Origin of the sequence: Sorangium aterium (assembly GCF_028368935.1) — a bacterium.
Taxonomy (GTDB): domain Bacteria; phylum Myxococcota_A; class Polyangia; order Polyangiales; family Polyangiaceae; genus Sorangium; species Sorangium atrum.
In genome coordinates this window covers 1,901,402-1,959,072 of record NZ_JAQNDK010000002.1, presented here as the reverse complement: position 1 = coordinate 1,959,072, position 57,671 = coordinate 1,901,402, and the positions used below count along the sequence as shown (strand labels likewise).

The 57,671-nt window shown below is 71.0% G+C and carries 43 protein-coding genes and 5 tRNA genes (2 of these 48 running past the window's edge); 23 read left to right on the top strand and 25 right to left on the bottom strand.

Annotated features, from left to right (window positions below):
- Positions 1–942: the 5' portion of an OmpA/MotB family protein gene (locus POL72_RS22370; RefSeq protein WP_272097533.1), read on the bottom strand. Its footprint begins 81 nt before the window's first position; the window shows 942 of its 1,023 coding nt (coding positions 1–942); its start codon is at positions 940–942; its stop codon lies beyond the left edge, outside the window.
- A 151-nt stretch (positions 943–1,093) separates the two neighbouring features.
- On the opposite strand from POL72_RS22370, the gene POL72_RS22365 reads away from it, so the two are divergent.
- From POL72_RS22365 to POL72_RS22355, 3 genes are all read left to right on the top strand, one after another.
- Complete coding sequence (locus POL72_RS22365) at positions 1,094–2,047, top strand: LysM peptidoglycan-binding domain-containing protein (RefSeq protein ID WP_272097532.1); 954 nt, start codon at positions 1,094–1,096, stop codon at positions 2,045–2,047.
- Positions 2,044–3,276, top strand: a complete 1,233-nt coding sequence (locus POL72_RS22360; RefSeq protein ID WP_272097531.1) for a serine/threonine-protein kinase — start codon at positions 2,044–2,046, stop codon at positions 3,274–3,276. Before POL72_RS22365 ends, POL72_RS22360 begins: the two co-directional genes overlap by 4 nt.
- 93 nt (positions 3,277–3,369) lie before the next feature.
- Positions 3,370–4,815, top strand: coding sequence for a choice-of-anchor D domain-containing protein (locus POL72_RS22355; RefSeq protein WP_272097530.1), 1,446 nt, complete (start codon positions 3,370–3,372; stop codon positions 4,813–4,815).
- A gap of 3 nt (positions 4,816–4,818) precedes the next feature.
- Here POL72_RS22355 and ftsH read toward each other — a convergent pair whose 3' ends face one another.
- Positions 4,819–6,678, bottom strand: a complete 1,860-nt coding sequence (ftsH, locus tag POL72_RS22350) for an ATP-dependent zinc metalloprotease FtsH (protein WP_272097529.1) — start codon at positions 6,676–6,678, stop codon at positions 4,819–4,821.
- 308 nt (positions 6,679–6,986) lie between these two features.
- On the opposite strand from ftsH, the gene POL72_RS22345 reads away from it, so the two are divergent.
- The gene (locus tag POL72_RS22345; RefSeq protein WP_272097528.1) at positions 6,987–7,946 is read left to right on the top strand and encodes a DUF58 domain-containing protein; all 960 of its coding nucleotides are present in this window, start codon (positions 6,987–6,989) and stop codon (positions 7,944–7,946) included.
- Positions 7,943–10,072, top strand: a complete 2,130-nt coding sequence (locus tag POL72_RS22340) for a VWA domain-containing protein (protein WP_272097527.1) — start codon at positions 7,943–7,945, stop codon at positions 10,070–10,072. The genes POL72_RS22345 and POL72_RS22340 overlap by 4 nt, the downstream gene beginning before the upstream one ends.
- A 123-nt stretch (positions 10,073–10,195) precedes the next feature.
- Here POL72_RS22340 and panB read toward each other — a convergent pair whose 3' ends face one another.
- From panB to POL72_RS22250, 18 genes are all read right to left on the bottom strand, one after another.
- Positions 10,196–11,143, bottom strand: a complete 948-nt coding sequence (gene panB, locus POL72_RS22335; RefSeq protein ID WP_272097526.1) for a 3-methyl-2-oxobutanoate hydroxymethyltransferase — start codon at positions 11,141–11,143, stop codon at positions 10,196–10,198.
- A 235-nt stretch (positions 11,144–11,378) separates the two neighbouring features.
- Positions 11,379–12,008 carry a GNAT family N-acetyltransferase gene (locus POL72_RS22330; protein ID WP_272097525.1) on the bottom strand — a complete coding sequence of 210 codons (630 nt, stop codon included), beginning with the start codon at positions 12,006–12,008 and terminating at the stop codon, positions 11,379–11,381.
- A gap of 21 nt (positions 12,009–12,029) precedes the next feature.
- The gene (locus POL72_RS22325) at positions 12,030–14,270 is read right to left on the bottom strand and encodes an HD domain-containing phosphohydrolase (protein ID WP_272097524.1); all 2,241 of its coding nucleotides are present in this window, start codon (positions 14,268–14,270) and stop codon (positions 12,030–12,032) included.
- A gap of 396 nt (positions 14,271–14,666) precedes the next feature.
- The gene (rpoC, locus tag POL72_RS22320; RefSeq protein ID WP_272097523.1) at positions 14,667–18,950 is read right to left on the bottom strand and encodes a DNA-directed RNA polymerase subunit beta'; all 4,284 of its coding nucleotides are present in this window, start codon (positions 18,948–18,950) and stop codon (positions 14,667–14,669) included.
- Between the two features lie 141 nt (positions 18,951–19,091).
- The gene (gene rpoB, locus POL72_RS22315) at positions 19,092–23,228 is read right to left on the bottom strand and encodes a DNA-directed RNA polymerase subunit beta (protein WP_012233045.1); all 4,137 of its coding nucleotides are present in this window, start codon (positions 23,226–23,228) and stop codon (positions 19,092–19,094) included.
- Between the two features lie 366 nt (positions 23,229–23,594).
- A complete protein-coding gene (rplL, locus tag POL72_RS22310; protein WP_272097522.1) occupies positions 23,595–23,984 on the bottom strand; it encodes a 50S ribosomal protein L7/L12 in 390 nt (129 codons plus the stop codon).
- A gap of 99 nt (positions 23,985–24,083) precedes the next feature.
- Positions 24,084–24,614, bottom strand: coding sequence for a 50S ribosomal protein L10 (rplJ, locus tag POL72_RS22305; RefSeq protein ID WP_012233043.1), 531 nt, complete (start codon positions 24,612–24,614; stop codon positions 24,084–24,086).
- Positions 24,615–24,617: 3 nt separating this feature from the next.
- Complete coding sequence (rplA, locus tag POL72_RS22300) at positions 24,618–25,328, bottom strand: 50S ribosomal protein L1 (RefSeq protein ID WP_272097521.1); 711 nt, start codon at positions 25,326–25,328, stop codon at positions 24,618–24,620.
- 141 nt (positions 25,329–25,469) lie between these two features.
- Entirely contained in the window at positions 25,470–25,913 is a 444-nt protein-coding gene (gene rplK / locus POL72_RS22295; RefSeq protein WP_272097520.1) for a 50S ribosomal protein L11, read from the bottom strand.
- A 117-nt stretch (positions 25,914–26,030) separates the two neighbouring features.
- Complete coding sequence (nusG, locus tag POL72_RS22290; RefSeq protein WP_012233040.1) at positions 26,031–26,561, bottom strand: transcription termination/antitermination protein NusG; 531 nt, start codon at positions 26,559–26,561, stop codon at positions 26,031–26,033.
- A 30-nt stretch (positions 26,562–26,591) separates the two neighbouring features.
- Positions 26,592–27,221, bottom strand: a complete 630-nt coding sequence (secE, locus tag POL72_RS22285; protein ID WP_272097519.1) for a preprotein translocase subunit SecE — start codon at positions 27,219–27,221, stop codon at positions 26,592–26,594.
- 87 nt (positions 27,222–27,308) lie between these two features.
- Positions 27,309–27,381 (bottom strand) — tRNA-Trp (locus POL72_RS22280).
- Positions 27,382–27,410: 29 nt separating this feature from the next.
- Positions 27,411–27,581, bottom strand: a complete 171-nt coding sequence (gene rpmG / locus POL72_RS22275) for a 50S ribosomal protein L33 (protein WP_012233038.1) — start codon at positions 27,579–27,581, stop codon at positions 27,411–27,413.
- Between the two features lie 9 nt (positions 27,582–27,590).
- A complete protein-coding gene (gene tuf / locus POL72_RS22270) occupies positions 27,591–28,781 on the bottom strand; it encodes an elongation factor Tu (protein ID WP_012233037.1) in 1,191 nt (396 codons plus the stop codon).
- A 52-nt stretch (positions 28,782–28,833) separates the two neighbouring features.
- Positions 28,834–28,909, bottom strand: a tRNA-Thr gene (locus POL72_RS22265).
- A 16-nt stretch (positions 28,910–28,925) separates the two neighbouring features.
- Positions 28,926–28,998: transfer RNA gene (locus tag POL72_RS22260), tRNA-Gly, on the bottom strand.
- Positions 28,999–29,072: 74 nt separating this feature from the next.
- Positions 29,073–29,154, bottom strand: a tRNA-Tyr gene (locus POL72_RS22255).
- 81 nt (positions 29,155–29,235) lie between these two features.
- Positions 29,236–29,308: transfer RNA gene (locus tag POL72_RS22250), tRNA-Thr, on the bottom strand.
- Between the two features lie 761 nt (positions 29,309–30,069).
- Between POL72_RS22250 and POL72_RS22245 the strand changes: the two genes are divergently transcribed.
- Entirely contained in the window at positions 30,070–31,881 is a 1,812-nt protein-coding gene (locus POL72_RS22245) for a serine/threonine-protein kinase (RefSeq protein ID WP_272097518.1), read from the top strand.
- Between the two features lie 187 nt (positions 31,882–32,068).
- Positions 32,069–32,362 (top strand): hypothetical protein, encoded by a 294-nt coding sequence (locus POL72_RS22240; protein ID WP_272097517.1) that lies wholly within the window; start codon positions 32,069–32,071, stop codon positions 32,360–32,362.
- Between the two features lie 314 nt (positions 32,363–32,676).
- Here POL72_RS22240 and POL72_RS22235 read toward each other — a convergent pair whose 3' ends face one another.
- Positions 32,677–34,152: an MXAN_5187 C-terminal domain-containing protein gene (locus POL72_RS22235; protein ID WP_272097516.1), complete on the bottom strand. Its 1,476-nt coding sequence runs from the start codon at positions 34,150–34,152 to the stop codon at positions 32,677–32,679.
- Positions 34,153–34,157: 5 nt separating this feature from the next.
- Entirely contained in the window at positions 34,158–35,069 is a 912-nt protein-coding gene (locus POL72_RS22230; protein ID WP_272097515.1) for a DUF6250 domain-containing protein, read from the bottom strand.
- Between the two features lie 53 nt (positions 35,070–35,122).
- Between POL72_RS22230 and POL72_RS22225 the strand changes: the two genes are divergently transcribed.
- The 8 genes from POL72_RS22225 (at position 35,123) to POL72_RS22190 (ending at position 44,059) form a co-directional block, all read left to right on the top strand.
- Positions 35,123–36,574 carry a prolipoprotein diacylglyceryl transferase gene (locus POL72_RS22225; protein ID WP_272097514.1) on the top strand — a complete coding sequence of 484 codons (1,452 nt, stop codon included), beginning with the start codon at positions 35,123–35,125 and terminating at the stop codon, positions 36,572–36,574.
- Positions 36,575–36,577: 3 nt separating this feature from the next.
- Entirely contained in the window at positions 36,578–37,267 is a 690-nt protein-coding gene (gene hisIE / locus POL72_RS22220; RefSeq protein WP_272097513.1) for a bifunctional phosphoribosyl-AMP cyclohydrolase/phosphoribosyl-ATP diphosphatase HisIE, read from the top strand.
- A 206-nt stretch (positions 37,268–37,473) separates the two neighbouring features.
- Positions 37,474–38,394 (top strand): hypothetical protein, encoded by a 921-nt coding sequence (locus POL72_RS22215; RefSeq protein WP_272097512.1) that lies wholly within the window; start codon positions 37,474–37,476, stop codon positions 38,392–38,394.
- A 51-nt stretch (positions 38,395–38,445) separates the two neighbouring features.
- Positions 38,446–40,065 carry a BamA/TamA family outer membrane protein gene (locus POL72_RS22210; protein ID WP_272097511.1) on the top strand — a complete coding sequence of 540 codons (1,620 nt, stop codon included), beginning with the start codon at positions 38,446–38,448 and terminating at the stop codon, positions 40,063–40,065.
- 104 nt (positions 40,066–40,169) lie between these two features.
- A complete protein-coding gene (locus POL72_RS22205) occupies positions 40,170–40,931 on the top strand; it encodes a hypothetical protein (protein WP_272097510.1) in 762 nt (253 codons plus the stop codon).
- 105 nt (positions 40,932–41,036) lie between these two features.
- Positions 41,037–41,645 carry a precorrin-2 dehydrogenase/sirohydrochlorin ferrochelatase family protein gene (locus tag POL72_RS22200; RefSeq protein WP_272097509.1) on the top strand — a complete coding sequence of 203 codons (609 nt, stop codon included), beginning with the start codon at positions 41,037–41,039 and terminating at the stop codon, positions 41,643–41,645.
- A gap of 163 nt (positions 41,646–41,808) precedes the next feature.
- A complete protein-coding gene (locus tag POL72_RS22195) occupies positions 41,809–43,104 on the top strand; it encodes a PEGA domain-containing protein (RefSeq protein ID WP_272097508.1) in 1,296 nt (431 codons plus the stop codon).
- A 10-nt stretch (positions 43,105–43,114) separates the two neighbouring features.
- A complete protein-coding gene (locus tag POL72_RS22190) occupies positions 43,115–44,059 on the top strand; it encodes a hypothetical protein (RefSeq protein WP_272097507.1) in 945 nt (314 codons plus the stop codon).
- A 45-nt stretch (positions 44,060–44,104) separates the two neighbouring features.
- Here the strand turns inward: POL72_RS22190 and hflX are convergent, their stop codons facing one another.
- Positions 44,105–45,973, bottom strand: a complete 1,869-nt coding sequence (hflX, locus tag POL72_RS22185; RefSeq protein WP_272097506.1) for a GTPase HflX — start codon at positions 45,971–45,973, stop codon at positions 44,105–44,107.
- Between the two features lie 219 nt (positions 45,974–46,192).
- Here hflX and POL72_RS22180 point away from each other — a divergent pair, with 219 nt between their 5' ends.
- From POL72_RS22180 to POL72_RS22145, 8 genes are all read left to right on the top strand, one after another.
- Positions 46,193–47,311 (top strand): homoserine kinase, encoded by a 1,119-nt coding sequence (locus POL72_RS22180; protein WP_272097505.1) that lies wholly within the window; start codon positions 46,193–46,195, stop codon positions 47,309–47,311.
- Between the two features lie 194 nt (positions 47,312–47,505).
- Positions 47,506–48,399 (top strand): M48 family metallopeptidase, encoded by an 894-nt coding sequence (locus POL72_RS22175; RefSeq protein WP_272097504.1) that lies wholly within the window; start codon positions 47,506–47,508, stop codon positions 48,397–48,399.
- 45 nt (positions 48,400–48,444) lie between these two features.
- Complete coding sequence (locus tag POL72_RS22170) at positions 48,445–50,262, top strand: dynamin family protein (protein ID WP_272097503.1); 1,818 nt, start codon at positions 48,445–48,447, stop codon at positions 50,260–50,262.
- A gap of 108 nt (positions 50,263–50,370) precedes the next feature.
- Entirely contained in the window at positions 50,371–51,099 is a 729-nt protein-coding gene (locus POL72_RS22165) for a GTP-binding protein (RefSeq protein ID WP_272097502.1), read from the top strand.
- The gene (locus POL72_RS22160) at positions 51,096–52,703 is read left to right on the top strand and encodes a sensor histidine kinase (protein ID WP_272097501.1); all 1,608 of its coding nucleotides are present in this window, start codon (positions 51,096–51,098) and stop codon (positions 52,701–52,703) included. Before POL72_RS22165 ends, POL72_RS22160 begins: the two co-directional genes overlap by 4 nt.
- Positions 52,700–53,689 carry a thiamine-phosphate kinase gene (gene thiL / locus POL72_RS22155; protein WP_272097500.1) on the top strand — a complete coding sequence of 330 codons (990 nt, stop codon included), beginning with the start codon at positions 52,700–52,702 and terminating at the stop codon, positions 53,687–53,689. The genes POL72_RS22160 and thiL overlap by 4 nt, the downstream gene beginning before the upstream one ends.
- A 679-nt stretch (positions 53,690–54,368) precedes the next feature.
- Entirely contained in the window at positions 54,369–54,644 is a 276-nt protein-coding gene (locus tag POL72_RS22150) for a hypothetical protein (protein WP_272097499.1), read from the top strand.
- A 6-nt stretch (positions 54,645–54,650) separates the two neighbouring features.
- On the top strand, positions 54,651–54,956 hold the full coding sequence (locus POL72_RS22145; RefSeq protein WP_272097498.1) for a hypothetical protein: 306 nt from the start codon (positions 54,651–54,653) through the stop codon (positions 54,954–54,956).
- A 152-nt stretch (positions 54,957–55,108) separates the two neighbouring features.
- Here POL72_RS22145 and POL72_RS22140 read toward each other — a convergent pair whose 3' ends face one another.
- Positions 55,109–56,776, bottom strand: a complete 1,668-nt coding sequence (locus tag POL72_RS22140; RefSeq protein ID WP_272097497.1) for a hypothetical protein — start codon at positions 56,774–56,776, stop codon at positions 55,109–55,111.
- A gap of 30 nt (positions 56,777–56,806) precedes the next feature.
- A protein-coding gene (locus tag POL72_RS22135) for a PAAR-like domain-containing protein (RefSeq protein WP_272097496.1) crosses the window boundary here: on the bottom strand, positions 56,807–57,671 show its 3' end. 3,296 nt of this gene lie beyond the right edge of the window; 865 of the gene's 4,161 nt are visible here — the last part of the coding sequence; its start codon lies beyond the right edge, outside the window; its stop codon occupies positions 56,807–56,809.

Below are 57,671 nucleotides of genomic sequence, written 5' to 3'. Positions count from 1 at the left end.
GATCCGCCGGTTCTTCGCCCGCCCCTCCGCGGTGGCGTTCGTCGCCGCCGGCGCGAACTCGCCGTATCCAGCCGCGGACAGGCTCCCGGGCGCCATGCCCTCCGCGATCAGCGCCTGGACCACCGCCACAGCGCGGGCCGCCGACAGCTCCCAGCTCGACGGGAGGCGCGCGCCCTTCCCCTTCTTGCTCTTCGCGTCGCCGCCGTCGTCGGTGTGCCCGGCGACCTGGAACCTGTGCTCCGGCATCGTCCGCAGCACCGCGGCGATCTCGGCCAGCACCGCGCGCCCCTCGCGCTGGATCTCGGCCTTCCCCGCGGCGAAGAGCGTATCGCTCGGCACCTCGATCACGAGCTGCCCGGCGCGGAGCCCGACACGGACCTTCCCCGCGGCGACGGCGCCCTTGAGCCGGTCCACGGCGTCGCGGATCCCGGCCGCCCGCGCCTCCGCCGCCGCCTGCTTTCGGCGCAGATCGTCGAGCTTGGCCCGCGTCTCCGCGAGCTCCGCCGACAGGCTGCCCCGCTCCCCGGCGAGCTGCCCCACGCTCTGCCCGGCGCTCCGGAGCCGCGCCGACAGCTCCTCGTTCATGGCGACGAGCTCGTCGAGCCGCCGCGCGAGCCCCGCCTCGGCCGTCGTCGCCTCGGACAGCCTGAGATCGCGCGCCCGGAGGTCGTCCGCCAGGCGCGCCAGCTCCTCCTCGATGGCGGCGACCTGCGCGGACCGCTGCGCGGACTCGGCGCGGGCGCTCTGGGCCTCGGCCCGCGCCTTGTCACCCGCCTCGCGCTCTCTCCGGATCTCCGCGCGTGCCTCGTCGTACAGCGTCTGCCGGACGAGGCAGCCCGGCGTCGCCAGCCCCAGCAGGCCGGCCGTGAGGAGCCGCGCCGCCGCAGGCGAGCGCCGCGAGAGCCACGTCGGGATCCTGCCGGCCGTCGTCGTGTCGTTCATGCGTCGCGCGCACTCTGGCACGAAACGACAGGCGCGACGAAATCGTGGCAAACGTTCCCCGCGAGCCGTCGCGAGCGGTCGCGAGCCGTCCCACAGCGCGCGAACCCCTGGTACCCTCGGCGGCGTGATGCCTCGGCGAGCTTGGTTTTCCGTGGGCGCCCTCGCGGCGACGACGCTGGTCGGCAGCGCCGCGGCGGCGTTCCCGCACGTCGTCCGCGAGGGCGAGACCCTCGCGCAGATCGCGGAGCGCACTTACGGGCGCGTGCAGATGGAGCAGGTGCTCGTCGCCGCGAACGCGCTCGACGCGGGCGCCGGCGTGCCGATCATGCCCGGCCTGCGGCTGGAGGTGCCCGCGCTCGGCCACCACCGCGTCACCGCGGGCGAGACCTGGGCGATCCTCGCGGAGCGGCTGCTCGGCACCGCCGACCGGAGCGACGTCCTCGCGCTCTCGAACGACACGTGGCCCTGGCTCGAGCCGACCGACGGGCAGGAGATCATCGTGCCGTACAACCTGCGGTACGTCGTCGGCCAGCACGACACCCTGCTCACCATCGCCTATCGCTTCCTGGGCAAGCGGGACCAGGCGTGGATGCTCGACAAGTACAACCACCTCAAGCAGGACCCGCTGCGCCGCGGCATGGTGATCCTCGTCCCGCTCACGGATCTGCCGCTCACGGCCGAGGGCAAGGCCGAGGCCGCGAGCTCCGGCGCGCTTGTGCGCTCCGAGGGGGCCGGCCGCGCGCGCGACGCCCAGCGCCGGGTCGACGCCGAGCTGCCGCAGCTCGCCGGCGACGTGCGGAGCGGCCGCTACATCGACGCCGTGGCGCGGGCGAGCCGCCTGCTCGGCTACGGCGATCTCGCCCGGGTGCAGATCGCCACGGTGCAGCGGCACCTGCTCGAGGCCTACGTCGCGCTCGACGCCACAGGGCTCGCCGAGACCGCGTGCGCCGCGTGGCGCGAGGCCGATCCCGCCGCGCGGCTCGATCCCATCGAGCTCAGCCCGAAGATCGTGCGCGCCTGCACCTCGTCGACGGAGCTGCACCTCAGGGCGCCTTCGCCGGATCCCGCGCCGCCGATCCCGGCGGACGCGGGCGGTGGGCGGTGACCTCGCAGCAGCCCGCGCCCGATCGCCTGCCCGCCGGGCACGGCGTCGCGTCGCGGTACACCGTGGAGTCCGTCATCGGCGAGGGGGCCTCCGGCGTCGTCTACCGCGCCACCCGCGACGAGGACGGCCAGCCCGTCGCGCTGAAGGTGATCCACAGGCACCTCTCGGGAACGCCGCAGATCTTCAGGCGCTATCACCGGGAGGCCGCGATCCTGGAGCGCGTCGAGGGCCCTCACGTCGTCCGGATGCTCGACTTCATCGAGGAGGGCGGGCTCCTCGTGATCGCGCTGGAGCACATCGACGGCAGCTCGCTCGAGGAGCTCCTGCGGGACCACGCGCCGATCGGGATCGACCTGGCGATCGAGATCGCCCTGCAGATCTGCGCCGCGCTGGAGACCGCGCACGCGGCGGGCGTGGTGCACCGCGATCTCAAGCCGGCCAACGTGCTCATCGAGCGCCCGGGCGAGCACGCCGCCGCGCCGTCACCCTTCGCGGGCCGCGTCCGCGTTGTCGATTTCGGGCTCGCGAAGGTGGTGCACGGCGAGCAGCAGACGACCGGGCTCACCGAGAAAGACATGATCTTCGGGACGCCGGAGTACATGGCGCCGGAGCAGGTGCGCGGGGAGGACGTCGACCCGCGCAGCGACATCTACGCGCTCGGCTGCATCCTCTACGAGATGGCGGTCGGCGCCGTGCCGTTCAGCAAGCGGACGCCCATCGCCGTGATGACGGCGCAGATCGCCGAGCAGCCGCTGCCGCCGCGCGCCAGCGAGCGCTCCGGGCTCATCTCGGCCGGCCTGGAGGCCGTCATCCTGAGGGCCCTCGCCAAGAGCCCTTCCGAGCGGCACCCGAGCGCCAGGGCGTTCGCCGACGCCCTGCGCGCCTGCCGCGAAGAACGGCGCGTCGTGCACCACACCCCCGCGAGCCTCGCGGACGCCGTCTCGATCACCGATCTCGCGCTCGAGCGGACCGGCCTGGATTACGCCGCGCCTCTCCAGGACGGTGCTTCCGCCTCGGGCGTTGGCCACGTCGGCCAGCCGGTTACGCGTTCGGAGAGCGCGGAGAGCAGGGCGCTCCCCGAACGCGCGGCCGCGGTGGTCCGCGAGACGCCCGCTATCGCTGCACCGACGGCGGGCGGCACCTCGCGTGAGCTCATCCTCTGGACCGTGGTGGCCATTCTCTGTGCGGCCGCCGGCATCGTGGTCGGCACGTTGTTCGGGGCGCGCTAGAGCGCCGCCGAAACGCAGCTGGGCCGCGCCTGGCGCGCCGCCATCGGGGGTGCGGCTATGGCGTGGAGCGCGAGGATCGTGGTAATCGTTCTCATGCGTTCCTCGCTGTCCGGCGGCGCTGCCCTCGCGGCTCTCCGCTCTGCTCGGCCCCGGCGGCGGCGCGCTCTCCCCTGCGTCGCCGCCGCGCTCGCCCTCTTCGCCCCCGCGGCCGCGTCGGCCTACGACTCGCTCGCCGTGCCGTGCGCGGACGATCCGCTCCATTGCGCGCGGGGGCCGCTCACGTTCCAGCGCAAAGACGCCATCCCGCTCGAGCTCGACTTCGATACAGGCTGGGTCCCGCCGGGCTCACCCCTGCAAGTCAGCCTCGGGGCGGCGGTCTACGCCAACACCCAGGTCTCGTTGAGCGGAGCGCTCGAGGCGTCATGGCCAGAGGCGCTCGCGCTCAAGGCACCAGGCGCCCCGGACGGAGGCGCGTTCAGCTGCGATTACGGACTCGATGTCAGCGCACAGGGACGCATCAGCATTTCCGTCCTGGGCCAGGACGTCGACTGGACGGGCGATATCCCCTATGTGCCCCAGATCGATTTCCAGGTGCACGCCCGCGAGCAGTTCGACGCGTGGGGCTGGGCGCCGGGCATCACGCTGGAGAGCTCCACCGAGCTGCAGCGCATTGCGTCCGTGTCGCTCGGCGACGTCATCGGCGGCTCGATCCCCGGAATCGACGGGAGGTTCGAGCTCGACATCGCGATGGACGTCGCGGCCCGCTACACGACCCATCGCGTGGCCATCGAGACGCTCGATCAGGCCACGGTGAGCGGAGGCGACGTCACCCCCGAGGGCGGAGCCTCCTCCGTGGACTACCTGGGAGGCCCGTCGGTCGAGCTCAACGTTCGTCCGGAGGGCTCGGTGCGGTACGACGGCACGCTCCACCTCGTCCCCGCGTTCAGCGTCATCGTGCTGGGCCGCTCGTGGTCGATCCCGCTCGTCGACATCCCGCTCGCCTTCCCGCTCACCGAGCGGGAATGGGTCTTCGAGAGCGAGCGCGTCCATGTGCCGCTCCCGGACCTCGCGCTGGACAAGCAGGAGATCGATTTCGGCGCCGTGGAGGTGGGGCAGGCCAACGTGGAGCTCGTCCGGCTGTCGAACACGGGGGAGGCGCTGCTCGATGCCGTCGTGACGACCGACGACCCGGAGAGCTTCGAGCTCGCGGACGCGGCGCTCGGGATCGACCCCGAAACGGAGGTCGACTTCGCGATCCGCTTCGCGCCGAAGGCGAGCGGCGAGCTCGCGGCGACCGTCCTTGTCGAGTCCAACGACCCCGACCGACCCGTGCAGATGATCGCGGTGCGAGGGATCGGCGTCGGCGAGCCGGAGGCCCCGGCAGGCAGCGGCGAGCTCGCGGAGGAGGACGGCGGCTGCGCCTGCCGCGCGGCCGGCGGCGCGCCGCGCGAGGGCGCCGGCGGCCGGGCCTGGGCGGCCGCCGGCCTGTCGCTGGCCGCGCTCGCGGGCGGCCTGAGGCGCTGGCGGCGCGCGGCCTGAGGCTCACGCCGCGCTCGGCGGGCCCACGGCGATCTTCCGGCGCGTCGACACGGCCGCGATCTCCGCCAGATCCTCGCCGCGCAGCGTCTCCTTGAGCACGAGCGCATCCGCGACCGCCTCGAGGCCCTCGCGGCGATCGACGAGCAGCTGCTTGGCCTTCAGGTACATCTCGCCGAGCCGCTCCCTCACCTCCTCGTCGACCTCGCGGGCGGTCTCCTCGCTGCACGTGCGCTCCTCCTGGATCACGCCGAGCATCGGCGCGCCGACGGTGCGCGCGAGCGCGGCCAGCCCGAGGCGCCGGCTCATCCCGAGGCGGGTCACCATCTCGCGGACGAGCGCCGTGGCGCGCCCGAGATCGTCGTGCGCGCCGCTCGACACCTGCCCCAGCGCGATCTCCTCCGCCGCCCTGCCGCCGAGCATCACCGTGACGCGCGACTCGATCTCCTGCTCGGTGGCCAGCTGACGCTCGTCGCGGGGCACCTGGATCGTCACGCCGAGCGCGCCGATCGTGCGGGCCACGATGGACACCCGCTCCACCGGATCCGCTGCTGGCAGCGCGAGCGCGACGAGGGCGTGCCCGGCCTCGTGGTAGGCCACGCGCCGCCGCTCCTCCGCGGTCATGATCTGCCCGCGCCGCCGGAGCCCGAGCTGCGAGCGATCGAGCGCCTCGTCGAAATCGGCCTGTCCGATCTCCCTGGCGCCGCGCCGCGCCCCGGCCAGCGCGGCCTCGTTGACGATCTTCGCGAGATCGGCGCCGACCATGCCCGACGTGCGGCGCGCCACGAGCCCGAGATCGACGTCCTTCGCGAGCGGCACCCGCCGCGCGTGGACGGCGAGGATCGCCTCGCGGCCCCGCAGATCGGGCCGATCCACGATGACCTGACGATCGAAGCGCCCGGGCCGCAGGAGGGCCGGATCGAGCACCTCGGGGCGGTTGGTGGCCGCCATCAGGATCACGGTGGTGCGCGCGTCGAAGCCGTCGAGCTCGGCGAGGAGCTGGTGGAGCGTCTGCTCTCGCTCGTCGTGGGTCGCGAGGGCGCCGAGGCCGCCCCGGGTCCTGCCCACGGCGTCGATCTCGTCGATGAACACGATGCTGGGCGCGCTCTTGCGCGCCTCCTCGAAGAGCTCGCGGACCCGCGCGGCCCCGAGCCCCACGAACATCTCGACGAACTCGCTCGCGTTCAGCGAGAAGAACGGCACGTTCGCCTCGCCCGCCACCGCCCGCGCGAGGAGCGTCTTGCCGGTGCCGGGCGGCCCGATGAGCAGGAGGCCGCGCGGGATCCGCCCGCCCAGCGAGCGGTACCTCGAGGGCTCCTTGAGGAAGTCGACGACCTCGACGAGCTCGTCCTTGGCCTCATCGACGCCGGCGACGTCGGAGAAGCGCACCGGATCCTGCTTCGATCGATCGTAGATCTTCGCCTTGCTGCGCAGGAACCCGAGCGGCCCGCCGGCCCCCTGCCCCGCCCGCCGCAGCATCATGAAGAACGCCGCGTTGATGAGGAAGAGCGGCAACAGCCAGATCGCCACCTGCATCCACACCGACGTCTGGGGGTTCTTCGCCTCGATGTGGACCTGCTGGTCGAGCAGCGCCCTCACGATCGGCTCGTCCTGGACGCCGGGCAGCCGCGTCACGCGGACCTGCTCCTCCGGTCGCTGCGGGCTGGCGCGGCGGACCAGCTCGATCTCGTCGGGCTTCACGATCGCCGAGGAGATCTCCCCGCGCCGCACCTCGGCGACCGCCTCGTCGTACGGCACGAGCGGGCGCCCTCGTGACCTGACGATCCCGGAAAGGACCAGGATCCCGACCGCGATCAGCAGGTACCCGAGCCACGCGCGCGACGCCGGCCTCTTCTCGTCAGCCATTCCACGGAGCTGATGTGCGGCGGGCGTCGCCTCGGCAAGCCCTCGCCCCCGGAAGAACGGGAAAGCCCACGAGAAAGCCGCGCGAGGGAGGGAGCCCAGGAGCGTCCCCGAGCGCGGCTCAGCGCCCCTGGCGCGCAGCTGCCGCGCCTCCGATGCACGGCAGCGGCGCGTCCACCCGCGGCGCCGACGCGCCGTTGCCGCGCGTCCACCCGCGGCGCCGACGCGCCGTTGCCGCACGTCCACCCGCGGCGCCGGCGCACGGCTGGCGCGAGGTGATCGCCCCGTGGATCCAGGCTAAGAAGCGGACCGTGCCGCTCGCCTCCGATCGCGCCTCGCTCGCCGCGTTCCCCATCGACTGGGGCGGCCTCGCCCCGCTCCGCCTCAAGTCGCGCGCCGTCGCCGAGGGCGTCTACGCCGGGATGCACCGGAGCGTCCGCAAGGGCGCGGGCGTCGAGTTCGGCGGCCAGCGGCCCTATGTGCCCGGCGACGATCTCCGCTTCTTCGATCGCCGCGCCCTGCTCCGCCACGATCGCCTCATGGTGCGCGAGTTCGAGACCGAGACCGATCGCGCCCTGTGGCTGTGCGTCGACGCGACCGCGTCGATGTCCTACCGCGGCCGGCGCGCGCCCGGCGCCAAGCTGGCCTACGCGGCGCTCATCGCCGCGGCCATGGCCCGCGTCGCGCTCGCGACCGGCGACCCGGTGGGGCTCGCCTGGCTCGGCGGCGCCGGGACCCACGGCCTGCCCGCGATGGCGGGGCGCGAGGCGTTCGAGCGGATCGTCGGCGCCCTCGAGGCCACCTCCGCCGCCCAGGACTGGAGCGGCGACGCCGGCGCCGTCGAGCGCGCGCTCGCGCCCATCGCGAAGAAGGCCCGCCGCGGCGCCGTCGTCCTGCTCATCTCGGATCTCATCGATCTTGCTCATGAATCCGGCGCGGCCCCGTCGGGCGCCGACCGCGCGCTCTCCGCGTTCACGTCGCTGAGCACCGGCGGCCGCACGCTGATCGCCCTCCAGGTCCTCGATCCCAGCGAAGCGGCGCTCGACTTCGAGGGCAACGTGCGCCTCCGCGCCCTCGAGGGCGGCGCGGTCGTGGAGGCCGACGCGGGGGCGGTCCGCGCGCAGTACCAGGCGCGCCTCGCCGCCCTGGCCGAGGGCTGGTCGCGGGCGCTCGCGTCCCGCGGCGGCCGCCTGCTCCGCGCGACGAGCGCCGATCCTCCGACCGACGTCGTCCGCGCGCTCGTGCAGGCGATCGCCGAGGTGCGCCGATGAGCTTCGTCACGCTCGGCGCGCTGCTGGTCGCGCTGCTCGTCGGCGCGCCGATCGCCGCGCACCTCCTGCGCCGCCGCCGCGCCGAGGAGCGGCCGTTCCCGCCGGCGCGCCTGGTCCCGCCCACGCCGCCGACGGCGCGGCGCCGGAGCCTCCTCGAGGACCGCGCCCTCTTCGCCACGCGGGCCGTCTCGGTGCTCGCGCTCGCGGTGCTCGGCGCCACGCCGCTCCTGCGCTGCTCGCACCTGTCGCTCAGCCGCAGGGCCGGCGCGTCGGTCGCGCTCGCCATCGTCATCGACGACTCGCTCAGCATGCGGGCGCGCACGGACGGCGCCGAGGGCGCCGCGCGCGAGGGGCGGTCGAGCCAGGCGTCCTCGCGGTTCGAGCGCGCGCTCACGGCCGCGCGCGAGCTCGCCAGCGGCCTCGCTCCCGGCGACGCCGCAGCGCTCGTCCTCGCGGGCGCCCCGGCCCGCGTCGCCCTCGCATCGACCACCAACCTCGCCGCCGTCAGCGAAGCGCTCGCCGCGGCGGCGCCGTCGGACCGCGCAACCGACATCGACGGCGCCCTCGCGCTCGCCCGCGATCTGCTCCGGGGGCTCCCTCAGAGCGACAAGCGCATCGTGCTCCTCAGCGACCTCGCGGACGGCACGCCCGGCGCCCCGCCCATCTCGGGCACCCCCGACATCGCCACGTGGGTGCCGCTCCAGGAGCTCGAGGCGACGGGCCAGGACTGCGGGATCGTGCGCGCCGATCGATCCGGCCAGAAGGCGCGCGTCCGCGTCGTCTGCACCGCCGCGTCGACCGCGGCGCGCGGGCCCGACATCGCCGTCGCGCAGCGAGACGGCGGCGCGGACGTGCCGCTCGCCGCGGGCGCCTCCGCCGCAGGCGCCTCCGCCGCGGCGGGGCGATCCCTCGAGGTGCGCGCCGGCGACGCCGTGCTCGGCAAGGTCGCGCTCGATCCGGCCCTGCGCGCCGAGGAGCTCTCGATCGACCTCCCCGCCGGGGCGCCCGAGATCCTGATCGCCGCGCTCACCGGCGGCGACGCGATCGCCGAGGACGACCGCGCCCCGATCATCTCCGCCGGCGGCCCGCTCTCGATCGCGGTCGTTGTCGACCCCGCGACCACGCACGTCGAGACGGGCGGCCCGCCGCCGCTCGAGCAGGCCCTCTCGGCGCTCGACCTGGACGCGCAGATCAGGCCGCTGCCCTCGGTCCCGGAGCACGCGGATGAGCTCGCCGCGCACGCCGGGCTCATCGTCGATGACGCGCCCGGCTTCACGCCGGAGGTGCGCCGCTCGCTCGCCGCGTGGGTCGAGCGCGGCGGCGTCGCGCTGCTGACGCTCGGCCAGCGCGCGGCCGCGGCGCCGCTCGGCGCAGGGTTCGAGCCGCTGGTCCCCGGCGTCGTCCGCTGGTCGGCCTCCCCGGTGCCCGGCGTGGATCCGGCGACGGCGGGCTGGCTCGGCCCGTCCGCGCCCGGCCTCGCCGACGTCGCCCCGCGCGGCCGGGCGACGCTGGGAGCCGAGGCCTCCGAGGGCGCCGAGGTGCTCGCGCGGTGGGCGGACGGCGCCCCGTTCCTCGTGCGCCGCCCGCTCGGGCGCGGCGTGGTGCTGTTCATGACGCTGCCCCTCAGCACGGAGGAGAGCGACGTCGCGCTGCGGCCCGCGTTCCTGTCGCTGCTCGACGGCTTCGTCGGCGCCGCGCGCGCCCGCGGCGGCGCGCGGCGCCTCTCCGCGGGCGAGGTGTGGACGTTCGACGGCTACCACGACGTCAAGGTCGAGCGCGTGCGGTTCGATCGCGACGGGGCCCCGCAGGGCTCGCGGTCACGCGAGGCGCTCCCCGTCGCCGAGGTCGAGCGGCGCCTGCGCGTGTCTCCGCCGCTCGCCGGCCTCTACGAGCTCACCCTTGACGGCGAGCGCTCGACGCGCGTCGTGTCCGTCCCGGAGCGCGAGATCGACCTCCGCCCGCGGCGCGTCGCCGAGAGCGCCCGCGCGGCGGAGCTGGGCGGCATGGCCGCGTCGATCGACGGGTCGCCCTACGTCGCGCTGCTGCTGCTCGGATTGCTCGCGGTCGAGCTCCTGCTGCGCTCCATCGCAGGGCGGCAGGAGCCGGCGGAAGGCCGGGCGAGCTGAGGCCGGCCACCGCGGGCGCGCTCCCCCGCGCGGAGCGCGCGCCTGCCGGCGCGGAGCAGCCGGGCGTCGAGTCGAGTCGAGTCGAGTCAATCGACCGCACCGCACCGCACCGCGCCGCCGCGCTCAGTGCGTCTGCCAGTGCGGGGGGATCTCGTCCGCCGGCGCGAACTCGGGCTTGGCCGGCGCGGCGGGCACGGTGGCGGCCCGGCGAGGCCCGTTCGGCTTGAAGCTGTGCTCTGCAGCGGGGAACGTGCGCGACTGGACCTCGTCCACGTAGGCGCGCGTCGCCTCCACGATCTGATCGCCGACCTCGGCGAAGCGCTTCGCGAACTTCGGCGTCAGCTCGCGGAACATCCCGAGCAGGTCGTAACAGACGAGCACCTGCCCGTCGCAGCCGGCCCCGGCGCCGATGCCGATCGTCGGGACGGAGACCGCGGCCGTCACCTCCTGCGCGAGATCCGGCGGGATGGCCTCGAGCACGATCGCGTAGGCGCCCGCCTCGTCGAGGATGCGCGCGTCGGCGATGAGGCGCTCGGCCGCCTCGTCGCCCTTGCCCTGCACCTTGAAGCCGCCCATCGCGTGCACCGACTGCGGCGTGAGCCCGAGGTGACCCATCACCGGGATGCCCGCGGCGACGATCCGGCGCACGTGCTCGGCGATCTCCTCGCCTCCCTCGAGCTTGATGCTCTCGAAGCTGCCCTCCTTCATCATGCGCCCGGCGTTCTCGAGCGCGTGCATCGGGGAGAGCTGGAAGCTCATGAACGGCATGTCGCCCACGACGTGGGCCCGCCGCGCGCCGCGCGCCACCGCGCGCCCGTGGTAGCAGATCTCCTCGACCGTCACGGGGAGCGTCGTCGTGTGCCCCTGCACGACCATCCCCAGCGAGTCGCCGACGAGCAGCAGATCGGCGCCGCCCTCGTCGAGCAGCCGCGCCATCGTGAAGTCGTAGGCCGTCACCATCGCGATCGGCGAGACCCCTTTGCGGGACCGGATCTCGGGGACCGTGACCTTCGTCGAGCGCTGCGCTGGCCTGCGTGCGCTGCCGCCACCGTTGCCTTGCGGACCGTACATGTGCCTCCGGGTCGCGGCCGCACTCGCGGTCCACGCCTCGCGACAAGCTAGGGCGGCACCCGCTGCGGGGCAAGACGCGGCGCGCGGCCGTCGCGGGCGGGCAAGCCGCAATCTTCAGCGTTCTCGCCTGGTTACCGATCGGTCGCCAACCGGTCGCCGGCCGCCCGCGGCGTGCGGCCTGGACGCCGCGCAGCGGCCCCTGCGGCGCGGCGGCGCGATCGCGGGAGCGGCCGGATCAACCGTGGCGCGGGCCGGCGCCGCGGACGGGGTGCGCCGTCCCTGTCGTCCGCGAGCCGCCCGGAGGCGCGGACCTCGGGTTGGTCAGCGCGGTCAGGACGTGATCGCGCCAGGCGCCGTCGATGAACAGGTAATCGCGCGCGTACCCCTCGACGGCGAAGCCGAGGCGCCGGAGCAGCCGGCCGCTGCGCTCGTTGTGCGGCAGGTAGTTCGCCATCACCCGGTGGAAGCCGAGCGTGTCGAACATGTACGCGATCCCCGCCTCGATCGCCTCGAACATCAGGCCCGAGCCCACGGCGCGCTGGTCGAGCGAATAGCCGAGGGTCGCGGCCTGGAAGGCGCCGCGGACGAACTGCGTGAAGTTGCAGACCCCGATCACCTCGCCGCCGGGCGCGCCGCGCCACTGCAGCGCGAGCCGGAGCGCGCGATCCGCGGCGAAGTCCTCGTGGTCGCGGAGGAGGCGCTCGCGCCAGAACGCCTCGGTGTAGAAGCCCTCGGGGCGCGGCGGATCCCACCGCGCCAGGTGGTCGCGGTTGCGCTCGAAATAGGCGAGGTAGCGGCCAGCGAGCTCGACGGAAGGGATGAAGAGGCGCAGCCGCGGGGTCTCGATGCAGACGGGGCTCTTCAAGGGGCCTCCAGCGCGACGCGCCTAGGACAGGGTCCCTTCGTCGAGGCGGCGCATCCCTTCGAGCAGCAGCGCCTCCGGTGACGCCGTGATGCTGCGGGTGCTGGGCGAGAAGCTCGGGTCGAGGCGGAAGTCGCCCTCCCGGAGCGTGAGCATCCGGTAGAACGCGTCCTCGCCCTGCGCGCCGGCCCAGAGCGCATGGACGACCTGCCCGTCGGCGAAGTGGATCTCGCCGGCCATGGAGTTCGCCTGGATCTTGAGCGCGCACGTCTTCCGGCCGTGCCAGAGGATCTGGATCATGTCCGGCAGGCCCATCTCGGCGAGCGAGCCGGACACGCCGCGGGGGACGGCGGTCGTCGAGCGCCGCTCGATGAGCTGGCGGAGCTTGGCGGCCATGACGTCGGTCGACGCCGGCTTCGAGACGAAGTCGTCGACGCCGAGATCGAAGGCGCGCTGGGCGGTCTGCCGGTCCGTCTTCGCCGTGAGGATGACCCACGTCTTGTCGCGGCCGAAGCCGAGCTTCAGCGCGTCGGCGCGGAGCGCGAGGCCGGCGTCGGGCTCCTCGAGGTCGATCTCGCTGACGACCACCTCGATGTCCTTCGTCTCGAGCTCGCGGCGCGCCTGCGCCACGTTGCGCGCGATCGAGACCTCGAAGCCCTGCTCGAGCAGGCGCAGCTCGAGCACCGTCGTCTCCTCGGGATCCGGGTCGACGATGAGCGCCTGGTGCCGATCGGAGAGCAGCTTCGCGCGCATGTCGTCGCCGGTCATGACCTGGCGGAAGAGGTCGACGATGTTCGGATCGAAGATGGTGGCGCGGTACTGGGCGAGCACGTCGCAGGCCTCCGGCGGGCGGAGCGCCTTGCGGTACGGGTTGCGCGGGTTCTGCGTGAGATCGGCGTAGGTGTCCGCGACCGCGAGGATGCGCGCCCCGAGCGGGATCTCCTTGCCCGACAGGCCATCGGGGAAGCCGCTGCCGTCGTAGCGCTCGTACATCATGCTGATCGCCGAGACGACCTCCTGCGGCAGCCCCACCGACTCCATGAGGTGCGCCGGAAGATCGACGCTCTTCGTCGCGGCGAGCCGGTGCCCCTCGTACTCGGCGACGTTGAGCGCCGTGAGGTGGTACGGGCCGTTCTTGCCGAGGTCGTGCAGGTAGGCCGAGGCCACGTAGCTCGCGACCGTCGTCGGCGGAAGGCCGATGCGCTCGCAGAGCTTGCGCACGATGCGAGCGACCGTGGACGAGTGGCCTCGAAGGTCCTGCCGCGCGTTCTCGAGCAGGCTCACGAGGACGTTGAGCGTCTCGACGTACGCGTGGGTCGTGGTCGGGTGCGCCGGCGGCGGGGGCGGCGCCACGGCGACCGGCGCGGAGATCGGGGCGGGAGCGACCTGCTGCTGCGGAGGCGGCGAAGGAGGCACCGGCGTGGGCGGCGGGCCGGCCGGGGCCACCCGGGGCGGCGCGGAGGGCGCCCGCATCACCGCGGGCACCTGCGGCGCCGTGACGAGCGCCGCCGGTATTGGCGCCGCCTGCGTGGGCGCCGCAGCGTGCGCCGGCTGCGCGTGCATCGCCTGCGGGTGCATCGGCGCCGCCTGCGTGGGCGCCACGTGCGCCGGCGGCACGTGCATCGTCTGCCCGTGCGGCGGCAGCGGGACCGCCGCGGGCACGTGCGTCATCGACGCGCGCTCGTGCGTGATCGACGCGCGCTCGTGGGTCATCGACGCGCGCTCGAAGGGGTTATTGCTGTTGGTGTAGAGGATCTCGTCGAACGAGTTGACCGGGCGCAGCAGCGAGCTGAACGCGGTCGTGTCGCCCCGGTAGTGGTACGCGATGGCCGCGCGGACCGCCGCCGGCCTGGCGACGATGGCGCGTACGTCCCGCACGCCCGCGGCGAGCCGGATCTCGTGCAGCGCGACGTCGTTGTCGGGATCCGCGGTCGCGACCGACAGCGTCGTGTTCCGATCGTCGAGCAGGACCGGGAAGACGCCGTGCAACGTCGCGGTGATCGCCGAGACCTTGGCGAGCACGCGGGGCTCGATGATCGCCTTCGATAGCTTCTCGGTCGAGACGAAGCGGGTGTTGTGGACGGTCGCGATGAACTTCAGGAGCTCGGCCTCGTTGACGATGTCGAGCTCGATGATGGCGTCCTCGATACGGCCGCGCGTACGCATCGCGTACTCCACCGCACGACGGTGATCGTCCGGGGTGATGCGCCCCTCGAGGACGAGGCGATCGGCAATCCGCTGGTTCAATCCTTGAACGGAAGCCATCGAAACCCTGATTCTACCCAGAAATTGGAGGTGGCGCGCCCAAGAACCCTCGCGGAACGGGAGCACGCGGGGAGAGCTGGCCAGCCGCTAGCGGCGTATACAGCCATGGGGTGCGCTCGAGGAATGAGAGCAGAGCTCGGCGCGGCGCGCGAGCCCCGTGAGCGCTCCAGCCGACGCCGGTTGGCTGGCGATGCCCGCTCGACCCGATACGCTGCGACGTGGAAGTGAAGACTGACCCCGGGTGGGCGCGCACGCCACGTCCGGCGCGGCCCGCCAGGTGGGTGAGCCTGGGGCGAAGCGGAAGACGCCTCCCGAGACGGCGCAAACGCGCTTCGGGAGATGGGCGGCGCGCCCGGGGTCGGGGTTGAATCCCGCCCTGGGCGCGCCGGCAGGAGATCACTCCTCGTTCACGGCCGTGAGCGTCTCCTCGGGACGCGGCCGCGGGGCGACGTACGGCGCTTGCGCCACCGGCTCGCCCTCGACCACGACCTGGAGGCGCTTGTAGGCGGGCAGCCCCGTCCCGGCCGGGATCAGGCGGCCCATGATGACGTTCTCCTTGAGACCGCGGAGATCGTCCGTCTTGCCGTTGATCGCGGCCTCGGTGAGCACCTTGGTCGTCTCCTGGAACGACGAGGCGCTGATGAACGACTCGGTCGACAGGCTGGCCTTGGTGATGCCGAGGAGGAGCGCCTCCGCGATGGCGGGCTTGCCGCCGCGCTCGAGCACGGTCTCGTTCTCCTTCTCGAAGATGTGCTTCTCGACCTGCTCGTCGACGAGGAAGTTCGTATCGCCGACCTCGCGCACGCGGACCCGCCGGAGCATCTGCCGGACGATGACCTCGATGTGCTTGTCGTTGATGCCGACGCCCTGGAGCCGGTAGACCTGCTGGATCTCGTTCACGAGCCAGGCCGACAGCTCCTTCTCGCCCTTCACCCGGAGGATGTCGTGCGGGTTCGGCGGGCCGTCCTGGAGGGGGTCGCCCGCGCGCACCCGGTCGCCCGGCTGCACCTGGATGTGCTTGCCCTTCGGGATCAGGTACTCGCGCGCCTGATCGCCGAGCGCGTGCCCGTCCGGTGAGTACGGCGTGATGATGACCTTCCGCTTGCCCTTCGTGTCCTTGCCGAACGTGACCTCGCCGTCGATCTCGCTGATGATCGCGTGATCCTTCGGCTTTCGGGCCTCGAACAGCTCGGCGACGCGGGGCAGACCGCCGGTGATGTCCTGCACCTTCGTCGTGTCGCGCGGGATCTTGGCGATGACCTCGCCGGCCTCGATGAGATCCCCCTCCTGCGCGACGATGTGGGCGCCGACAGGGAGCAGGTAGCGCGCCTCGAGCTCGCTGTTCGGGAGCTTCAGCGTCCTGCCCGACTCCGGGTCCTTCAGCGAGATGCGCGGGCGGACGTCGGCCGCCTTCGACTCGATGACGACCTTTCGCGAGAGGCCCGTCACCTCGTCGAGGCGATCCTGGACGCTGACGCCCTCGATGAGGTCGCCGAACTTCACAACGCCGGAGACCTCGGTGAGGATCGGCGTCGCGAACTGGTCCCACTCGGCGAGCAGCTCGCCCGGCTTGGTGCGCTCGCCGTCGGCCTTCTTGAGGATGGCGCCGTAGACGAGGCGGTTGTGCTCGCGCTCGCGGCCCGTCTCGTCGACGACCACGATCTCGCCGTGGCGGTTCATGACCACCATGGTGCCGTCCTTCTTCTTCTGGACGACCGCGCGGCGGAGACGGACGGTGCCCTCGGTGCGGGCCTCGAGGTAGCTCGCCTCGATCTTGCCGCGCGCCGCGGTGCCGCCGATGTGGAAGGTGCGCATCGTGAGCTGCGTGCCCGGCTCGCCGATCGACTGGGCGGCGATGATGCCCACCGCCTCGCCGATGTTGACCCGATAGCCGCGGGCGAGGTCGCGCCCGTAGCACAGCGCGCAGACCCCGCGGCGGAGCTGGCACGTGAGCACCGAGCGGATGACGACCTCCTCGATGCCGGCGTCCTCGATGGACCGCACCGCCTGCTCGTCGAGCTCGGTGTTCGCCGTGATGAGCACCTCGCCGGTGAGCGGGTCGACGACGTCCTCCAGCGCGACGCGGCCGAGGATGCGGTCGCCGAGCGGCTGGATGACCTCGCCGGCCTCCTCGAGCTTCGCCACGCGGATGCCGTCGAGCGTGCCGCAGTCGAACTCGGAGATGACCGCGTCCTGCGCCACGTCGACGAGACGCCGGGTGAGGTACCCCGAGTTCGCCGTCTTGAGCGCCGTGTCGGCGAGCCCCTTCCGGGCGCCGTGCGTCGAGATGAAGTACTGGAGCACGCTGAGACCCTCGCGGAAGTTCGCGGTGATCGGCGTCTCGATGATCTCGCCGGACGGCTTGGCCATCAGGCCGCGCATCGCGGCCAGCTGCCGGATCTGCTGCGTGGAGCCGCGCGCGCCGGAGTCGGCCATGATGTAGATGGGGTTGAAGCTCGGCTCGATCGACTCCTTGCCCGTCTCGTGATCGACGACGGTCTCCTTGCCGATGCCGCCCATCATCTCGGTCGTGACCTGGTCGGCGATGCTCGCCCAGATATCGACGATCTTGTTGTACCGCTCGCCGTCGGTGATGAGCCCCTCCTGGTACTGCTCGACGACGCGCTCGACCTCCTTCTGCGCCTCGCCCAGGAGGACCTTCTTGGCCGCCGGGATCACCATGTGATCCATGCAGATCGAGATGCCCGCCCGCATCGCGTGGTCGAAGCCGAGCGTGCGGAGCCGGTCCGCGAGGAGGACGGTCTCCTTGTTGCGGTGGATGCGGTAGCAGACGTCGATGAGCGCCGAGAGCGCCTTCTTGTCGAGGGTCTTGTTCGCGTACTCGAACGCGACCCCCTTCGGGAGGACCTCGGAGATGATGACGCGGCCCACCGTGGTCTCGACGATGCGGCGCTTCACGTGGCCGAACTCGTCGAGCTGCGGGTTGCCGTCGTCGTCGATGATCGGGACGCGGACGCGGACGCCGGCGTGCAGCGCGACCTCGCCGTTGTCGTAGGCCATCCGCACCTCCTCGGGGGAGGCGTAGATGCCCCGCAGGTAGCCCTGCGCCACGCCGTCCTCGCCGAAGGCGAGGGTGTCCGCGCGGTACGACCCCTTCTCGAACTTCCGCTCGCGGGTCGCGTAGTAGAGCCCGAGCACGATGTCCTGGGTCGGGTTGATGATCGGCTTGCCGCTCGCGGGCGAGAGGATGTTGTTCGTGCTCATCATGAGCACGCGCGCCTCCATCTGCGCCTCGACCGACAGCGGCACGTGGACCGCCATCTGGTCGCCGTCGAAGTCGGCGTTGAACGCCGCGCAGACCAGCGGGTGCAGCTGGATCGCCTTGCCCTCGATGAGGACCGGCTCGAACGCCTGGATGCCGAGGCGGTGGAGCGTCGGGGCGCGGTTCAGGAGCACCGGGTGCTCGCTGATGACCTCCTCGAGGATGACCCAGACCTCCGGGCGCTCCTTCTCCACCATCTTCTTGGCGCTCTTGATGGTGTTGACGTAGCCGCGCTCTTCCAGCTTGTTGTAGATGAACGGCTTGAAGAGCTCGAGCGCCATCTTCTTGGGCAGGCCGCACTGGTGCAGGCGCAGCGTCGGGCCGACGACGATGACCGAGCGGCCCGAGTAGTCGACGCGCTTGCCGAGCAGGTTCTGGCGGAACCGGCCCTGCTTGCCCTTCAGCATGTCGGAGAGCGACTTGAGCGGGCGCTTGTTCGGGCCGGTGATCGTCTTGCCGCGGCGGCCGTTGTCGAACAGCGCGTCGACCGCCTCCTGCAGCATCCGGCGCTCGTTCCGGATGATGATCTCCGGCGCGTTCAGCTCGAGGAGCCGCTTCAGGCGGTTGTTGCGGTTGATGACGCGGCGGTAGAGGTCGTTGAGATCGCTGGTCGCGAAGCGGCCGCCGTCCAGGGGGACGAGCGGGCGCAGATCCGGCGGGAGCACCGGGATCACGGTCAGCATCATCCACTCGGGCCGGTTGCCGCTCTCGCGGAACGCCTCGACGACCTTGAGCCGCTTCGCGAGCTTCTTCCGCTTGGCCTCGCTGGTCGCGGCGCGCATCTCCGTCCTGAGCAGCTCCGCCAGGCCGTGGACGTCGACCTGCTTGAGCATCTCGAGGATCGCCTCGCCGCCCATGCCGGCGCTGAACTTGTCGTCACCGTACTCGTCGAGGAGCTGCAGATACCGCTCCTCGCTCAGGAGATCGCCCCGCATGAGGCCAGTCTCCTTGGGATCGATGACGATGTACGCCTCGCAATAAAGCACCTTCTCCAGGTCCTTGAGCGTGATGTCGAGCATGTTGCCGATGCGCGACGGCAGGCTCTTCAGGAACCAGATGTGGGCGACCGGCGTGGCCAGCGAGATGTGCCCGAGCCGCTCGCGCCGGACCTTCGACTGGATGACCTCGACGCCGCACTTCTCGCACACGATCCCACGGTGCTTCATGCGCTTGTACTTGCCGCAGTTGCACTCGTAGTCCTTCACAGGCCCGAAGATCTTGGCGCAGAACAGACCATCGCGCTCCGGCTTGAACGTCCGGTAGTTGATGGTCTCCGGCTTCTTCACCTCGCCGTGCGACCACTCGCGGATCTTCTCCGGGCTCGCGAGCGAGATGCGGATGGCGCTGAACGACAGCGGGTCCTTGGGCTTCTCGAAGAAGCTGAAGATGTCACGCATGGAGACCTCCGGAGACAGAAACGAAACCGATGAACCTGTCCGCGCCCACTGCTTGAGCGCTCGGGAGCGCGCCGCCCGCGCGGCGCGCCTCCCCTGCCGTCACCGAAAAGGCGCGCGGCGCTCGTGACGTGACGAACTGCATCACTCCTCTTCCTCCGCGGCCGACGCCTCCACGCCCGCGCTCGTCTCGACCAGCTCGACGTTCAGGCACAGCGACTGGAGCTCCTTGATGAGCACGTTGAAGCTCTCCGGCAGCCCCGCCTCCAGGGTGTAGTCCCCCTTCACGATGGCCTCGTACATCCGGGTGCGGCCCATCACGTCGTCGCTCTTCACGGTGAGGAACTCCTGCAGCGCGTAGGCCGCGCCGTAGGCCTCCATCGCCCAGACCTCCATCTCGCCGAGCCGCTGCCCGCCGAACTGCGCCTTGCCGCCGAGGGGCTGCTGCGTGACGAGCGAGTACGGTCCGATCGAGCGAGCGTGGATCTTGTCGTCGACCAGGTGGTGGAGCTTCAGCATGTACATGATGCCCACCGTGACGTTCTGATCGAACGCGTCGCCCGTGCGCCCGTCGAAGAGGATCGCCTGACCCGAGGTCGGGAGACCCGCGAGATCGAGGGCGCCCTTGATGTCCGACTCGTGCGCGCCGTCGAACACCGGCGATCCCATGAACACGCCCTCGTCGACCGTCTTGACGAAGCGCTTGACGTCGCCGTCATCGAGGTTGTCGAAGAAGCCGTTCATCGTCTCGTCGCCCGCATAGATGGCCTTCAGGTGCTCCTTGATCTCGGCGCTCGCCCGCTGCTGCTCGATCATCCGCTGCAGCTGGTTGCCGAGCTCGAAGGCGCCCCACCCGAGGTGGATCTCGAGGATCTGGCCGACGTTCATGCGGCTCGGCACGCCGAGCGGGTTCAGCACGAGATCGACCGGCCTGCCGTCCTGCAGATACGGCATGTCCTCCTCGGGGAGGATGCGGCTGATGACGCCCTTGTTGCCGTGGCGGCCCGCCATCTTGTCGCCGACCTGGAGCTTGCGCTTGATGGCGATATAGACCTTCACCATCTTGATGACGCCCGGCGGCAGCTCATCGCCCTTGGAGAGGCGATCGATCTTGTCGCGGAAGTGCTCCTCGCGCGTGCGGACGAGCTCCTCGAGGTCGCGCAGGATCTGCTGGACCCGCTCGGCGTCGTCGACGGGGATCTCCCCCCAGTACTTGCGGGGGATCTCGGCGAGCGAGGGCTCGTCGATGATGGCGCCCTTCTGGAAGAGCACCTTGCCCTTGTCGTCGACGAGCTTGCCCGTCGCCTCCTTGCCGAGGAGGAGCTCGCGGATGCGGCGGAAGAACGAGTCGCGGAGGATCTTGATCTCCTCGTCGCGCGTCCGCTCGATCCTGGCCCGCTCCTGATCCTCGATGTCCCGCGCGCGGTCGTCCTTCTCGGTCCCCTTGCGGGAGAACACGCGAGCGTTGATGACGATCCCGCCGACGCCGGGCGGCACCTTGAGCGAGCTGTCGCGGACGTCGCCGGCCTTCTCGCCGAAGATCGCCCTGAGCAGCTTCTCCTCGGGGGAGAGCTGGGTCTCGCCCTTCGGCGTGATCTTGCCGACCAGGATGTCGCCCGGCCGCACCTCGGCCCCGATGCGCACGATGCCGGAGTCGTCGAGGTCCTTGAGCGCCTCCTCGCCGACGTTCGGGATGTCGCGGGTGATCTCCTCCTTGCCGAGCTTCGTGTCGCGGGCGACGCACTCGAACTCCTCGATGTGGATCGAGGTGAACACGTCGTCCTTGGCGATGCGCTCGGAGACAAGGATCGAGTCCTCGAAGTTGTAGCCCTGCCACGGCATGAACGCGACGAGCACGTTCTGGCCGAGCGCGAGCTCGCCCATGTCCGTCGACGGGCCGTCGGCGAGCACGTCGCCCTTCTTCACCACCTCGCCCGTCCTGACGACCGGCTTCTGCGTGTAGCAGGTCGACTGGTTCGAGCGCTGGAACTTCATGAGGTGGTAGATATCGGGCACCTCGGCGCCCTCGCCCTCGGCGCGGACGACGATGCGCGTCGCGTCGACGCTCTCGACGACCCCGGGGCGCCGCGCGATGACGCAGACGCCGGAGTCGCGGGCGAGCCGCTCCTCCATGCCGGTGCCGACGAGGGGCGCGTGCGACTGCACGAGGGGCACGGCCTGACGCTGCATGTTGGCGCCCATGAGCGCGCGGTTCGCGTCGTCGTGCTCGAGGAACGGCACGAGCGCGGCGGCGACCGACACCATCTGGTTCGGCGCGACGTCCATCAGCTCGACCATCTCGGGCGTGACGATCTTGAACTCGCCGTTGTAGCGGGCCGAGACCAACGACTCCTTGAAGCGACCGCCCTCGTCGAGGTTCACGGTCGCCTGCGCGATGTACTTGCCCTCCTCTTCGAGCGCGGAGAGCCAGATCACGTCCTCGGTCACCCGGCCGTTCTCGACCTTCCGGTACGGCGTCTCGACGAACCCGAACTCGTTCACGCGGGCGAACGTCGACAGCGAGGCGATGAGGCCGATGTTCGGCCCTTCCGGCGTCTCGATCGGGCAGATACGGCCGTAGTGGGTCGCGTGGACGTCGCGCACCTCGAAGCCGGCCCGCTCGCGGGTCAGGCCGCCCGGGCCGAGCGCCGAGAGGCGGCGCTTGTGGGTGACCTCCGAGAGCGGGTTGGTCTGGTCCATGAACTGCGAGAGCTGGGAGCTCCCGAAGTACTCCTTCACGACCGCGCTGACCGGCTTCGCGTTGATCAGATCGTGGGGCATGAGCGTGTCGATCTCCTGCGACATGCTCATGCGCTCCTTGATCGCGCGCTCCATGCGGACGAGGCCGATGCGGTACTGGTTCTCCATCAGCTCGCCGACCGCGCGCACGCGGCGGTTACCGAGGTGGTCGATGTCGTCGACCGAGCCGCGCCCGTTCTTGAGCTCGATCAGGTGGCGCACGGTCTCCAGGATGTCCTGGGGCGTGAGCACCGTGAGATCGAGACCCGGCCGCTCGTCCTCGGGGACATCCCGGTAGAACTTGTAGTTCAGCTTCAGCCGGCCGACCTTCGACAGGTCATAGCGCTCGGCGTTGAAGAACAGGTTGTGGAACAGGGTCTTGGCGGTCTCGAGCGTCGGCGGATCGCCCGGCCGCAGCCGCCGGTAGATCTCCAGGATCGAGTCCTCCATCGTCTTCACCTTGTCGGTGAGCAGCGTGTCGCGGAGGTACGAGCCGACGTTCAGGCCGTCGATGAAGAGGATGCGGAACTGCTCGATGTTCGCGTCGCGCAGCCGCTCGAGCTTCGCCTCGGTGAGCTCCTCGTTCACCTCGACCACGACCTCGCCGGTCTCCGGGTCGACGATGTCGTGCGCCGCGACCTTCCCGACGAGCTCCTCCGGCTCGAGGCTGAGCCGCTCGAGCTTCGCCTCCTTCATCTTCCGGATGGCAGCGCGGGTGAACTTGGTGTTCTTCTTGACGATGACGTCGTTGCCGATCTTGATGTCGCGCGTCGTCCGCTGACCGGCGAGGAGATCGTACTCGATGCTCTTCGCGTACTTGCCACCCTTCTCGAGGTACACGGTCTCGGTCGAGTAGAAGTAGTTCAGCAGGTCCTGGGTCGAGTACCCGAGCGCGCGCAGGAGCACCGTGGCGTGCATCTTCCGCCGGCGATCGATGCGAACATAGATGATGTCCTTCGGGTCGAACTCGAAGTCGAGCCACGAGCCGCGGTACGGGATCACGCGCGCGGAGTAGAGCAGCTTGCCGCTGGAGTGCGTCTTGCCCTTGTCGTGATCGAAGAAGACGCCGGGGCTCCGGTGCAGCTGGCTGACGACGACGCGCTCGGTGCCGTTGATGATGAACGTGCCCGTCTCGGTCATCAGCGGGAGCTCGCCGAAGTAGACCTCCTGCTCCTTGATGTCGCGCACGATCCGCTCCCCGCCGTCGCGGGTGTCGTAGATCATCAGCTGGTTCGTGACCTTGATCGGCGCCGAGTAGGTCATGCCGCGCTGGCGGCACTCATCGACGTCGTACTTCGGCGGCTCGAGGTTGTACGAGACGAAGACGAGCTCGCTCGTGCCGTTGAAGTCTTTGATCGGGAAGACCGAGCGGAACACCGCCTGCAGCCCGACCTCCTCCCGCTCGTTCGGCGGAACGCTCATCTGGAGGAATTTGTCGTAGCTCGACTTCTGGATGTCGATCAGGTTGGGGACGTCGATGATGCGACGAACGCGACCCAGGTTCTTACGGACGCGGAAGTTGGATTGGACGACCGACGGCATCGATTTCCTCCGGCTCACACGAGCCGTGCGGGGCGGGCGCACGGCTCGAACCGAGCAACGAACACGAAGCTACGCACGAATGGCGAGCGAGCGTCCCCAGGGAATGAGGACCCAAAACATCTTGGCTGTGGGGGCAGAGCGGACCGCGTGGCGACCCATTGAGCTCCGACGTTGGCCGAGGACCCGCACCCGCGGTCCTCTTCAGAGTTGACCGAGGACCCGTACTCGCGGTCCTCTTCAGCGTTGCGCGAGGGCCCGCATCCGCGGTCCCGTTCATCAGACAAAAGCCGGACGTGCGGCAGGGACGACCGCCCCTGCCGCCGTCCGCCGGCGGATCCCGATTTCCCTAGCAGGGAGCGGTGATCGTTACTTGAGCTCGACGGTAGCACCTGCCTCGACGAGCTTCTTCTTCATCTCCTCCGCGTCCGCCTTGGAAACCTGCTCCTTGACGGTCTTCGGCGCGGCCTCGACCAGGTCCTTCGCCTCCTTCAGGCCCAGACCGGTGATCTCGCGGATCGCCTTGATGACGCCGATCTTGTTGCTGCCGGCGTTCGCAAGGATGACGTCGAACTCGGTCTGCTCCGGGGCCTTCTCGGCCGGAGCAGCGCCGGCCGCGGGGCCGGCGGCGACGGCCACGGCCGCGGGGGCAGCCTTGACGCCCCACTTGTTCTCGAGGTCCTTGATGAGCTCGGCGATCTGGATGACAGGGAGGTTGGAGAGGTAATCGACGACCTGCTCGCGCGTGATCTCAGCCATTGCAAGACTCCTTCAAACTCTTCTGCGCGCCCCGGGGAGGGGGCCCATGTAAACCAAAACCAGACGGGCGCAAGGCCCAATTGATACGAAAGCGCCCTCTCAGGCCTGCTTGCCCGCTTCCTCTTCCTTCGCCTTCAAGAGATAGGCGAAATTCTGGAGAGGCGCGTTGAGCTGCTGCACGAACTGCTGGAGCGGCGCCTGCAGCGTCGCGAGCAGCGTGGCACGAAGCTCATCCTTGCCGGGCATCGTCGCGAGCTGCGTCTCGACGGCGTCGCCCGAGAGGATCTGCCCCTCGATGAGCCCCGCCTTGATCTGCAGCTTCTGGTTGTCCTTGCGGAACGCCTTGACGACCTTGGCTGCCGCGCTCGGATCCTCGTAGCTCCAGGCCACGCCGGTCATGCCGGTCAGGCTCTTCGAGAGGGTCTTCGCCCAGGGGTGCTCCTTGATGGCGTGGCGGACGAGCGTGTTCTTCACGACCCGGTACTCCACGCCGGACTTCCGGAACTCATCGCGAAGCTTGGTGACCGCCTCGACGTTCATCCCCTTGAAGTCCAGGAAGACCGCGGAAGACATCCGCTCGAACTTCTGCCGGACGGAGCCGATCAGCACTTCCTTCTGGGACCGTTCCATGGGCTACGCCTCCTCCGTCTTGCCGATGAAGTGGACCGGGTCGATGCGAACCCCGGGGCCCATCGTGGAAGACAGCGTGATGCTCCGGAGGTAGATGCCCTTGGCCGTCGCCGGCTTGGCCCGGACGAGCGCCTGGATCAGCGCGTCCGCGTTCACGTGGAGCGCGTTCTCCGCGAAGGAGACCTTGCCGATCCGCGCGTGCACGATGCCCGCCTTCTCGACGCGGTACTCCACCTTGCCGGCCTTCGCCTCCGAGACGGCCGTCTTCACGTCGAACGTCACGGTCCCGACCTTCGGGTTCGGCATCAGGCCGCGCGGACCGAGGATACGGCCGAGCTTGCCCACCAGACCCATCATGTCGGGCGTGGCGATCACGCGATCGAAGTCCATGAAGCCTTCCTGGACCTTGTTCACGAGATCCGCCTCGCCGACAAAGTCGGCGCCGGCCGCCTCGGCCTCCTTGGCCTTCTCACCCTTGGCGAAGACCAGGACCCGGAGCGACTGCCCCGTCCCATGCGGCAGCACGACGGCGCCGCGGACCATCTGGTCTGCGTGCCGCGGGTTGACGCCCAGCCGGACCGCGAGGTCCACCGTCTCGTCGAACTTGGCGGGCGCCGCTTGCTTCACGAGCGCGCACGCCTCCTGCAATGTGTACTTTCGCGCGCGGTCGACGACTGCCCGCGCTGCGACTTTCTTTTTGGCGACTTTCGGCACATGCCCTCCTTCTTAACGGCTCTCGCCTCCCACGGTGCGCCTGAAACTACCGTGGTAAGTCTTGCTTCTGGCCCGCCGGGCGCCCCTCGGGACGCCAGCGCGGCGGGGGGCGCATCCCCGACGGCGGGGAGCGCGACCACCTCAGTCGACGACGTCGATGCCCATCGAGCGCGCCGTGCCCGCCATGCTGCGCATCGCGGACTCGAGGTTGGTCGTGTTCATGTCCTGCATCTTGAGCTGGGCAAGCTCCTGCAGCTGCTTCTGCGTGACCTTGCCCACCTTGACCTTGTTGGGCTCCTTGGAGCCCGCGCCCGGCTTCTTCTTCGTCTCGAGCCCCGCCGCCTTCTTGAGGAGCACGGAGGCCGGCGGCGTCTTCATGATGAACGTGAACGAGCGGTCCGAGTAGACCGTGATCACCACCGGGATGATCATGTCCCCCTGCGCCGCCGTCCGCGAGTTGAAGTCCTTGCAGAACGCCATGATGTTGACGCCGTGCTGGCCGAGCGCCGGACCGACGGGGGGCGACGGGTTGGCCTTGCCCGCCGGAAGCTGCAGCTTCACGTACCCTGTGACTTTCTTCGCCATGATGAATCTCGCACCCTATCGAACCGCCGCCCGACGGGCGGTCTACTATTCAGAGAAACAGCGAAGCACCGCGGAGGCGCGGTGCTCGCCCGCAGGTTTGCAGCCGTCCGTTCCCGGCTAGCGCTTCTCCACGGCTGAGAAGTCGAGCTCCACGCTGGTGGGTCGGCCGAAGATGCTGACCTTCACCTTGAGCTTCTGCTTGTCCATCTTCACGTCGTCGACCGTGCCGGTGAAGTTCGCGAAGGCGCCATCGAGGACCCGCACCTCCTCACCCACCTCGAACGTGAGCCGCGGCTTCGGCTTGACCGCCCCTTCGACGATCCCCCGCCGGAGATTGTCGATCTGAACGATCGGGACCTCCTGCGGCGTCTGGTTGCCGATGAAGCCGGTCACCTTGGGGGTGTCCTTGACCAGGTGCCAGACCTGCTCGTTCATCTCCATCTCCACGAAGATGTAGCCGGGCAGGCTGAGCTTCTGACGCACGCGGGTCTTACCGCCGGGACGGTTCTCCGTGACCGTCTCGCTCGGGATGAGGATCTCGCCAAACCGATCTTCCAGGCTGTACTGCTTCACGCGCTGCTGGAGCGCGTCGCGCACCTTCGCCTCGTATCCCGAGTAGGTATGGATGACGTACCACTTCTTGGCCATGGCGCTTGATTCCCTCAGGATCTCCCTGCTTCAGCTTCCATCGCCGTAAACGATGTTGGTCACGAATGCCCAGAAGCGGTCGAGCAGCGCCAGGTAGAGGGTCGCCACGGTGGTCGTCGCGATGACGACGAACGTCGCATTCGTCACCTCTTTCTTGGTCGGCCACTTCACCTTCGCCAGCTCGGCGGCGACCTCGTCGCTCCAGGCGCGGAGCTCGGCGTTGCGGAACGCGCGCAACACGACGACCAGCGCGACGACGCCGCCGACGATCATGCCGTACGTCGTCTTGTCGTCGTCACCCACCGCGGCGAGCGCCGGAAGCGTCCGGCTGAACCAGTCCTTGTTGGCCAGGGTCGCCCAGACGCCATGGACGACCTTGCCAAGCAGGTAGGCGAGCAGCATCCCCGCGGCGAAGAAGCCGGCGAGCACATAGCGCTCCGAGCCGAGCTGAGCAGCCGCGACCTCTTCGTCCTCGGCCTCATCGGCCTCGTTCGACTCATCGGCCCGCTGCGCCTCGGCGTCCTTCGCGTCAGCAGCCCCCGTCCTCTCGCTCTGCGCCACGAGGGACGAGTCCTCGGCGGGCGAGCTCGGTCCGGATTCTTCCGGCTCCTCGTCCTCCGCGACCTTCGGCGGCTGCTTGTCTTTTTGACCCTTCGCCATAACAACACCAAACGCGCCGACCCGCGGCAGACAGAGGCCTGCTCGGTGGGGATCCAAGGGCGGCCATGGGGCACCCACATCCCCCGGCAGGGGCAGAGAGGCTCGAACTCCCGACCTGCGGATTTGGAATCCGCTGCTCTACCAACTGAGCTATACCCCTAGAATCGCTGCGCCTTCCTGAGCACCCGTTCACTTCGTCTCGTCGTGAACCGTGTGCTTCTTGCACTGCTTGCAGAACTTCTTGAGCGACACCACCTGGTCCGGCGCCTTCGTGGTCTTGTAGTTCCGCGACTTGCACTCGCGACAGGCCAGTGAGACGGCGATGCGCGCCGCACGCCACCCACCGGCCTGCTCGCCCACGTCGGCCTCCTACGCGAGGATCTTGGTGACGACGCCGGCGCCCACCGTCTTGCCGCCCTCGCGGATGGCGAAGCGCATCTGCTCCTCCAGCGCGACCGGCGCGATGAGCTCGATCGTCATCGTGATGTTGTCGCCCGGCATCACCATCTTCACCCCCTCGGGGAGGTTCACCGTGCCGGTCACGTCCGTCGTCCGGATGTAGAACTGCGGCCGGTAGTTGGTGAAGAACGGCGTGTGGCGCCCGCCCTCCTCCTTCTTGAGGACGTACACCTCACCGGTGAACTTCGTGTGCGGCGTGATCGACCCGGGCTTCGCCAGCACCTGGCCGCGCTCGATCTCTTCCTTCTCCACGCCGCGGAGCAGACACCCGACGTTGTCGCCCGCCTGCCCCTGATCGAGCAGCTTGCGGAACATCTCGACGCCGGTCACGACCGACTTCTTCGTGTCCTTGAAGCCGATGATCTGCACCTCGTCGCCGACCTTGATCACGCCGCGCTCGATGCGGCCCGTGGCCACCGTGCCGCGGCCCTTGATCGAGAACACGTCCTCGATCGCCATCAGGAACGGCTTGTCGATGTCGCGCACCGGCTCGGGGATGTAGCTGTCCAGCGCGCTGAGCAGCTGCTGGATCGTCTCCTCCCACTTCGGGTCGCCCTGCAGGGCGGGCAGCGACGCGCCCCGGACCACCGGCGCGTTGTCGCCGTCGAACTTGTACTTCGACAGCAGCTCGCGGACCTCCATCTCGACCAGGTCGAGCATCTCCGGGTCGTCCACCGCGTCGCACTTGTTGAGGAACACGACGATGTGGTTCAGGCCGACCTGCCGGGCGAGCAGCACGTGCTCGCGCGTCTGCGGCATCACGCTGTCGAGCGACGACACGACGAGGATCGCCCCGTCCATCTGCGCCGCGCCGGTGATCATGTTCTTGATGTAGTCGGCGTGCCCGGGGCAGTCGACGTGCGCGTAGTGGCGGTTCGCCGACTCGTACTCGACGTGCGCCGCCGCGATGGTCACCGTCTTGGTCTCGTCACGGACCGTCCCGCCCTTCGCGATGTCGGCGTACGAGATCGCCTTCGCCAGGTTGCGCTTCGACTGCACCTTGACGAGCGCCGCCGTGAGCGTGGTCTTGCCGTGGTCGATGTGGCCGATGGTGCCCACGTTCACGTGCGGCTTCGTACGAGTGAATTTCTCCTTGGCCATCGAGATGTCTCCTGCCGAAATGAAGTTCGCGACTGCGTTTCGCTGTCCTCGCTGGAGCCCACCATCGGGATTGAACCGACGACCTCGTCCTTACCAAGGACGTGCTCTGCCAACTGAGCTAGGTGGGCAAACGACCGACCACGGAGCGGGCGACCGGGTTCGAACCGGCGACGTTCAGCTTGGAAGGCTGACGCTCTACCAACTGAGCTACGCCCGCGGGCTTCCGTCGGGAGTGACCCCAGCGGATCTGGATCCTGGTCGGACCGCCTTCGGAGCGTAAAGACGCCCCGGTGGAGGGTGATGGATTCGAACCATCGTAGGCATTGCCGGCAGATTTACAGTCTGCTCCCTTTGGCCGCTCGGGCAACCCTCCAGATTTTCTCTATTTATTAGATTTTGCCGACTTTGTCTCTGCCGCGACCTCCCGAACCATCGACCTGTTGCCTTGCATCGGAGCTGACGAGGGGACTTGAACCCCTAACCCCCTGCTTACAAGGCAGGTGCTCTACCGATTGAGCTACGCCAGCGGCATCCACCCGCTGCCCGTCCCCGGGCTCCGGGAAACGTGCGTGCTGACCTAGCGAAATGTCCCAAGACCGATCACTTCTGTGCGAGCAATCAACTCCCGGCCCTGCTGGATCGCCGCCTGCACGGTTCGGAGTGCCCCGACCGGGCTGGACCGCAGCGAGGTGAAGCAGTTGGTGCCGCTCACGTCGCTCCGAAGGTAGACGAATCCCGCGAAGGGAGGAGGCTCTTAGCCCCCTGCAAGAGACGTGTCAAGCGGTGTGCATCGTTTTCGTCCGTTTCGCTGGAATCGGCTTCGAGAGCGCGGGGCTGGCCGCGCCGTCGAGGTGGGCGGTCCAGAGCACCGGCGTCCTCCAGCGGCGCCGATCTCGCTCGAGCGCTCCCGGTTTTCAAGTGCGGACGTCGAGGAGCACGCTCCCGCGGCGCGCGGAGGGCAGCGGCGCGGCCCGCGCGGGGTCGCCCGGGCCGCGTTCCCCGCGCCGAACGCCACGCGCAGCGACGGCGTGGCGCGGGCGAGCGGCTGCGTGAGCGCGAACGCAAGCGAACGCAAGCGAACGCAGACGAACGCCAACGAGGGCGAAGACCAGGACGACGAGGAGGACGAGGACGCGCGCTGGCGGCGCCTCGGGCCAGCGAGAGGTCCCTTGCGCTCCGCTCGCGGCTGCTGCGATCCTGCCCGGCGCACGTTCGCTCGGGCGCGCCGCGGAGCGGCTCGAGGCGACGATCGCGTTCCGTCATGCTTCGGGGGTAGAGGTTCGATCGCATGGAATGTCCCGCTTGCCATCAGCCAAACATCGATGGGGCGCGCTTCTGCGCCACGTGCGGCGCGCTCCTCCCTGTCGCGCCGGTGGAGGCAGACCCGCTCATCGGCGCGATCGTCGGCGGCCGGTTCCGCATCATCGGCGTGCTCGGCGAGGGCGGGATGGGCCGCGTCTACAACGGCGAGCAGCCGATGGGGACGTCGGTGCGGAAGGTCGCCATCAAGACGCTCCTCTCGCAGCACGCGAAGGATCCGCAGGTGGTCGCGCGCTTCATGCGGGAGTGCGGCACGGTCAGCGAGCTCGAGCACCCGAACACCATCAAGGTCTACGACTTCGGGCAGACGAACACCGGGGAGCTCTACATCGCGATGGAGCTCCTCAACGGGCAGTCGCTGGAGACGGCGCTCGAGCGGGGCGGCGCGCTCTCTCCAGAGCGCGTCGATCGCATCATCGCGCAGACGTGCGGGTCGCTCCAGGAGGCCCACGAGAAGGGGATCGTCCACCGCGACCTGAAGCCCGCCAACATCTTCTTGACCAAGCGCGCCGGCGAGGAGGACTACGTCAAGGTCCTCGACTTCGGCATCGCGAAGCGCGACGAGCGCAGCGCAAAGGCCGAGCAGAAGCTGACCCAGCAGGGGACGGTGCTCGGGACCCCGCCGTACATGAGCCCCGAGCAGTTCACGGGGACCGAGCTCGACGCGCGGAGCGACATCTACTCGCTCGGCGTGCTGACCTACGAGATGCTCACCGGGCGCCTGCCGTTCGACGCCGACACGCCATGGGCGTGGGCGACGCAGCACATGACGGCGCAGCCGTTCCCGTTCGAGGCGGTGCCGATGGGCGCCGCGGCCCCGCCGAAGATGAAGGCGGCCGTCATGAGGGCCCTCAGCAAGAGGCGCGAGGACCGGCAGCAGTCGGCGCGGGAGTTCTACGAGGATCTCACGATCGGCGCGGGCGCCCGCCTCTCGGTGCTCGCGGCGGCGCCCCGCACGCTCGTCGGGAGCGACGCGCCGACCAGCGGGACGGCGCTCATGCCGTCGCGCTCGGGTCAGACGCAGCTCGGGGAGCCGCTGTTCGTCGCGGGGCCGCCCACGGGATCGGGACCGGTGAGGACCGTCGTCAACCATCAGGCCCATCAGGCCCATCAGGCCGCGACGGTCATGGATCAGGCTGTCGTTCCGGCGCACCCGGCCGTGCCCACGGGCAGCGGCCAGGTGTTCCCCGCGCCGCCGCCGGCTCCGCAGAAGAGCAAGGCAGCTCCGATCCTCGCCGCGGTCGCGGCCGTCGCGGTGCTCGGCGTCGTGGGCGTCGTCATGATGACGAGGGGGAGCGGCGGGAGCACGACCGAGGAGAGCACGTCGACCGCGATCCCGCTGCCCACGGGCGCGCCGTCGGTCACCGTGGCATCGGATCCCGTGGGCACGCCCACGAGCACGCCCACCACCACCCCGGAGCCTACGCCGCCCGAGCCCAACGGCCCGGACAAGACGGCTCCGGACACCCCGAAGCACACGTCGACCCCGACGACCCCGGCCGCGACCACCGGACCCAAGGCCCCGCCGCCTGGCAACGAGAAGGCGGAGCAGGAGTGCAGGGCCGCGATCAACCTGGCGAACGGCGGCAACACGGATCTCGCGGTGAAGCGCTTCGCGGCCTGCGATGGCCCCAAGAAGGCCGAGGCGAGAGCCGCTATCAGCGGTAGCGCCAAGCGTGCGGTCGCGTCCAAGGGGTGCGCGGCGAAGTCCCACGCCTTGGCCGCCGCGCGGATCGGGGCAGGCGAGGCGATGTCCCAGCTGCCAGCGCAATGTCGGTGAAGGACGTGGGCCGGATCGAGCACAACGCCCAGAGGGTCCGGGCTGTTCCAGGCTTGCCTTGACGCCCGATTTTGAGCGGTGCTAGATCCTGCCCCGACAGTTCTGAAAGTTCAGTGCACGCCGCGCCCTGGCTTTGCTTGGTCGGCGCTTGACTTTGGAACATGGGGGAGAAGGTCGCTCACGGGAAATGGGCAGTAAGATTCGTTTGGTCGCGCCTCGAATGAGCTGGCGCGACATATGTCGATCTGAACAGTTCGCTGGGCGATGGATCGCCCTTGACAATGTCAAATACGTTCAAGGCGGTTCCCAGCCGGCCGAAGCCGACGTTGTGGACGCCGACGATGACCTGGCCGACTTATGCGCGAGGATGCGCGAGGCCGACCGCACGGCGTGTGCGATCCTCTTCGTCGAGGACGACACCGGAGTACCTGCGCGGGTCCAGCGGCTGCCGCAGCTTTGGCGCCGCGTCGCACATCACTGATCCGCCGGAACATCCTCATCCGCCCAGCCCAGCCGTCTGACGCGGCGAGCGCCCTCAGGAGCGTCTCGGCTAGAGCGGGGCGCAGCGTCGTGAGATACGGGCTCAGCCGCTAGGCAGGCGAGTGAGGCGTACGAAAGTACGCCGCAGCGAGCCGAACGACGCGGATGAGCCCGTAGCGCACGAAACTGCACGCCGCTCTAACCGAGCTTGGCTCGGAGAGCTCATGCTCTTGGCGCTCGCCGCCCCGAACGCTGCTCGCGCGCCGATCCCTGCCTTGGGATGTCGCGTCCGCCCTGCCGCCAGCCGATCTCCGGCTACTTGAGGATCGGCTTCAGCAGGGTCTTGCCGTCCTTGACGACGACATCGTAGTCGACGGACTTGGCCGGGTTCGTCGCACGCAGCTTCGCGGCCTGCGCGCGGAGGCTCTCGGCCAGGCGCTCGTAGGTGACGCCGGCCGTCGACTCACGCGCGGCGCGCTTCGTCTCGACGTACTTCGCGTAGATCTGACGCAGCCGCTGCTCCGGGAGCTCGTCGTCGCGCGCAGCAGATCGCTGCGGGGGCGGCCCGGGTCGCGCGCGCACCGCGGTGTCGAGGCCGGCGCGCGCGGCCTCCGGGGGGCGCGACGGCGTCCGCGGCGCCGGGCTCCGAGCGCCGCTCGCCGCGCCGGCCTCCGCGGCAGGCGGCGCGGTGGAGCGACGGCGCCGGGCCGACGGCGGGCGCTCCGAGTGCACGCGCTCCTGCCGCCTCGCTCCCGCGCCCTTCGCCTCAGCGACCGCTGGAGCTTCGGCCGGAGGGCCGGGAGAAGGCTTGACGGGAACCGGGGGCGGCGGTCGCTTCGGAGCGGGCGGAGGCTCGGGCGCGACGTCTGCCAATACGTCCGGAGGCCCGGCCGCGGCCTTCGCCGCGTCGCCGGTCTTGGTGCGCTGAGCGCGCATCTCCGCCGCGAGCTCGGCGAGCCGCTGGCGGCTGTTCCCGCCCGCCGCGGGCTGGGCCTTCTCGACGGCAGCGCGCGCCGAGGTCTTCGCGCCCGCCGGCGAGGCCTCGACCGGCTTCGCCTCTGCCGGCTTGATCTCCGCCGGCTTCTGCTGCGGCCTGGTCAGACCGAGCCCCCGGGGCAGCCCTCCCAGCGGAGCGGGCTTCACGGCCGCGGCGGCCTGCGGCATGGCAGGCGGCGCGAGCGCGGGGCGCCCCGGCGAGCTGGCGGGCGCCGCGCTCGCCGCCTCCGGCGCGGTCAGCGGCGCGACCGCGGCGCGAGGCGCGACCTCCTCGGCGGCCAGCGCGGCCAGCGATCGCTTCCCCGCCAGCAATGCGGCGGGCAAAGGAGGGGGCGCCAGCGTGACCGCCTCGTCGTCGACGTCGATCTCGTCGTGATCGCCGCCGTCATCGGCGCGGTGGACCGGCTCGCGCGCCGTCTCCTGCTGCTCGGCGAGCTCCGCGTAGCGCTCCGCCCGCTTGCGGCCGACGACCGTGAGCGCCTCCTTCGCGCCGACCCGCTTCGCTGCGCGGATGACGTCGCGGCGGTACGTGCCGTTCTCGATCTCGCGCGAGACGCGGCCCCAGTACTGCTGGAACGTGTTGTAGCGCTGGATGAGCATCTGGAACTTGAACCGGAGCCCGGTGTTCCTGATCTGCTCCCGCCGCATCACCCAGATGCGACGCTCGACGTCCTTGCGCGGGATGAGCGGCTCCAGCCGCTCGATCCCCATGAAATACTGCTCGTAGAGCGCGCGCAGCCGCTCGATGCGCGTCTCCAGCTCCTCGAGCTCCCGCTCGACCTCACCCGATTCCATCGCGGCTAGAGGGGCGTGATGCGCAGGTTGTCGAAGCAGACCGGCGCATCCCATGCGTTGAAGCCCATGTGCTCGTGCCCTGGACCGGAGAGCGGAGCAGGGTCGCTGAGCTCCAGATACTCGACGTCGTTCACCGACCAGGAGAGGGTCCTGCCGTCACGACGCTCTATCCGGAAGCGATACGGTTGCCCCGGTGCGACCGGGCGCGCTCGGTCGTCGTCGCTGTCTGGATCCACGTCGATCTCCAGCCGATCGGCGCCATGCTCGTCGAGGCGCGCGAGCACGTGCTTGGTGTTCTTCCATCCTCCGAGGATCACGAGGTAGCTCGTCGCGTTCGTGTAGCTCGCCGCCGTCGCCCCGCTCCGACCGTCTCCCCAGAGCTCGGCCTTGAGATCGCCGTCCGGGGCCTCGGCGATGGCCTCGAACTCGATCCGGGCGTTCTGCGGCAGCGGCCGATTCAACCACACGCCGCGGTTCCTCGCGGCGCGCACGCAGAGCTGCCCCTCGTCGATCGCCCACTTGGAGCTCAGGGCGTTCCAGTCGGGGCCGAGCGCCGACCGGTTGAAGTCGTCCTCGAACACGCCCGTCCCCTGCGCTCCCTGAGCTGCACCCGCGGTCGAGGAGACCGACGGTGCGACCGTCCCGGCCGGCCGCGCGCTCGCATCCCCCGTGGCCGGCCCTTCAGGAACACACGCCGCGCTCACGAGCAGTCCAGGCACTGCGAAGACCCCGACGGTGGCACGGCCAGAGAGCACGGAATCGATGCTAGCAGCGGCGCGCGCGGACTTCGAGGGTCGCTTCGCGGGCGCCGTCGACAGGATGGGGAGAGCGCCGCGCTTCGCTGACGGCCCGGGCACATCGAGATCGCCCGACGCGGTGGGACCAGCGTCAGCGAGCGCCTTGGCTCGCTGCGTCATGCGCGAGAGACGATGCTTGATGGTCCCCAAGCCCAGGCGTAAGGAGAGGCGCCATGCATCCCATCCTGTTTCGCGTCCCGCTGCCCGCCTGGACCGTGCCCCTGCTCTGGGTCTTCCTGATCGCTGCGGGCATCGCTTTCGCGGGCGCGATCGGGCTGCTCATCGCGAAGAACAAACCAGGCGCGGCGACCGCGGGCATCGCAGGCGTCGCGCTCGCCGCGATCGCCTCCCAGGTCAAGGAGCAGACCTACACCCTGGGTCCGCTGCCCATCTACAGCTACGGTGTCATGCTCGGGCTCTCGCTCGTGGTCGGCTGGTACCTGACGCTCGGGCTCGCGGAGCGCGACGGCCTGCCGAAGGAGACGATGGCCAACTGCTACGTCGTCACCGCCCTCGCCGCGGTCGTCGGGTCGCGCGTGCTCTACATCCTCACGAACCTCGACGAGTTCGACTCGTTCGGCGCGATGTTCGACATCCGCCGCGGCGGGCTCGTGGCGTACGGCGGCTTCCTGGGCGGCTTCCTGGGCTCGTACCTGTTCCTGCGCTCCCATCGCATCCCGCTGCTCCCCTGGGCCGACGTCGCCGTCCCGAGCCTCGCCTCGGGCCTGATGATCACGCGCATCGGGTGTTACCTCTTCGGCTGCGATTTCGGCCGTCCGCTCGGCGAGACGGCGCCCGCCTGGCTGAAGAAGCTCGGCACGTTCCCGCGCTGGGCCGAGGGCACGCTGGACCACGGCAGCGGGTCCCCGGCGTGGGTGCAGCACGTCAAGGAGCGCGGGCTGGATCCGACCGCCGAGGCGTCGCTCGCCGTGCACCCGACGCAGATCTACGAGTCGCTCGTCGGCGCAGGGCTGCTCGCGCTCCTGCTCCTCGCGCGCCGACGGCAGAAGTTCCGTGGCGAGATCTTCCTCATCTTCACGTTCTCCTACGGCGTCTGCCGCTACCTGCTCGAGCTCCTCCGCGACGACGCGGAGCGCGGCTCGATCCCGCCGACGCTCCCGGAGCACGTGTTGCTCCCCGCCGGCCTCGTGATCTTCGCCGTGGGGTACACGATCGGGTTCTCCCACCTCCTCCGCGACAACGTGGTGCGCAAGGTGACGCAGGTGCTGTCCTTCGGTCCCGCGATCGCCCTGTACCTGGCCCTCAGGCCCGAGACGTTCGCCGCCTCGGCGACCCTCCAGTACTCGACCTCCCAGGCCGTCGCGCTGGCGACCGGGATCGCCGCGTCGATCGCGTTCGCGGTCTATCACAAGGCCGCCCTGGACCACCCGGAGCAGGCGATGGCGCTCAGCCTCCCGGAGAGCCCCGCCGCGGCCGCCGACAGGCAAGCAGACGGAGACGACGACGAGGACCAGGACGACGAGGACGAGGACGACACGCCGAGAAAGAAGCCGAGCGCGCCGTCGAAGGCCGGCGCCAGGCGCGGCAGCGCAAAGGACGAGGGCCGGGCGACGGCCCGCGAACACGGCGCCGCCGAGGCGCCCGACACCACCGGAGAGGCATAGACCGTGAAGATCGCATTCGGAGAGGGCAAGCTCGTGCCGGCCGTCGTGCAGGATCGGCTGACCGGGCAGGTCCGGATGCTCGCGTACATGACGCGGGAGTCGCTCGCCAGGACGCTCGAGACGGGGCGCGCCACCTTCTTCAGCCGATCGCGGGGCGAGCTCTGGGAGAAGGGGGCGACGAGCGGCAATACGCTCGCGGTGACGAGCATCCACGCCGACTGCGACGGGGATGCGCTCCTGATCCTCGCGGAGCCCCGCGGACCGACGTGCCACACGGGGAGCGCGAGCTGCTTCTTCCGGCAGGTCGATGCCCGCGGCGACGGGGAGCCCGAGGCCGCCGACGAGGGGCAGGACGCGTCCGCGCTGCTCGAGACCCTCGAGCGCGAGATCGAGACGCGCAAGGCGTCGTCGGCGACGAAGAGCTACACCCGGAAGCTGCTCGACGGAGGCGCGCCGCTCATCGGCGCAAAGCTCCGCGAGGAGGCCGGCGAGCTGGCCCAGGCGATCGCCGGAGAGAGCGACGAGCGCGTCGCGTCCGAAGCGGCGGACGTCATCTACCACCTGCTGGTCGGCCTCGCGTCGCGCGGCGTCCCGCTGCGCGCGGTGCTCTCGGCGCTCGCGTCACGCATGGGCATGAGCGGCCTCGTCGAGAAGGCGTCGCGGGCACCGAAGGACAGCGCGGGAAAGCCGTGACGCGCCGAGAGCCGCTGCCTCGATGTGGCGGCGGCGGCTCGCTCTTCGTATTCCGCAGCGCGGCGCTGCGAGCAGCCGCATAGCTGCAGCGCCGCGCAGCGAGCAGGCGCATAGCCCGTTGTAGACGGACGAGATTTCGCCGCCGCAACACGCTTCTGGCGCCGCCGCAGCTGCGCGCCGGGCCGCGCCCTCCGCGAAGGCAGCGCATGGGCTATTCTGGAGGGGTGAGCCCGTTCCGTGAGCCGCCCGGCGTCGAGCTCGGCCCGCTGGAGGTCGGCCTCGGGCGCGCGGCGCGGCGAGCCATGGTGGGCCTCATCCCGAGCGGAGGACGGCTCATCGCGCCGGACGGCTATGCGCGGACCCTCCACGGCGAAGGCGGCTCCTCGCGCGGCCGCTCGCACACCGCGGGCGCGCTGGGCTCCCTCGGGCTCTTGCTGGCGTCCGCCTGCGCCTTCATCGCGGCGACCGGCGGCTGGGAGCTGCACGGCCTCGAGGCCACGGCGGTGACGGTCGCGCTCGTGATCGCGGGCGGGGTTTCGCTGGCCGCGGTGCTGCGCGCCATCGATGCGCCGCGCGAACGCCTCACCGTGCGCGGCGCGGTGGTCGGCAGGGCGGCGAGGCGCGCGCTCCGCAGGGCATGGCGCCTCGCGCGCCACGCGGCGCGCGCGCCCGAGCGGTTCGGTCCTCGCCGCGTCACCGCGCTGCGCAAGACGCTCTCCATGCTCGCGGATCCGCTCATCGCCGACTGGATCCCCGCGGACGTGCGCGGCCGCGCGGAGCTCCTCCTCGCCCGCGCCATCGCCGCGAGCGTCGGCGCGCGCTGGGCGCGAGAGGCCAGCGTCCGGACCGAGGTCCGGGCGCTGCTGCTCGCCGCGGCCGATCACCTGATCGAGCCGACGCCGGCCCGGCTGGACCTGCTCGTGCTGGCAGAGCACACCGAGCCCGCTCCGACGCCCCGCGATGCGCGGTGGCCACAGCGCGTGAGCGCCGCAGCGCAGATCCGCCGCAGGGCGCCGTCGCGCCCTGTCCCCACCGACGCCGTCGCCGAGGACGCCGCGGCGGCGGTCGATCTCGACGCGACCGATTCCTCCGGCGAAGCGATCGATCGTGCTAGGGTGCGTGGCTGAAGGGCGCGTCGCCGACGCCTCGGCAGGCTCGGGCGGCGTTGCAGGAATCCTGTGAATCCACCTCGATTCCGGAGCTCTTCACGCTCCCGGGCCGTCCCCCTGCCCTCTGCGCTCGGCCGCGCCCACCTCGCGCTCTGGTGCGTGTTGCTCCTGGGGACGTGCCCGAGGCGCGCGCTCGGGCAGGGCGCGGAGGCCGCCGCCGGCGCAGGGCCCACGGCGCAGGAGCGAGCGCCGCACGCGGCCGCGCCCCTCCACCCGGCAGCGCTGTCGGCCGGCGCGGCGCTCCAGGAGAGACATCGCGTCCGGTACACCCTCGACGGCATCGAGATCCGAGGCAACGTGCGGACCGCCGCGCGCGTGATCCTCCGCTACGTGAGGTTCCGCGCGGGGGACCTGCTCGACGTCGAGGATCCGGAGATCGAGCTCACGCGCTACCGCCTCCTCGGGACCGGGTTCTTCGCCTCGGTCGGGTTCTCGCTCCGCAAGGGGGTCGAGCGCGGGAGCGCGACGCTCGTGATCGACGTCGTCGAGCGCAACACGTTCGTCGTGCAGGACCTCTGGCTCGGCATCGCGGCCGACGAGGACACAGCGGGCAACGCGAGGCCGCTCTCCGCGTTCACCGGCGTGCAGGTCGCCGAGACCAACCTCGCCGGGACAGGGATCACGCTCGGCGCCGGCGTCGGGCTCGCGGCGGACCAGCTCGCGCTGAGGACCCGCTTCGTCGACCCCGCGTTCGTGGGGACCCGCTGGTCGGCCACGGTGACGCTGCTCTACAACGACGCCCGTGACTTCTTCGGCAACCGGGCCGTCGTCTTCGAGTCCCCGTTGCTCGAGCAGCGCGAGGTCACGGGCTACGCCGTCGTCGCCTACAAGCGGTTCGGCGCGACGCTCGGCACAGGTCACGACGTCTCCTCCTCCTCGCGGCTGTCGCTCGATTACCGCCTGGAGCAGATCGACGCGACCGTGCCCACGGTCGCCTCGCACATGCGCGGCAACAGCCGCGAGCCCGTCGAGTTCGACATCCTGGGCGGCAAGACGGTGCTCTCGTCGCTGCACGCCGCGATCGATCACGACACGCGCGACGCGCCCTTCCTCGCGACGCAGGGCACGCTCGCCTCGGTCTCGGTCACGGTGGGCGTACCGCCGTTCGGCAGCGATTACGGCTACCAGAAGTTCGAGTTCGGCGCGCAGCGCTGGTTCCGCCTGCCCCTGCGGCACGTGCTCCGCGTCGAGGCGTTCGCCGGCGCGATCGCCGGGGACGCGCCTTTCTTCGAGAAATTCTACGTCGGCGATCTCACCGACCTCCTGCCGGATCGGCTGCTCGACCTCGCGCCCGATCGGAGGCAACCGCCGAACTTCCTCAGCACGGACATCATCGAGGTCCGGTACGGAGACTTCGCCGCGAAGCTCGAGGCGGAGTACCGGATCCCGGTCTACGCCGGCCGCGGGTCCATCTACGGCGTCGATCTCTTCGGCGCCGCGGGCCTGTACGGCCTCGCGACGCGCCGCGAGTTCACCGATGCGCCGACCGGATACGAGGGCTTCGCCCGCGTGCCCGTGGACATCACGTACAACCTCGGTCTGCGGGTCGACACGGCGGTCGGCGGCGTGACGCTCGCGTTCTCGAACCTGCTCGGGCTGATCCCGGCGCGGCGCGGTGAGCGGAAATGATCTGCTCCGACGCACCTCGCGGACCGAGGCGCGCGACGCACGGCGCGCGGCGCTCGGGCGGTGGCCGCCGCGCCTGGCACCTCCGAGACGCGCGGCGAGCGCTCGTGGCGCTCGGCCGCGGCGCGGCGCGCTGGCTCGGGATCGCGCTGCTCGCGACGCTCGCCCTCCGAGCGAGCTGGTCGATGGCCCAGGAGGGGCCTGGGCCCAAGGAGATCGCCGACGCGGACGCGCAGCAGGCGCTCGGCGCGCCGGCCGCGCTGCCCACCCGGGTGGCGAGCTTGACGCTCGACAAGACGATCGTGCAGCTCACCGTGGGCTTCCGCGACGTCGTCGACAGCGAGATCTCGAAGAAGCTGCTCAGCGGGCTCCCCACCGTCATCACGATGCGCGGCTACCTCTTCCACGAGAGCGGAGGCAACCCTGTCGCGCTCGCCGCGAAGAGCTGCCGGATCGTCTACGACCTCTGGGATGAGGTGTTCCGGATCCAGCTGATCCAGGCCGGAGGTCAGTCGAGCACGGTCGCGATCAACGTCGAGGGCGTGCTCCGCAACTGCGCCGAGGCCCGGCGGCTGCCGCTCGTGGAGCGGTCGCTCATCCGCGACGGCAGCCGCTATTTCGTCGCCGTGCTGGTCGAGGTGAACCCCATGAGCGCCGAGATGCTCGATCGCATCAAGCGGTGGGTGACCCGGCCGCCCGGCTCGACGGCGATCGGGCCGGGCGACTCGCTGTTCGGCTCCTTCGTCGGCCTGTTCGTGACGCGTATTGGCAACGCCGACCGGAGGCTCGCCTTCCGCACGCAGCCCTTTCTGCCGCCGGTGCCACCGCCCAGCCCGCCTCCGCCTCCCCAGGGGCCTCCCGGCCGCTGAGCCCCACGCGCGGCGGCCTCGCTCGCCGTCACGCCCCTCGCCCGCCGGGCGGCGCGTCGGTCTACAATCGCCGCGCGGCCCCGCGTTCGTGTCCGCTCCACCCCCATGCGCCTCTTTCCCATCGTGCTCGACCTCAACGGCCAGCGGGCCCTCGTCATCGGCGCGGACGGCGAGGCGCCGTACACGGTGGAGCGCCTCCTCTCGGCGGGCGCTCGAGTCTCCGTCGTCGCGCCAGGGCAGGTCGACGGGTCGATCGAGCGAGCCAGCCGGGAGGGGCAGCTCGATCTGCACCGGCGGGCGTTCGTGGAGGACGACCTCGCCGGTGCGGCGATCGTGTTCCTCGTGCCGGGCGACGAGGCGCTCTCGCGGCGCCTCCACCGAGAGCTCGGGGGCGCCGGGCGCCTCGTCTGCACGCTGGATCGCCCGGAGGTGTCGAACTTCGCCAATCCTTCGGTGGTCTCTGCCTCCGGACTGACGATGAGCTTCAGCAGCCATGGCGTCAGCCCCGGAACGATACGGCGCATCCGGGAGGACCTCGGCGCCCTCTTCTCGGATCCTCGGTTCGCCCGCTACATCGAGGCGCTGCGGCGGCTCCGCGAGAGCCTCCCTCGGGGCCCGGAGCGGGCCGCGCGCATGCGCCAGGCGACCCTGGGCTTCGGGCTGGAGGCGAGGCTTCGGTTCCCTGCATGGCTGGAGCGAGGCGACGAGCCTTGATGTCCGAGGAGGCCGCGCCGGAGCAGCGGGGGCGCGGGCCTCGGCGCGGACCTAGGCCAACGCGCGCGCGCCCCCGGATGAACGCGAAACCCCTTGTGTAGAGCGGCCTTCAAGGCTTAAGTGGGCGCCCACGCGACACTATCCGCGGAGGAGGGCTTACGGTATGCGTTCACGATCGGGCCGGCTGACGATGTTGACCTCGGCGGCGATGGTCTCTGGGCTCCTGACGCTGACGAGCGTCAGTCCGGCATCTGCGCAGACGGATGCCAAGCCGGCAGCGCCCCCGGCGGGTAAGCCGGCCGCCCCGGCGGCGGCTCCTGCGAAGGCAGCCACGTCCGCGGCGCAGGCGCCCACCACCGCTGCGACGCCGGCCGCGGCCGGCGCGACACCTCCCGCGGCCGGCGCGACGCCGCCCGCGGCCGGGACGCCCGCCGCGGCTCCCGCGAAGGCCGGGACGCCCGCGACGGCGGCCCCTGCGAAGGCCGGTGAGCCCGCGACGAAGGTGACCACCACCAAGCCGAAGAAGGCGCTGACCGAGAAGCAGAAGAAGGACGAGGCCAAGAAGCTCTACAAGGAGGCCGAGGCCAGGTTCGACAAGGGCGAGTTCGCCGTCGCGGCCGACCTGTATCGCCAGGCAGACGAGTACGTGCCCGGCGCCGCGCCGAAGTACAAGCTCGCCCTCTCGCTCGACAAGCAGGGCCTCGTCACCGAGGCCGTCGCGGCGTGGCAGGCGTTCCTCGATTCGAAGCCGGACGCCGAGAAGTTCAAGGAGAAGATCGCCGAGGGGCAGGCGCGCGTCGAGGCCCTGAAGAAGACGCCGGCGAAGGTGAAGGTCGCGACCGTCCCGGAGGCGCCGCCAGGCCTCAAGGTCGCGGTCGACGGCGTGGCCCAGACCGGCAAGGAGCTCTCGGTCCCGCCCGGCAAGCACACCCTCACCGTCTCCGCCGAAGGGTTCGCCGACGCGAGCCAGGAGCTCGATGTCACCTTCGCCGAGGCGCGCGAGGTCAACGTCACGCTGACGCCGCAGGCGCCGGCGCCGGTCGCTGCGGCGCCCGCGCAGCCCCCCGCCCCGCCGCCCGCCGAGGCGCCGCCCGCGCAGCCGCCGCCGCCGGCAGCGCCGATCGAGCCGCGCTCGCCGGTGCCGGCCTACGTCACCCTCGGGCTCGCCGGAGCCGGCGTGGTGGTCGGGACGATCTTCGGCATCCAGGCGCTCGGCGCGAAGAGCGACTTCGACGACGCCCCGACGACCAAGACAGCGGACAAGGTCGATCGCTTCGCGCTCATCGCGGACATGTCCTTCGCGGTGGCGCTCACGTTCGGCGTCACCGGCGCGGTCCTGCTCCTCAGCGACGACCCGGCCCAGGCGAAGGCCGCAGCGTCGAGCGTGACGAAGAAGGCGTTCGTCACTCCGTTCGTCAGCCCGACAGGCGGCGGCGCCGCCGCGCGGTTTACCTTCTAAGGGGACTACTATGTGGAAGAAACAGCACCTTCTCGCGGTGGCGCTCTGCGCTGGCGCGCTCTCGACCCTCGGGATGGGTTGCGAGCTCATCGCCTCCGTCGATCGCTCGCGCATCCCGGGGGACGTGGGTCCCGACGACGGATGTTCTGACGGCACGAAGAACAACGAAGAGACCGACGTCGACTGCGGCGGCTCCGTCTGCCCTCAGTGCGACAACGCCAAGGCGTGCACCGCGGCCGGCGACTGCACGAGCGGCTTCTGCGCCGACGAGGTCTGCTGCGACACCGCCTGCGACGCGGACTGCGACGCCTGCACCGCCGCGCTCAAGGCGTCGGGCGAAGACGGCACGTGCGGCCCCTCGAAGGCCGAGACCGCGTGCGGCGAGCCGACGTGCTCCGAGGGCGTCGAGACGAGCCGCGGCACCTGCGACGGTGAGAGCGTGGAGTGCGCGCCCGGCGAGGAGAAAGGGTGCGAGGAGTTCGCCTGCGATCCGAAGGCCAACGCCTGCTTCACCGAGTGCATGGAGGACGCGCATTGCGCGAAGTGCCACGAGTGCGGCGCAGACGGCGCCTGCGCGCTGGCCGCGGCCGGCACGGACGGCCTGGGCTGCGACGAGGGCCAGGCGTGCGACGCCGCGGGCGAGTGCAAGCCCGCGAACGGCGTGGAGTGCACGGAAGCGAGCGAGTGCGCCAGCGGGCTCTGCGTCGACGGCGTCTGCTGCAACGCCGCCTGCGACTCGGCGTGCATGGCCTGCAACGTCGAGGGGTCGGAGGGCACATGCTCGAACGTCCCGCTCGGCAGCGAGGACGGGACGGATTGCAGCGAGGCCAACGTCTGCGACGGCAAGGGCGCTTGCAAGCTGGCCGCTGGTGAGGACTGCACCACCAACGAGCAGTGCGCGAGCGACAAGTGCCTCCCCACGCTCTTCACGTGTGACGCCATCCCGACGCCCTGAGCTCTCCCCGGCTCCCGCCGGGCTCCCCAGGGAGCCCGGCGGAGCTCACGCCTCGAACGTCCCTCTCACACGCGAGCTGATCTCCCCTGCCCCGGAGCTCGAAGGCGGGCCCAGCACCGTCATCGACTGGGCTTCCCCCTCGAACAGCCCGCCGTCCCCGAGCTCGCCCTCCGCGGCTTCCACCTCGTAGGTGGGCACCATTGCGGCCTCTTCCCAGCGGCTCTTGAGCCGCTCCGCGAGCTTCGCGAGCAGCTCCCGCGTCGTCTCCCGGTCCGTGGCGGACAGGACCACCGCGTCCGGGTGCCCGAGCAGCAGCCGCCGCCCCTCCGCCGGGGCGATCAGGTCCGCCTTGTTGAACACCACGATGCGGGGGATGCCGATGAGATCGAGCTCGGTCAGCAGCGCCTCGGTCGTCTCGATGTGCTGGTCGCGCGCGGGATCGCTCGCGTCCACGACGTGGAGCAGGAGGTCGGCGTCGGCGGCCTCCTCGAACGTCGCCCGGAAGGCGGCGAACAGATCCTTCGGCAGCTCCCGGATGAAGCCGACGGTGTCGGTGATCACCACCTCGCGCTCCTCGGGGAAGCGCAGCCGCCTCGAGCGGGTGTCGAGGGTCGCGAACAGCTTGTTCTCGGCGAGCACGTCGGCGCCGGTCAACGTGTTCAGCAGCGTGCTCTTGCCGGCGTTCGTGTAACCGACGATCGAGACCACCGGCACGCCGAGCCGGGCGCGGCGGCGGCGGCGCTGCTCCCGCTGGCGGGAGAGGCGCTTCAGCTGCGCCTCCAGGAAGCTGACGCGCTCCTTCGCGCGGCGGCGCCCGATCTCCAGCTTCGTCTCGCCGGGACCGCGCCCGCCGATGCCGCCCGTCAGGCGAGACAGGGAGTCGTCCTTCTGCCCGAGGCGAGGGAGCGTGTACTTCAGCTGGGCCAGCTCGACCTGGAGCTTGCCGTCCGACGACTCGGCCCGCTGGGCGAAGATGTCGAGGATGAGCTGCGTCCGGTCGAGCACCTTGAGATCCGTGTGCTTCGCGATCGCCGAGGCCTGGGAGGGGGTCAGATCCCTGTCGAAGACCAGCGTCTCCGCGTCGAGCTCCGAGGCGCGCAGCACGACCTCGTCCAGCTTGCCCTTGCCGAGCACGAGCCGCGGGTCGAGGCGATCGCGCAGCTGGAGGACCGTGTCCGCGACGTCGACGCCCGCGGTGCCGGCGAGCTCGGTCAGCTCGCGCAGGCTCTCCTCGGCCCGGGCGAGCGCGCCCGCCTTGGATTTCTCGGCGACGTGGACGAGGATCGCGCGGCCGTCCTTCGCCGCGACCGACCGCGTGCGCGACCGCTTCGTGAACTCGTCCTCGAGCGCCTGGATGAGCGCGCCGAAATCGACGTCGGCGCGGCCGATCGCGACGGGGCCCACGGTCCGATACGGCAGCGCCGCCTCCCCGCGGCCGTCGCCGCGCCCCTGGGCCTCGTCCACGGTCACCGTGACCGCTTCCTTCCCGTGGACCGGCACGTTGTACGCGTACTGGAGGGTCCGCGGCTCGCCCTGCGGGGTGAGCTGCACGGCCGCGACGAGGTCGAGCCGGAGGCGGACGAGATCCACGAGATCGTCCCGGGTGAGCGGCTCGTTGAAGAGGTGCGTGTGGATGAGCCGGAGCGCCCTGAAGCGGCCCTGCGCGGCGCGGAGGCGCCCGATGTCCGGCAGCATCAGCCGGGTCGCGTCGCCGACGATGACGTAGTCGATCTCGCCCGAGCGGTGGACCAGCGCGCCGACCTGGCGCCCCGTCTCATGCGACGCCTCGGCGAGCGCCTTGATGAGCTCGGGGGTGGCGATGCTGGCGAGCGGGACCTTGCGGCGGTAGATGCGCTCGAGGGTCTTGGTGGCCTGGGGGCTGAGTCCGGTGGTGTTTCCGTAGAGGGTGGGCATTCGATAATCGAAGGGGGATGTTGCTCCCGCTCACTCGATTTCATAACCCACGCAGGGCCGGTCCGCGACCAGGGGCACCGCGGATCTTCGTGAGGAGCGCGCATTTTCTCATCGCTCGTCCCCCTTCCGTTGCTCCCCGTCCCTCCTCGCATCCCGCTCGGCGCGCTCCTCCAGGTTCCTGTGGAGGCCGCGCGCGAGACGAGGCTACCCTGCGCCGCGATGGCCATCCTGACCCCCCTCTCGCTCGCGGATGCCCGCCGCATCGGCGCGCTGTACGGCCTGGAGATCGCCGATGTGCGCGGCCTCCTCGCCGGGAGCGTCAACTCCAACTTCGCGTTGACGCTCGCCGACGGCCGCGGACAGGTGTTCCTGCGGGTCTACGAGGAGCAGCAGCTCGGCGCGGCGTCACGCGAAGCGCGCATGCTCGAGCACCTCGCGGCCGGGGGCGTCGCCACCCCGCAGCCGCTCCGGCGCCGCGACGCGGCGCCCTCCGACGCGGCGTCCGTGTCGGAGGGCGCCGCGTCGGAGGGCGCGGCGCCCTCCGACGCGGCGTCCGTGTCGGAGGGCGCCGCGTCGGAGGGCGCGGCGTTCGTCGCGGAGCACGCAGGAAAGCCGGTCGCGCTGTTCCCGTGGGTCGCGGGCGCGTCGCTCTGTCAGGCGCGCGTCACGCCGGACGCGACCCGCCGCGTCGGCGCGGCCCTCGCGCGGGTGCACCTCGTCGGCGCCTCGTTCGAGGGGGCGAACGCCAGCCGGTTCGACCTCGACAGCCTCGACCAGCGGCTCCGGGGGCTCCGTTCCCCTGCGCCCGGCGCGGGCGCGAGGTCGACGGCCTCCGGTCCCGCCCCGGCTCTCCCGCCCGACGTGGCCGCCGCCGTCGACGAGCTCACCGGCCGGCTCGAACGGATCCGCGCCGCGGCGCCGCGGACCCCCGGCCCCCAGACGCTGATCCATGGCGACCTCTTCCGCGACAACGTGCTCTGGGAGGCCGGCGAGATCTCCGCGCTGCTCGATTTCGAGAGCGCCTCGCGCGGGAGCGCCGCGTTCGACCTCGCCGTCACGATGCTCGCGTGGTGCTTCGGCGACGATCTCGACCCGGACCTCGTGTCCGCGCTCGGCGCCGGCTACACGGCGGTGCGGCCGCTCTCAACCGAGGAGCGCGACCGTTTGTTCCACGAGAGCGTGATCGCGGCGCTGAGGTTCTCCATCACGCGCATCACCGATTTCGAGCTCCGCCCGAAGGGCAGCGGTGTCTACAAGGACTTCCGGCGCTTCCTTGCGCGGCAGCGGACGCTCGAGCGCCTCGGCCCGGAGGGGCTCCTCGCTCTGCTCGGCGTCTGATCCGCGTCGACTCGCGCCCGGTCCGCATCGGGCCCGCGCCCGATGTGCTTCCGCTGTCTGATCACCGTCTGCTTGCCGTCTGCTCGGCGTCTGATTCAGATGTGAGCGGAGGTCGTCTGTGATTTTGCGTTAACTTCGCTTCGCCTGACGATGGCGGCGTTGCGCGGTCCCGGCCAGGCCGTTACCTTCGCCGAATGGCACAGGTCGGAACGCTCGATTTCAAGGGCTTCATCGAGAGACGGAAGGGCCAGCGCGCGGGCGGCGGGGACGGCGCGGGCAACGCGTATGCCTACGTGTCCGACAAGAACACGCGGCTCGCCTTCGAGAAGATGCGTCCGGTCGAGCTCGCCGTGACCGCCGCGGTCAGGCTGTTCAAGACGGTCGGCAAGAACGAGCTGCTCGGCCACGCCGTCAAGGTCGGCCCCGCGCAGTTCCCGCGTGTCCACAAGCTCGCGGTCCACTGCGCCGAGACGCTCGGGATCGCGACCCCGACGATCTACATCGTCAACAGCCCCACCCTCAACGCGGCCACCTACGGGACGAACGACGACTCGTTCATCATGGTGCACTCGGCGCTCGTTGATCATTTCACCGACGACGAGCTGCTCAGCGTCATCGGCCATGAGTGCGGCCACATCCACAACAGCCACGTGGTCTACCTGACCGCCATGCACTACCTGACGCGGATGGCGTCGGTCTTCGTGAAGTGGATCGTCGGCCCGGCGATGCTCGCGCTCTCCGGCTGGTCGCGCCGGGCCGAGGTCACCTGCGACCGCGCCGGCCTTCTCTGCGCGAAGAGCCTCGACGTCTCGACGCGCGCGCTCACCAAGCTCGCGCTCGGCTCGACCAAGCTGTACGAGGAGCTCAACCTCGAGGCGTTCATCGCCCAGCACGAGGAGGGCAAGGGCGGCGTCGGCAGGTTCGCCGAGTTCACGGCCAGCCACCCGTGGCTGCCGAAGCGCGTGCTGGCGCTCCGGGCCTTCGCCGAGAGCGAGCTCTACAAGCGCCACGCCGGGCTCGGCGCGAGCGGCCTCTCCATGGAAGAGGTCGACGAGAAGGTGCACGAAGTCATCAAGATCTGGGGCTGAGGGGCTCCCCGCTCCTGGCAAGGCGCAAGGCCGAGGTAGACGCACATGCTCGAATCCTTCCACAGCCGCAAAGACGACGTGACCGGGGCGCTCAGGGATCTCGTGACGTTCGCCGAGTCCCTCGGCGCCAAGAGCGTCGCGGCGCGCATCACGAACGATCTCGTGAAGAAGCTCGACGCCGATCGGTTCCACCTCGTCGTTGTCGGCGAGTTCAACCACGGCAAGACGACATTCGTGAACGCCCTGCTCGGCGCCTCGATCCTCCCCGTCGGCGTGACGCCCACGACGGCGGTGATCCACCACCTCGAGTACGCGGCCGAGCCGCGCGCCGAGGTGGTCTACGCGTCGGGCGAGCGCACGGGCCTGCCGTTCGAGGACGTGCGGGCCTTCACGGTCGGCGGAGAGCGCTCGTCGAGCGCCGGCGAGGTGAAGTTCCTCGAGGTGGGGTACCCGGCCGAGCTCCTGCGCGAGCGCGTGGTCCTCGTCGACACCCCCGGGGTGAACGACCTCTCGCTCCAGCGCGCGGACATCACCTACAGCTACATCCCGCGGTCGGACGCCGTGCTGTTCCTCATCGACGCCGGCCAGCCGCTCAAGGAGAGCGAGCGGGTCTTCCTCCAGGAGAAGCTGCTCGGGCAGTCGCGCGACAAGATCCTGTTCGTCGTGACGAAGCGCGACATCTGGAGCCAGGACGAGGAGGTCGAGGCGCTCGCCTACATCCGGAGCGAGCTCGGGAAGCTCGTGAAATCGCCCGTGGTGTTCCCGATCTCGAGCGAGCGGGCGCTGGAGGGCGATAGGCCCGGCAGCGGGATGCCGGAGCTGCTCGATCACCTGACCCGGTTCCTCGCCGAGGAGCGCGGGCGCATCCTGCTCGACAACGCGCTCGGCGAGGGCCTCGAGTCCGCGCGCCTGCTCGGCAAGGGCGTGGACGCGCGGCGGCGCGCGACCGCGATGTCGCGCGAGGAGCTCAGCCGCCGCATCGAGATGATCGAGAAGGACCTGGCCGGCCAGTCGCGCACCATCGAGGAGCGGCGCGCCGGCATCCGCGAGGAGGTGAGCGCCATCCGGGCGTGGGTGCACCGCGACCTGGATCGCTTCGTCGACGATGTGCTCCGGCAGCTCCCGGCGATCATCGACGAGGCCCACACCGACGAGATCAAGGTCTACCTCGGGGCGTTCCTGGAGCGCACGTTCGCCGAGTGGGCCCAGGCCGAGACGAAGGAGATCGCCACGGCGCTCGAGGCGCTCGCCGAGAAGACGATCGCGCTCGTGCGCGAGGACGCGCACGACGTGGCGAAGCGGGTCAGCGAGGCGCTCGGCGGCGACGTGAAGACGCCGAACGTCGAGGTCGACACGTTCGGCTACGATGTCGGCGTCTTCGCGCTCTTCACCATCGGCCTCGGCGTGATGTTCACGAACGCCCTGCTCGGCGGGATCCTGGCGCTCGCGGCGCCTGTCCTGGCGGTGTACGTGAAGGAGAAGGTCGAGGCCGAGACCCGCAAGAAGGCGAAGGAAATGGCGCCGGTCGCGCTGCGCGAGGCCGCCACCCGGATCGGGCCGAAGCTCGACGAGATGATCCAGGAGTTCGCGAGCCGGCTCGACGCGTGGGTGGTCACGGCCGGCCAGGAGCTGCACCGGGAGGTCATCGAGGTCCTCAAGGCGGCGCGCGAGGAGCGGGTCCAGGCCGAGCCGAGCAGCGAGAGCCAGCTCAAGGCGTGCGACGCCCAGGCCGAGGCGCTTCAGGCGCTGACGTCGCGCCTGGAGGGGCTGCGGAGCGCGCTCTGGACCGTCGAAAACGGCGAGAGCAGGCCGATCCCTCCGCCCGTGTCCAGCGTGCCCAACGCGCCCGGCGGCTCGGCCTGAGCGGGGCGCACGCCTCCTGACAAGGGAGGAGATCCGGCCCAGCCGGACCTCCTCCGCCATGCGCCGTGGCCATATCCAATCGTCGGGCGCTCATGCGAGAATGCGGCCGTGCAGCTCGACTTCGCAGCCCGTGAAGTGACGATCAAGCTCGTCTATTACGGCCCGGCGCTCAGCGGCAAGACGACGAACCTCGTCTCGCTGCACGGCCTCGCCGGGTCCGACGCTCGCGGACGGTTGATGACGCTCGAGACGCAGGACGATCGGACGCTGTTCTTCGATCTCCTGCCGCTCACCTTCCGCGCGAAGGACGGCGACGTCTCGCTCCGCATCAAGCTGTTCACCGTGCCCGGCCAGCCGATGCACGCCGCCACGCGGAGGCTCGTGCTCCAGGGCGCGGACGGGGTCGCGCTGATCGCCGACTCGCAGATCTCCGAGACGCAGCGCAACGCCGAGGCGTTCTTCGACCTCCGCCAGAACCTGCGAGAGAACGGCCTCGATCTCGCGAGGATGCCGCTCGTCATCCAGTTCAACAAGCGCGACCTGCCCGACATCCGGAGCGACGAGGAGCTGGCGCGGCTCGCCGCGCGGGGCAAGGAGCCGGTGTACAAGGCCGTCGCGACCCGCGGCGTGGGCACGGTGGAGACGCTCATGGGTCTGCTCCACCTCACGTGGGAGACGCTCGATCAGACGCATCAGCTCTCGAAGCGGCTGTCGATCAGCGGCGAGGAGCTCCTGAACAGCGCGGCGCGCCAGCTCGGTGCGACGAGCTCGGTGAACGACCTCCTGGCAAGGCGAATGGGCGGCAGCCTCGAGAAGAGCTCCCGGATCGTTCCATGAGGCCCGACGCCCACAAGGGGACGCCGGCGGATTTCGGCCTCGACGACGAGGATCTCCTCAGCATGCCGGGCTCCGCGCCGATTCCATCGGCCCGGGTCGCGGACGGGCCCAGCTCCTCGAAGCGCGACGGCGCGTCCAGCGCGCCTGAGCCCTCGACGCTGCCTCCCCCCGCGGCGGCGCCGGTGGTCGACCTTGTCGGCATCGGCCCGCTCTCGCTCGAGGATCTCGTGGATCGCCAGGCCCTCGGGGAGATGGCGGCTTCATTTCACAAGCTGTTCGGCCTGCCGATCCGCATCCAATCGATCAACGGCGCGACGCTCGCGGAGTCGGGCGCGCTCGCGCCGCTCCCGCCGCTCGGCGGCCTGACCGGCGGCGAGCAGGAAGGCCGGCGGGCCAGCGCGGCGCCGGCGGATCGTGCGGCAAGACAAGGCGCGTCGGCCGGCAGCGAGGTCGCGGATCCCCGCTTCGAGGGCGCGCTCTACCAGGTGTTCCCGATCGAGTACGACGGGCGTGCCATCGGCCGGTCGATCCTGGGCCCGTACCTCCCCGACGGCCTCGACGAGCCCCCTGCCGCGCAGATCGAGGCGGCGTCCCACCTCGATCTCGCGCCTGCGGCGGAGGGGTGGCTGCGGATGCCGCGGCTCCGGCCGGAGCGGCTCGGCGCGATCGCGGACCACCTCCGCTCGGTCCTCGATCTGATCCTGTTCAGCGGGCACAAATCGCTCCTCACCTCGACGATGCACGTCGCGTCGATCCGCGAGAGCTTCCGTGAGCTGTCGCAGAAGAACGCCGAGCTGGAGCAGGCGTACGAGCGGCTGAAGGAGCTCGACCGGCTCAAGTCGAACTTCCTGGCCACGGTGTCGCACGAGCTCCGGACCCCGCTCACGTCGATCATGGGGTACAGCGAGATGCTCGCCGAGGGCATCGGCGGGCCTCTGACCGATGAGCAGCGCGAGTTCATCGATACGATCCGTTCGAAGAGCGAGCAGCTGCTCGGGCTCATCATGAGCCTCCTGGACCTCTCGAAGCTGGAGAGCGGCACGTTGATCGTGCACCGCACCGAGGTGGCCGTCGGCCCGGTGCTCGTCGAGGCGGCGTCGACGATCGCGCCTGCCGCCTCGAAGAAGGGCGTCGAGCTCCGGATCCAGGCCGAGGACGATCTCCCGCCGGTGCTGGGGGACGGCGACCGGCTGCGGCAGGTGTTCATCAACCTCGTCGAGAACGCGGTGAAGTTCACCGAGGCGGGGGGCGAGGTGCTGCTCGTCGCGCGCGCCGTGAGCGAGGACATGGACGACCTCCCCGGGCTGGTGCTCGTCGCGCCCCTCCAGCAGGCGGTCGAGATCCGCGTCGTGGACACGGGCATCGGCATCCCTGCCGGCGAGCGGCTGAAGGTCTTCGACCCGTTCTACCAGATCGATCAGAGCTCGACCCGGGAGCACGGCGGTACGGGACTCGGTCTCTCGATCGTCAAGCGCCTGGTCGAGGCGCACAGCGGCACGGTCCGCATCGAGCCGAACGAGCCGCGCGGCACCGTGTTCGTGGTCAAGCTGCCCACGGTCGCCGGCTCGCCGGCGAACAGCGTCCTGCCGCCCATCTTCCAATGAGCGGGCGCTCCGAGTGGAAGCGCATCGACATGCTGCGCGCCGTGCTCGGGGGCGCGGCGGGCGATCACGTGCTCTGCGGCATCGGCGATGACGCCGCGATCCTCGCGCCCGCGGCCCCGCGGGGCGGCGCCCTTCCGGGCGCCCCGGAGCCGCTCGTCTGGACGGTCGACAGCGCCGTCGAGGGCGTCCATTTCCGGCGCGATCTCCTGGGCTTCGAGGATCTCGGCTACCGCGCGACGATGGCCGCGGCGAGCGATCTCGCGGCGATGGGGGCGCGCCCTGTCGGCCTGCTGGCCGCGCTGGTGCTGCCCCCGAGCGTGAGCGACGACGAGCTCGGCGCGCTGGCGAAAGGTCAGCGCGCCGCGTGCGACGAGATCGGCACCGCGATCATCGGCGGGAATCTCTCGCGGGGCGGCGAGATCTCGATCACAACGACGGCGCTCGGCGTCGCGGCGCTGCCGCTCAGGCGCGACGGCGCGCGACCGGGCGACGCGCTCGCGCTGGCGGGTCCGGTCGGCCTCGCCGCGGCCGGCTTTGCGCTGCTCGATCGCGGCATCGCGCCGGCCAGCGCCGCGGCCGAGCAGGCGATCCGCGCGTTCCGCCGCCCGGTGGCGCGCATCGACGCGGGCCTCCGCGCGGCGGCGCGCGCCCGCGCGGCGATCGACGTCTCCGACGGCCTCGTGGCGGACGTGGCGCACCTCGCGCGCGCGAGCGGCGTGCGCGCGCTGCTCGATCCTGCGGCGCTCGTGGGCGTCGACCTCCGCGACGCCGCCGCGCTGCTCGGCGTGGACGCCCTGGATCTCGCGCTCTACGGCGGCGAGGACTACGCGGTCGTGGTCGCGGGCCCCGACGTCGGGGAGCTCGCCGGCTTCGTGGCGATCGGCCGCTGCGCGGCGCCCGAGGAGGGCGCGAGCGACGTGGCGTTGCTCGGACCGGGCGGGCAGCTCACGAGCCTCGTGGCGCGGGGATACGACCACTTCGCCTGAGTCCGTCTGATCCAGCGGCAGCGCTCGCGAGCGCGCCTGGCGCTCTCCCAACCGCGTCCACGGCGCTCGCGAGCGCGCCTGGCGCTCCCCCAGCCGTGTCCGCGGCGCTCGCGAGCGCGCCTGGGGTTCTCCCAGCCGCGTCCGCGGCGCTCGCGAGCGCACCTGGGGTTCTCCCGGCCGCGTCCGCAGCGCTCGCGACGGGCCGAACCTTGCGCGCCGTGCCCGTCGGGCGCTGCCCGGGCCGCGCTTCGTTTTCCGGGCGTTCCTTCCCGTTGCGGCGTCGCGCTCGGCGACCCTGCCTTCGACATCGCGGTGACGCTCGCCGGAGGCGAGACCCCTCATGTGAGGGGCTACGAAATCGGCGCCGAGGGCCATGTCGTCCGATGGGAGCTCGACGCCGAGGGCCGGCTCCTCAGGCTCGTTGCGAACGACGAGACCATCCAGACCGAAGCGCCTCTCTCGCTGGGAACGAAGTCGTACCTGCTGCCGACCTTGCAACCAGGCACGGAGCCGGCGCTGAGCTACCACCAGGTGCCGGAAGGGCTCGTACCCGAGGCGATCGACTACCAGACGAAGGCAGATACGGTCCTGCTCAAGCCGCTCGCCGCGTTGCTCGTTCCTTTTTTTCACGGAAACACGTCGGCGGACACGATCGACACGGTGGCCGACGAGGTGTTGCTTGGCAAACGAAGCGCCATGCTGGAGCGGCTCGCCTCCCTCTCGAAGCACACTCGATTTCAGAAGCGAGTCGCTGATCAACGGCCTCGGCAAGCTGATCCACGAGGGCCTTCTGAAGGCCGAGGACGTGCAGATCGTCCTCTTCGACAAGGACGAGGAGACCGGCGAGGCCGAGGTGCGCCTCGCCGGCTACCGCGACAGCGGCGCCCTCCACGACTGGCCGTACGGCTTCCTGTCCCCCGTCGCCGACCGACGTGTACGCTCCGCGGCGGAGTGACGCGCGGTGCTCCTCCACCTCCACGAGTCCGCGGCGGCGGACGCGCTCTCGAACAGCGCCACCGCGCGAAGCTCGCACGCGTCCATCGAGAACCTGCTCCTCGCGCACTTCGATGGCAATCACGTGGTCTCGCTGCGCCCCGAGGACGCCGAGGCGCTCCTCGGCTCGGCGCACGGCTGGTCCCCGCGCGGCAAGTCGAAGCGAGATCTCGCCAGGCGCTTTCACCTACTCGCTAACGAGGACGCCGCCCTGAAAGAGCTCGCCGACGAGGTGCTCGCCTTCGGCCTCGCGCTCGCACCGCTTTCGACGTGAGATCCGAGCGCCTGCTATATCGCGGCGGTCTTGGCGAGAAGCGTCGCCTCGGCCTCATCGCTCTCGGCTCGCGAGGCAGATCCCTGGCAGGATTTCTGAAGCGCGGAACCAGCTTTTCGTCAGCCCAGGGGTGAATTGCGGCAGGTGCGCGCTCATGGTCGCTCGGGCTGTCCGCCGCCGGCGCGCTCGATGCCGATGTGCAGCACGACCTCGCCAGCGCCCAGGTCGACGCCGAGCAGCGCGGCGTCGCCCATGGCGAGCAGGAAGCGCAGCGCGTGCGGGGCGATCCGGAGCGGCGGTGACAGGCGCAGCGCGTCGCTCCCCTCGTCCACCCACGCGATCCGGCAGGCGTCGCCGACGTCGAGCGCGAGCGCGAGGTGCGACGCCGAAAAGGCGTGCAGCACGGCGCGCCCGGGCAGCGGGATCCGCCGGGGCGGCGCGCCGGACACGCCGCGGCGGACGATCGCGCGCCCGCCCGCCTCAAGGTGATCGCGCCCCACGACCCGCGCCGAGGGCGGCGCGCCGAGCCCGAGGTGCACGAGCGCCTCGAACGCCTCGCGCTCCTCGGGCGTGGGGCCGAGCGGCTCGCCCAGGGGCGGCGCCGCAGCCGGCGCGGACCAGGCTGCGGTGATCGCACGCGCCGCGGCTGCCTGCTCTGGGGTCGCGGCGGGGTGCACGGCCACGACGTTCCCTCGCGCGTCGAGCTCCTGCACGCCGCCGCCCTTGCCCACGAGCAGCCGGCCCTCCCGGACCGCAAGGACGGCATCGCCAAGGAGCTTGCCGAGGACGGTGCGCGCGCCGCTCTCGAGACGCACGATGTCCTGGAAATCCACCGCGTATACCGCCGCGTCGCCAGCGGCCACCGGGCGGCGCAGGTGCAGCGTGCTCGATGCGCCGACCAGCGAGGTGGGCTCCGGCAGGGCGAACGGCGCCGGGAAGAGCCGCTCGCGGAGCAGATCCGCCTCCTCGCTGGACGCGAGCCGGCGCACCGCGTCGATGATCGCCTCGCGGAGCCTCCCGTCGAGCGGCGCGAGCTGGGCGCGGGCGCCTGGGGAGAGCGGCCCGAGGTCCAGGAGATGGCGCCCTGCGCCCGCGAGCGCCTGGTCGCTCGGACGGGACTGGAGCGCGCGCTGGAGATCCTCGCCGAGGAAGCGGCCGAGCAGGCGCCGTGGGAGCAGCTCGTAATCGGGCCGGCGCGCGAACGGCCCCGACCCGGCACCGTACCATTCCAGGAGCCCGCGGGCCTTGCGCATGTTCGCGCCGGCCTGCTCGATCCACGCCGCCGCCTCCAGGGTGTGCCAGGGATCCAGGAGGCGCTCGATCGGAGCGCACCAGGGGCCCTTGAGGTTCGGCGGGATCGCCTTGCGCCATTCGCACCGCGCGCGCTCGCCCTCCTCGCTGCTCCAGCGCGTCACGTCCTCGAGCGGCTCCGGTACGCCGTGCGCGGCGAGCCCCTCGAGCAGCGCGCGGTCGTCACGCAGCTCGGCCCAGCCGCACCACTGCTTCCAGTCGAGGCCCCGCCAATGGATCGAACGGTTCTCCGGGTACAGGTCCACCCGGCCCACCGGCCCGCCCTCCGCCGCAAGCACGATTCCGAGTTGCGGCAGCCCGTGCGGCGCGCGGCCGCGCTCGTCGAAGGAAGCCTTGTGCTCGTCGATCTCGAGCGCCCCTCCGAGGACCTGCAGCGCCGTCCGGTCGAGCTCGACGAGGACGCGATCGTCCCCGTCGACCACCTGGCCCCGGGACGCCGACGCGAGCGCGCGCTGGAGGTCCTCGTTCCGGGGAGGGCGGCCGTAAGGATAGGGATTGATGAAACGCACGAGCTCGTCTCGCTCCTCGCTCCGGGCTGATCAGCGCCGGCGCCGGCCGCGGCCCCCTTGCGGGCCGGGGCGCGCCTCGACCCAGGTGCCTTGATGCACGTACGGCGTCGTTCCGCCCGTCCAGTTCGGCGCCATCATGCCCGGGCCCCATGCGTGGCCGCCCGGCCCCACGGACGTGGTGCCCGCGTAGGTCGCGGCCGGGTTGGCCGAGCGCGCGCCGCTCGCGATCGCTCGGGTCTCGTCCGCGACCGCTTGGAGCACGCTCGGCCCGTTGCCAGCCGCTGGGGTCGCGCTGTTGCACGCGGACAGCTCGACGCGCCGCTTTCGCCCCCGCTTCTGGCCGCGGAACCCCGCCGCCGTGAGCCGCTGCCCGAGCTGGCGGCCGTCGATGTACCCGTTGCCCCACTCCACCAGGTTGGGCGCGCCGTGCGTCGATACGACGACGTGATCCTCTCGCGCCAGGCTGCCCGGCGTGAGCTGATCGTATCGAAGCACGCGCGCGCCCGGGTGCTGTGCCTGAAGAAGGGCGACGTGCTGCTGGATGGTCGCGTCGGCCGGCGCGCCCACGACGATCGTCGTGAGCCCGGAAGGGTCGATGAAGATCGTGACGTTGGGGACGAACCCGATCTCCTGCAGCGCGCCCAGCAGGCCGAGCGGGTCGGGGGTCAGGAAGACGTGCGTCGCCGGGTCGTAGAAGCGGTGGCGGTTGTAGTGCAGGCCGGTCACCGCGTCGGCGCGCTGCCCGGCGAACCGGAGCGCGCCCGGATCGCCCGTCGCGCGCGCGACGCGGCCGAAGGCGCCGAGATCGATCTCCGACGCGCGCCCGTCGCGGTGCAGGTAAAGCCACGGCGTGGAGGCGGCGTCCGTCACGACCATCCGCCAGTCCTTGCCGTCG

Excerpts from the sequence above, each read along its gene's own strand:
- POL72_RS22355 (WP_272097530.1), top strand. The coding sequence starts at position 3,370 with ATGCGTTCCTCGCTGTCCGGCGGCGCTGCCCTCGCGGCTCTCCGCTCT.
- ftsH (WP_272097529.1), bottom strand. The coding sequence starts at position 6,678 with ATGGCTGACGAGAAGAGGCCGGCGTCGCGCGCGTGGCTCGGGTACCTG.
- POL72_RS22340 (WP_272097527.1), top strand. The coding sequence starts at position 7,943 with ATGAGCTTCGTCACGCTCGGCGCGCTGCTGGTCGCGCTGCTCGTCGGC.
- panB (WP_272097526.1), bottom strand. The coding sequence starts at position 11,143 with ATGTACGGTCCGCAAGGCAACGGTGGCGGCAGCGCACGCAGGCCAGCG.
- POL72_RS22325 (WP_272097524.1), bottom strand. The coding sequence starts at position 14,270 with ATGGCTTCCGTTCAAGGATTGAACCAGCGGATTGCCGATCGCCTCGTC.
- rpoC (WP_272097523.1), bottom strand. The coding sequence starts at position 18,950 with ATGCGTGACATCTTCAGCTTCTTCGAGAAGCCCAAGGACCCGCTGTCG.
- rpoB (WP_012233045.1), bottom strand. The coding sequence starts at position 23,228 with ATGCCGTCGGTCGTCCAATCCAACTTCCGCGTCCGTAAGAACCTGGGT.
- rplL (WP_272097522.1), bottom strand. The coding sequence starts at position 23,984 with ATGGCTGAGATCACGCGCGAGCAGGTCGTCGATTACCTCTCCAACCTC.
- rplJ (WP_012233043.1), bottom strand. The coding sequence starts at position 24,614 with ATGGAACGGTCCCAGAAGGAAGTGCTGATCGGCTCCGTCCGGCAGAAG.
- rplK (WP_272097520.1), bottom strand. The coding sequence starts at position 25,913 with ATGGCGAAGAAAGTCACAGGGTACGTGAAGCTGCAGCTTCCGGCGGGC.
- nusG (WP_012233040.1), bottom strand. The coding sequence starts at position 26,561 with ATGGCCAAGAAGTGGTACGTCATCCATACCTACTCGGGATACGAGGCG.
- secE (WP_272097519.1), bottom strand. The coding sequence starts at position 27,221 with ATGGCGAAGGGTCAAAAAGACAAGCAGCCGCCGAAGGTCGCGGAGGAC.
- tuf (WP_012233037.1), bottom strand. The coding sequence starts at position 28,781 with ATGGCCAAGGAGAAATTCACTCGTACGAAGCCGCACGTGAACGTGGGC.
- POL72_RS22245 (WP_272097518.1), top strand. The coding sequence starts at position 30,070 with ATGGAATGTCCCGCTTGCCATCAGCCAAACATCGATGGGGCGCGCTTC.
- POL72_RS22240 (WP_272097517.1), top strand. The coding sequence starts at position 32,069 with ATGGGCAGTAAGATTCGTTTGGTCGCGCCTCGAATGAGCTGGCGCGAC.
- POL72_RS22235 (WP_272097516.1), bottom strand. The coding sequence starts at position 34,152 with ATGGAATCGGGTGAGGTCGAGCGGGAGCTCGAGGAGCTGGAGACGCGC.
- POL72_RS22230 (WP_272097515.1), bottom strand. The coding sequence starts at position 35,069 with ATGACGCAGCGAGCCAAGGCGCTCGCTGACGCTGGTCCCACCGCGTCG.
- POL72_RS22225 (WP_272097514.1), top strand. The coding sequence starts at position 35,123 with ATGCATCCCATCCTGTTTCGCGTCCCGCTGCCCGCCTGGACCGTGCCC.
- POL72_RS22215 (WP_272097512.1), top strand. The coding sequence starts at position 37,474 with ATGGGCTATTCTGGAGGGGTGAGCCCGTTCCGTGAGCCGCCCGGCGTC.
- POL72_RS22200 (WP_272097509.1), top strand. The coding sequence starts at position 41,037 with ATGCGCCTCTTTCCCATCGTGCTCGACCTCAACGGCCAGCGGGCCCTC.
- POL72_RS22195 (WP_272097508.1), top strand. The coding sequence starts at position 41,809 with ATGCGTTCACGATCGGGCCGGCTGACGATGTTGACCTCGGCGGCGATG.
- POL72_RS22190 (WP_272097507.1), top strand. The coding sequence starts at position 43,115 with ATGTGGAAGAAACAGCACCTTCTCGCGGTGGCGCTCTGCGCTGGCGCG.
- hflX (WP_272097506.1), bottom strand. The coding sequence starts at position 45,973 with ATGCCCACCCTCTACGGAAACACCACCGGACTCAGCCCCCAGGCCACC.
- POL72_RS22180 (WP_272097505.1), top strand. The coding sequence starts at position 46,193 with ATGGCCATCCTGACCCCCCTCTCGCTCGCGGATGCCCGCCGCATCGGC.
- POL72_RS22175 (WP_272097504.1), top strand. The coding sequence starts at position 47,506 with ATGGCACAGGTCGGAACGCTCGATTTCAAGGGCTTCATCGAGAGACGG.
- POL72_RS22170 (WP_272097503.1), top strand. The coding sequence starts at position 48,445 with ATGCTCGAATCCTTCCACAGCCGCAAAGACGACGTGACCGGGGCGCTC.
- POL72_RS22160 (WP_272097501.1), top strand. The coding sequence starts at position 51,096 with ATGAGGCCCGACGCCCACAAGGGGACGCCGGCGGATTTCGGCCTCGAC.
- thiL (WP_272097500.1), top strand. The coding sequence starts at position 52,700 with ATGAGCGGGCGCTCCGAGTGGAAGCGCATCGACATGCTGCGCGCCGTG.